Below are 57,671 nucleotides of genomic sequence, written 5' to 3'. Positions count from 1 at the left end.
ATTACTATCTGCGGTGAAAAACCGGGAATGGCGGAAAACCACAGGGACTTAAATGCCCTTGTAAAAGAATTGGACGATACCCGATTGACCACCATAGCCCATGTAAGTGTTACACCGGAGGACAGCTCCCTGCATGATATAACAGATATTGAGAGCTATAACCACTATTTTGGCTGGTACGGCGGGGAATATACAAAAAATGAGGAATGGCTGGATCAATACCACAGCAAGTATCCAAAACGTTGTATCGGACTTTCGGAATACGGCGCGGAGGGAATCATTACTTATCAGCCGGATGAACCGAAATGCCGTGACTATTCCGAGGCCTATCAGGCAGAATACCATGAGCATATGGCCAAGATCCTTATGGAGCGGGAGTATATCTGGAGCAGCCATGTGTGGAATATGTTTGATTTCGGATGCGCCGCCAGAAATGAGGGCGGTGTGGCAGGGCGCAACAACAAAGGTCTTGTCACCCTTGACAGAAAGATCAAAAAAGAGGCCTTCTATCTCTACAAGGCATACTGGAGCACGGAGCCGTTTGTCTACGTCTGCGGAAAACGTTATGCCAGGAGAGCGGACACCACCACTACAGTGAAAGTATATTCCAACCAGCCGTCAGTTAGTCTGTATGTTGGGGGCAGGCTTTTTGAGACGAAAGAGGCGGATAAGATTGTTATATTTGAACATGTGCCCCTTGGAGAAGGGTTTACTACAGTGACGGCAAAGGCAGGTTCTTGTACGGACAGCCTTACACTGGAGAAGGTGGCGGAAAAACCGAGAATTTATACGCTTCCCCAGGAAGAGGAGGAGGACGATAACGCTGGCGCGGTCAACTGGTTTGACCAGGCTGCTGCGGAGATGGCTAATGTGACTTCTCTGGAATTTCCTGAAGGGTATTATTCTATCAACGATACCGTGGATGATATTCTGAAGAACAAGGATGCGTCCAACATACTGTCCAATTCTATCAGTGCCATGACGGGTATGAAGATCAAAGGCAGTATGCTTAAAATGGTAGGCCAGAAGACACTCAAAGATATGGCAGATATGGTGGGGGGAATGGGCCAGGATTTACCGGAAAATGCCATGCTGATCCTCAATGCCCAGTTAAATAAAATTAAAAAATAGCAGAAGAAATATCGGAATTCCCATGGTATATGGTCCTTGAAAGATAATTTCCGCATTTACTCAGAAATAGCACAGATGTCTTGTCACCCACAGACATCCGTGCTGTTTTTTTTTACGCATTTCTTATTTTCAGCCTGTATGATATTTAAAAATACATATTGACTTAGAGCTAACTTCAAGTTGTATATTAAATATTAGAAACATGATAGAAAATAAGATCAGCAAATTTAATTTATTATTAAGGAGGATTTTTATGAGTAAAACATTGGCAGCGCGGGCGGGGTAACAAAAAGACTGGCGGAAAAACCGGCAAATTGAAATCGGAACAGATTTATTTGAAATTCAGGCAGAGACAGCATACACAAATGAGGACTTTGACTGGCAAAATAGTAAGAGCAGGAGTTCTATCGAAATGAATGACCCAAACTGCCGTCCGGCAATCCGCAGACGAGTAACTGATATGGCACAATATGATGTGGTATTTGCAGGGTTTCCTAAAATGTAGTATTGTTTTTACTGATGTATAGCGTGTATAGTGTTATAATCATATAAGTATTTGTTACAGCATATACATACAGATGATATATAAAAATGTGTATCGCCTTTGTATAGAAGAGACAGTGTGAGGACTGCCGAAATGAGAACGAAAAGTCGTAAGTTTACTATATGAAATAGGAGGAATAGAACTATGAGTGAAATATTAGTAGCGTATTTTTCAGCAACAGGAATAACAGCGAAACTGGCAAAGAAGATTGCGAACGTAGTAGATGGGGATTTACATGAAATTCATCCGGAGATACCATATTCCTCTGCAGATCTTGACTGGATGAATAAAAATAGCCGGAGCAGTGTGGAGATGAATGATAAGTCATTCCGACCAGAGATAGCTAATAAACTGGAGAGTGCAGAAAATATCAAAATGCTGATTCTCGCTTTTCCCATCTGGTGGTACATAGCCCCCGCAATCATTAATACATTTTTGGAACAATATGATTGGAATGGCAAGATTATTATTCCAGTGGCGACATCCGGAAGCAGTGGAATGGGTAATACCAACGCTGAATTGGAGTCCTCCTGTCCGGGTGCGATTCTAAAGGATGGTAAGAGATTTGATGTAAATGTGAGTGAAAAGGAAATAAAAGCATGGTTTGATAGTCTGAAAGTTTAGAAAAGCTAGCAGCTCTTTAAAGCAATAAATAGACCTTAAATGTATTGTTTGAAAAGTGTGATTTATTAAGTATTGTGAGAATAACTAGATCTTCATCTCCTGTATTGATGATACTATGCTCAGAACCTTAATAGTCTGAAGCTGGGATGAGATGATACTTATCCCAGCTTTTATATATTTTAAGATGCTGTTTCCCGCTGCAGAGCCGGCATAACAGCATGTAGATATGACAATGCAAAGTCCTCGGATATCACCCAGTCTTCCACCATGGACTTTTGTAAGATAACGGGCATACGGTCATGTACATCAGCGATGGAGTTATTCGCGCCGGTTGTAAGGATAACAAATTTATTCTCGCCCTTGAATTCATTAAAAATCCCCGCCATATAAAGAATATTCTCATCAGGCAGATGAAATCGGTACTTTGTTTTGGGACCATTTTGGGACCATTCGTAAAACCCAGTGCTTGGGATTACACATCTGCGGGTATGCAGACTTTTCCGGAACATTGGACGTTCATCAGCAGTTTCGGAGCGGGCGTTGATAATACTACCTTTTGCACCGAAACGGGGAAATCCCCAGATGCTGAGTTCGGGAATGACTTTATCGTCCTGCCGGCAGATAATGGGGGCGGTATTGGTTGGATAGATTTCCCCCTGCTTCATCGTGTTTCCGGGATATCTGGCATCTAAGGACCTGACAATCCTCAAAATTTCTTGGTTTTCTTCATCTGTGAATAAACTGTATCTTCCGCACATTTGGTTTTCCTCCCAATTTTTTGATTATTTATTTTGGCTTTTCAGGAATGCCTCTGGATAGATTGTATGCTCCGCAACCGGGTCAAGATGAGAGAGTCTGCTATCCATAAGCATAATGCCCCTCTGGATGGAGTAGTGTCCATACCGCTTGCGGACATCGTCAATGGCATGTTCCAGAGCTTCCTGTTTCTGGTCTCTGGCTGCGTCTTCCAAAAAAGAAAGCTGGCGGTATTTCATAACGAACAGATTGCAGGCACGAACGCCCAGACTGCGAACGGGATTTTGTGGCGGATTGCCTTTGTATAATTCAAATGCTTTTTGGAAAATCGCCTGGGAAGTGCAGGACGGGAGGGGGAGCCGTCCCTGCCGCTCATAGGAAACCAGCGTATTATCCCGGATGCTGATCTGAACACTGCGGCAGTAGAAATTTTCATTCCGCATCCGCTCTGCCACGCTTTCCGAGAGTATATATAAAATGATTTTGATATCCGTGTCGTTTAGGAGATCCCGGTGGGTTGTCACACTGTTGCCTATCGTTTTTATGATTCGCCGGGAGTAAGAATACGAGACTGGAGAACGATCCAGTCCGTTGGCAAATGCCCATAACATCACTCCATTCTTGCCCAGCAGTCTCTCCAAAAAGGAGAGATCCGCGCAGGCCAGATCACCGATTGTTCGAATGCCATATTTCAACAGCTTGGCATAAGTCGCTTTTCCAACATAGAGAAGCATATTTGCAGGCAGGTGCCATATTTTTGACTGAAAATTGTGGTCGATCACGGTTGTGGCGTCCGGCTTCTTTAAGTCACTGCCAAGCTTTGCAAAGATTTTGTTAAAAGATACCCCTACGCTTGCTGTGATACCCAGCTCTTTTTTTATCCGGCTGCGAATATCATCCGCCATATCTTTCCCGGTTCCAAAAAGGTGTGTGGAACCAGTGACATCCAGCCAACATTCATCCAATCCGAAGGTTTCCACTTGATCGGTATATTCCTCATAGATTTCATGGGCAGCCTGGGAAAACTGAATATAACGCTCATAACGGGGCGGTGTAAAGAGGATATCAGGGCATTTCTGGCGGGCCATCCATAAGGGTTCTCCCGTAGTGATACCGTATTTCTTTGCCTCATAATTTTTCGCCAAAACAATGCCGTGGCGGGCATCCGGATCACCTGTGACTGCCATAGGTTTTCCCCGGAGTTTTGGGTTGTCCAGGCATTCAACACTGGCGTAAAAATTGTTCATATCAGAATGTAAAATCACCTGATGCTCCATGTCTTATGCCTCTCCCTGCGAATTGATACTGATATTATTTGAAACTCCGCTGCATTTTATGTGGGGATTTAAAGCAGTGGGCGGAAATTTTGCAAAGAATGGGAAATACATCAATCACGATGAATAAAGCGGATGGAGATAACTTATAACTTTTTAATGATGAAGGAGGATACTGGATCATGGTCAGAATACTTAATAGTATAACCGAATTTTAAGTATAGAAGGCCAGTGCGAAAAGGATAGGGGCATAAAGTCCAGGCAAGACTTCATTGCGTAAAAAAGATATGAAATATGACAGAATGCTGTCATATTTATAGTTTATATAGACTAAATATATCAAAAATATTGTCGGTATAGGTTATAAATTAGAAGTACCATAACAAAGACCACGAGGATTTTACTTCCCTTGTGGTCTTGTTCTGTTTATGCTCCTTTTCCAGAGAACAGATCCTATTTTTTATTGTTTTTGTTTTGAAGATCGCTCCGTCAGATGGCGTTCGGGTTATTACAAAATATGGAGATCGCCTCATTCAAAAACGCAGCTAAATCTCCGCTGCCATTACGATTTATGAAATTAGAAAACCGTTTATCGGTGACATAGAGATTTCCTAAATTGATCAGCATTTGTTTATCGCAGTTATAGAAGTGTTCGGAGATATACTGTTGCCACTCCTTTACGATTTGTTGCACTTCCATACAGCCCGGAGAGCAATCTTCATATAAGGCCAGTCTTTCAAAAAGCTCCTGTGCAAAGGAATAAAAGGCGTCCAACTGTTCATTTTGAAGTTTTCTCGCCTGTGTAGAGAAGGTTTCCTCGTATTCCCGGAAGCTGTCTGTATTACCCCAACGCTCTATCATTTCTTCTCTAAATTGCGTTTGCAACCGAGCAATCTTTGAGTTAGAGAAAGCCTCAAAGGAAAGGGTGCTGCCCCCTCTTATTTCAGCCTCTACAAGTTTAATAAGTGCATTGATACGATCCCGTTGCGCTTCAAGAATACAAATGTGCTTTTTCAACACTTCCTGGCGGTTATAATCGGGGGAAGCCAAAAGCTGCTTGATTTCTTTTAGGGAAAAGCCAACTTCTCGGAAAAACAATATTTCCTGCAAACGGCACAGGTCACTTTCTGTATAAAGGCGGTACTTTGCTTCGGTCACGATAGAGGGCTTAAAAAGTCCTATCTGATCGTAATAGTGAAGTGTTCTTGCGGTTATTCCCGTGAGATCAACAACCTCATGCACAGTCCTTGGTTGCTTATTCATCCCAAAAGTCCTCCGCTGTTTCCAAAATCTCGCTTGCTGGCAGCAGGGTTGCTTCAACGATGCTCTTTCCTGTCTTTTTCAAATAGTGTTTTACTAAATGATAGCCACACGCATAGCCCGCACAATAGGGCAGACCGACAGGCGGGTAGCCTTGTAGAGCCGCCATTTCATCACCGTATAGGTATGCGTTCAGATTTTCCAACCCCTGCACACTAAGCCCCTCACGGATAATGGGCTTGATATATTCATTCAAGGTTTCCATGTCCGTTTTTGTTACCCACGGGCCAGCTTTGTCCGCTCCAAATAAATGCGTGGCGTAGTTTTCTGCCAGTCCCTCGCTGACCATCATTTCACCAAGCGTAATATCGTTCTTCCATTTGATAAATTGAAAGCGGACATTGTGATTTACCTCGTGGGCAAGGGCAACAGGCAGACAGCCTATCGTGTATTCATTAGGCGTGAGCCATGCCATAATGAAGCCGGGAATACCACCGTCCCCACAATAACCCTCGTTCATAATGATGTAGGGGCTTTCGGGATTTGCCAAAAGAATACTGAACACATATTCCTGTACGGGCAATTCCACACCAAGTTCTTCAAAGCCTTTCAAAGCCCGTGTTATGGATTCTTTACAGGCAGCCCAAAGAGTTTCATCCGAAATCAGCTTGATATTCTCTTGCTGGGAGCTGTCAATCTTAGTCGGCTCCATCAGGCCCAGCATTTTACTTGCCATGATAATGTCATAGCCATTTGGTGTAGCCGCTTTCATCGGGATACTGTAGCAGTCCCATTTTTTCTGAAACGACATCATCAGCTCGTAGCGGTAGATATCGTTTTTCTTTTCCTTCGGCGCACCCATAATTTTTGAGTAAACGCCATCTGAACGGATAGCAGTAATTTTCATAAGCAGATCCTCCTTTCTGATTTTTCTTTTTACATCATACACTATGACGTAACGTGAAAGTCAAGCGTTTTTTGCTTTCCCACAGTCATAAGAAAGGGTGAGCACAAAATGAGGCTGCTCTCATTTTTCTGGAGCATTTTGCCAGCTGATGCCGTCCTATTGACAAATGTGACTGGAGTTGTTATAATGTACCTGTTCAATAAGTACATTATATGGCATATGGAGGGGCCCCGTGGAAATTATTATAAGCAGTAATACGAGTAAACCCATTTATGAGCAGATTACCTCACAGATAAAAGCTATGATTATGAGCGGCGAACTGCAGACGGGCGATCCAATCCCCTCTATGCGGGCACTGGCAAAGTCAATCCATGTAAGTGTCATTACTGTTCAAAAGGCATATGAGGATCTGCAAAGGGACGGATTTATCGAGACAACAGTCGGGCGCGGAAGTTTTGTAGCGGCACAGAATAAGGACTTTTATCAGGAGGAACAGCAGCGGTTAGCGGAAGAGCATTTACAGGAAGCTGCTGATATAGGAAGGACCAGTGGAATTTCATTGGGAAAATTGGTTGAACTTTTGACTATGTTTTATCAGGAGGAGGAGTGACTATGGATACGATCTTACGGGTGGAAAATTTAACGAAAAAGTATGCCGGATTTCAGCTGGACCATATTTCGTTTGACCTTCCGAAAGGAACGATTATGGGACTGATTGGTGAGAATGGAGCCGGAAAGAGTACAACGATCAATGCAATTCTTGATCTGATTAAGAAAGATGACGGTACGGTTACTTTTTGGGGGCAGGAATTATCCTCATCAAAACAGCTGAAGGAGGATATCGGCGTTGTATTCGATGGCGTCAATTTTTATGAAACATTGACGCCTGCGAAAGTGGGTAAGATTTCAGAAAAAGCCTACAAACAATGGGATGAGTACCTGTACCGGGATTATCTGAAGCGTTTCGGGCTTCCGTTGGATAAAGAGATCAAAACACTTTCCAAAGGCATGAAAATGAAATTATGTATCGCTGTGGCGCTTTCTCATAAACCCAAGCTGTTGATTTTGGATGAGGCAACCAGTGGTCTGGACCCGGTTATGCGGGACGATATCCTTGAGGTCTTTTTGGATTTTGTGCAGGATGAAAACCATTCCATCCTGATGTCCTCCCATATCACCACGGATTTAGAAAAGGTTGCCGACTATATTACCTTTATTCATCAGGGAAAAGTCCTGTTTTGCAAGACAAAGGATGAACTGCGCTACAAATATGGAATCATCCGCTGCGGTGCAGCCGTTTTTGATCAGATTGATAAATCGGAGATCCTCGCTTACCGCAAAGACGATTACCAGTGGAATGTGCTGGTGGCTGATAAAGAAAAGGCCAGGAAAAAATATAAAGCGGCTGTCGTTGATGATGCTACGATTGACGATATTCTGCTGCTGTATGTGAAAGGAGAGCGGGCGAAATGAAAAGCCTTATATTGAAAGATTTATATAATATCGGACACAATACAAAATCTATGCTGTTTATACTTGCGGTGTTTGCTGTGGCTTTTATTCCTACCTCTGGTGTGGGAGCATATATTTTCATCTGCGGCATCTTATGCAGTATGATGATCGTAACCACTTTTTCTTTTGACGATAACTCCAAATGGGCGCGATATGCTATGATAATGCCCATTTCAAAAAAAGATTTAGTGATTGGAAAGTTTATTGTACTAGCAATCTTTTGTGCGATTGGAAGTGTATTCGGCTTGGCTGTAGGATTGGTCGGCGGAGGCATAGCAGGCAAAATTACATTCAGCCCTGCCGCTATTGTGGAACTGCTGTTTTTAACCTTAGCGGCAACGGTGATCTCCCTCATTTTTGGAAGTATGTCAATCCCGCTGGTGTTTAAATTTGGAGCCGAAAAAGGGCGCGTTTTGCTTTTGGTATCGTTCCTCATTCCGGCAGCAATTTGTTTTGGGGCATATAAGCTGCTTGTAATACTGGGCGTGGAACTGACGGATCAGATGGTGTTTATCCTTTTATGCTGTTCCCCGCTTATCGCGTTGGTTTGGGGTTATGGAATGTATCAGATAAGTTATCAGATTTTTTTGAAACAAGAATTGTAGGAGAGGACTTTGAAGACATTGGGCTTCGGAATGCACGCTTGAATTTCAGGCAGGTTGAAATTACGCATATCATGGAGAATATCATCTATAATGAGCTGCGGATCCGGGGATATAAGGTGGATGTCGGTCTTGTGGAGCATTATAGCACTGGCAAAATCATTATTGTGTCGGATAATATCAAGGTCAGAAGAAATGAAGAAGACTTTACTACCATGGGCCTTCGTAATTTCCTGCTTGACGAAAACAGTTTAAATACATGATATAGACAGTGAGGTAACACATATGAGAAGAACATTAACAAGCCCGATGATGGACGAATGAACAGGAGCTAAAACATGAATCGTGTTTTGATTATAGATGATGATAAAGAACTTTGTTCTTTGATGAAAAAATGTGTGGAACAGGAAAATCTATCTGCGCTGGTGGCTCACGGTGGTGTGGAGGGATTGCGTCTGGCAAATGAAGATAGAAGTAACTGTTCCCTTGTCATTTTAGATGTAATGATGTCTGATATAGATGGATTTCAAGTGTTACGAAAAATCCGGGAAACAAGCAATGTCCCGGTGCTTATGCTCACGGCAAAAAGTGATGAAGAAGATAAGGTTTCCGGGCTGCGGTTGGGAGCTGACGATTACTTGACAAAGCCATTTAGCCTTAATGAGTTGATGGCCCGTGTCAACTCCCTCATACGCCGGTTTACCACCTTAAATCCCACTTCTACAAAAAATCCAGACATCTTGACATTAAAGGATATGGTGATTGATAAGGAAAACCGTATTGTTTCTATCAATGCCGTACCCGTTGATCTCACGGGTAAGGAATTTGATCTGCTGTACTTTTTGGCCTCCAACAAGGGGCGCGTATTCACAAAAAAGCAGATTTACACGCAGGTATGGGCAGAGGAATATGCTTTCGATGATAACAACATTATGTCCTTTATCAGTAAACTGCGGAAAAAGGTTGAGCCAGACCCGGACCATCCGTTTTATATTTTGACCGTCCGGGGTGTGGGTTACCGTTTCAACAAGGAGGCGTGATATGGGAGTAAATATTTATCTTCTTATAGCGTTGGTGATTGCCCTGCTTATCATCATATTACTGCTTTCAAAATTAGGCCATGTCCACGGACAGTTTTCGTTAATAAAGGACGCACTGGAAGATATGAAGCAGGGCAACCTCAACCGCCGCGTTTTGGCTAGGGAAAGTGATATGACAAAGCTGATCTGCTATGACATCAATCAAATTGCTATCAGTAATCAGGCCCGGCTTATTGGGCAGCGGCAGGCAGATCAGGCATATAAACGGCTTATGACAAGCCTTTCCCATGATGTAAAAACGCCGCTGGCTTCCTTAGTGGGATATTTGGAGGCGATTGAAAGCGGTATTGTTTCAGGTGAGGAAAGAGAAGAATATCTCCATGTTGCTTTTGATAAGTCCCAGCACCTAAAGCATTTTGTGGAAAGCCTGTTTGAATGGGTGAAGCTGGATGCCGGGGAACAGCTTTTTCATTTTGAATATTTTGATCTCAATGAACTGTCCCGCAACATTATGGCTGATTGGGTTGCTGTTTTAGAAAACAGCAACTTTGAATATGAGATAGAAATACCTGAAACAGAGTATTCTATCCGTATAGACCCCAACGCTTATACCCGTATTCTGAATAACCTGCTACAAAATGTGATCGTGCATAGCAAAGGCAATCAAATAATATTGTCTATTTTAGAAAATCAAGACTATGCCGTTATTACAGTCAAGGACAATGGGATTGGCATTTCATCTGTCGATCTCCCGCATATTTTTAAAAGAATGTATCAAGCCGACCATTCGCGTTCCGTTAGGGGAAATGGTCTGGGCCTGTCCATTGTCAAGGAGCTCGTCAGCGCCCATAAAGGAAAAATTACCGTTGCCAGCACTCCCGGCTCTGGAGCTGAGTTTACAATAACACTTCCGAAAGCCCTGTAAAAATGCAGGGCTTTTCCTGTGTTAAAAGTAAGATAAAAACAAGGTTACGGCAAGGTTATGGCAAGGTTTAAGGATTATACTTTAATTGTGGCTGGCTTAGGTTCCGCAATGGCTGGCTTACCGACGAAACAAACCAATGGAAAGTGAGGAAACCTTATATGGATGATTTGGTAATTGAAACAAAACGCCTGACAAAAATCTATGGGGAACAAACGGCGGTCAATGCGGTTGATCTTCATGTTAAAAAGGGCCGTATTTTTGGCCTGCTTGGACGCAATGGAGCCGGGAAAACTACGATCATGAGAATGATTTTGGGCTTGGCTACTATTACATCTGGCGAAGTGGATGTGTTCGGTAGGAATATCAAGGGAAATGAGAAGCGGATATATCCCCGTATCGGTGCCATCATCGAAACGCCGGGGTTTTATCCCAACCTGACCGGGACGGAGAATTTGGAGATTTTTGCAAAGCTGCGCGGCACAGCGGCCCCTGATGCGGTAAAGAGTGCGCTGGAAGTTGTCGGCCTGCCCTATAAAGGCAAAAAACTGTTCAGCAAATATTCCCTTGGCATGAAGCAGCGGCTTGGCATTGCCAACGCCATTTTGCATGACCCGGAGCTGTTGATCTTGGATGAACCGACTAACGGCCTTGATCCTATCGGCATTGCAGAGATGCGGGACTTTATTAAGAATTTAAGTGCCATGCACGGAAAGACCATCCTGATTTCCAGCCATATTCTTTCAGAAATTGCGCTGCTGGCAGACGATATCGGTATTATCGACCACGGCGTTTTGCTGGAAGAAAGCAGTATGGAAGAATTGGAAAAGAAGAACAGGAAATATATCCTGCTGAATGTTTCTGATGTACCTAAAGCGTTGCTGATTTTGGAACGGGGGTTTCATGTAAAAGAATATTCTGTGCAGGATGAACAGACGCTTCGGCTTTATGATACTACGCTGGATATGGCGGCTATCAATAAGGCCCTCGTGGTGCAGGATGTGGCCGTTGTCAGCTCACAGCTCTGCAATGACACCTTAGAGGACTACTTCAAGAGGATTACAGGGGGTGAGGGCATTGCTTAAACTGATTGAAACGGAAGTTTTAAAGCTGCGCCGCAGGAAAATGGTCTGGCTCATGCTTTTGGCCTCTCTTATTATGCCTTTTATGGCTTTTCTGCTATTCAACTACCGTGGAGATACAGGTGTTGAACCGATTGAATTTTACAAATGGTCTGCGTTTGGATATACGCTTTTTATTATCCTTCCGGTCATTTTGGGAATATTTTGCACCATGCTTATCCACGAAGAAAAACAGAGTGATTTATTGAAACAGCTTTGGATTGTGCCTGTGGGAAAATTAGAGTATTTTTTCAGCAAATTTTCAGTAATGCTCATATACTCTGTGGGTTTTATGCTGTTTACTGCAATCGCAACTATCCTGTTCAGCGTACTCCCCGGATATGTCGCGTTTGAATGGGAAAGCGTTCTGTATTTGATGGAACGATGCTTGGAGATTGGTGTACTCACCGCTTTGGCAATGCTGCCGGTTTTGGCGATCGCCGTATCAAGAAAAGGCTACATTCTCCCCGTTTGTATAACATTGGTCTATGCCTTTTGCGGTTTCATCTTTATGTCAATCAATATGTATCTGCTTCCTCTGACAAGCATGGCTGTAATCTTAATGCGGAACAAAGATATTCCCGGCATTGCCTTTTCACAGACAATCAACATTCCTATGGCGTTTCTTTGCATTTGCATTTGGGGTATTACTGCTGTTTTACTTGCGAAGATAGCACTCAAAGAAAAGTGAGGTGAAACTATGCGAACTTTACTTTGGGCGGAATATAAGAAGCTCCGCCGTTCAAGTATTGTATGGATTACTGTTTTTGCAACGGTTATGATAGCGGTTATTGTTTTTGTGGAGGGGCAAGGCATACATGATGGCCCGGATGTGCAGTATGGCCTAAAGATTGTGCATGAGGGTTCCCGGTACATTGACAACGTGGGTTGGTATATGGATGAAGCACAGCCATTGGCAACATTCTTTGTCTTGCCTGCGGTCATTGCCCTTTTGGGGAGCTATATGATCTGCCGAGAGGAAGAAGATGATACCCTTAAATCCCTGCGTGTGCTCCCGGTAAACGAGGTAAAATTGACTACTGCTAAAATGATAATGGCTTTCATGTTCAGCGTTTTTATTTACCTGATGCTCTTTTCCATTACATTTTTGACCGAAGCGGTACTGCATTTCTCTGATTTGTCAGCGGCAATGGTGTTGAAGTGCCTGAAAGAATATTTAGGAGACGGCATAGGGGTGTTTCTGGCAGTTTCCCCGATTATTGCATTTGTAGCGCGAATGAAAAAGGGATATTGGCTTGCATTGGTGTTTACGGAAATATATTCCTGTGCCGGCTTGTTTGCAGGTATGTCAAGTGAACTATTGTACTTATATCCTATCAACGCCATATTCAACCTTTCCGGTTACCATATCACCACTGCGGGGAAGCGTGCAACAAGTATCATAATTCTGCTGTTATGTGGCGGCATATCCGTTCTCCTACTGAAAGGGCTGAAGCATAGCCACAAATCTGAATAGGGATTGTAAAATGAAAAAGATTAAAAAACTGATTATTTTGATAGTGCTTTTGTTTCTCTTTGGTATGCTGCACTGTTACACCGAAAAGAAATTCAGCGATACTCCGTCTAAAGGAATGACGAAACAGATAGAGGAATGGGCTAATCAACTTGGTTTGAATTAACAGATTACCGCTCATTATGTCACTAGAACAATATAGATATAGTTTATAAAACGCGTGTCTGATGGCACGCGTTTTTGCATCTTTTAGATGCAGCCCCAATTCCAAGTATTGTTGTCGAAACAATTAGTAAGCCGGAAAAGATGGATTACCAAATATCTTAGGAAAAAATTAATGATTTTATAATCACAAATGAATAAATCGAAACAGTAAATTTGGTATACTATATAAAATTTAGAACAGAAAGGAGTATTATGTTTTGACCGAGAAAATTCTTGTGGTTGATGATGAGAAAGAAATTGCTGATTTAATTGAAGCCTATCTTCAAAATGAAAATCTGGATGTGTATAAATTCTACTCAGGTGCAGAAGCGCTTGACTATATGGAAAATATGGAGTTTGACCTTGTTATATTGGACATTATGCTTCCGGATATCAGTGGTCTTTCAATATGCCAAATGGTGAGAGATAAGGGATATGCTTGTCCTGTGATCATGCTTACGGCAAAAGATTCAGAAACAGATAAAATTACCGGTCTGACACTAGGGGCAGATGATTATATTACAAAACCTTTTCGACCGCTTGAGCTGATCGCCAGAGTAAAGGCGCAGCTTCGCCGATACAAAAAATATAATACAATCTCTGCTCCCCATGTAACAGAAACAATCTTTGAGTATGCGGGATTGACTATGAATATTAAGACATATGAATGTACGATGGATGGAAACAGCCTATTGCTAACGCCAACGGAGTTTTCAATCCTTCGTATTCTTCTGGAACGCAAAGGCAGCGTAGTCAGTGCCGAGGATTTATTTCATGAAGTCTGGCAAGGCGAATACTATACCAAGAGTAACAATACCCTTACCGTACACATTCGCCACTTACGAGAAAAAATGGGGGATACCGGTGAAAGACCCAAATATATCAAAACTGTCTGGGGGATCGGATACAAAATTGAATAAATTTAAAAAAAAAGATTACAACTATTCAAAGCTTAGCCGCATCACATTTGGCAAAGGATTATGTATCACAATTGGTGCTGTCCTGACAGTACTCCTCCTGCGTTTACTCAGCCAGGGACATTTGGCTGATATAATAGCAGCTGTCATTGCACGCATTCTTCACATAAGTGATACTGAGGCTGATATACTTTATTTCAAAGTAGTAGGAAATAACATGCAGTTTATTCTTGCGGTAACAATCATCACCTTTATGTTTGTGCTATTTCAGATGCTGCTGAAGTCATATAAAAGTTACTTTGATGAAGTTGTAAACGGGATCGACCAGCTCATGGATGAGGATGGAGAAATATCGTTATCTCTTGAACTGGAAATTATTGAACATAAATTGAACCATGTCAGGCAGACACTTAAAACTCGAGCGTTTGAGACACAGAGAGCCGAGCAGAAAAAGAATGATCTTATTGTATATCTGGCTCATGACATAAAAACTCCGCTCACCTCAGTTATAGGATATCTTAGCCTTTTGGATGAAAACCCGGATATGGCTGATATGAAGAAATTAAAATACATCCATATCGCATGGGAGAAGGCGAATCGACTTGAAACTTTGATCGATGAATTTTTTGAGATTGCACGTAGTAATTCGGAATCCGTTCCTCTAAAAAAGACAATTATTGATCTTTACTATATGATGGTACAGATTTCAGATGAGCTGTATCCACAGCTAAATTCATGTGGGAAGCACATTGAAAACAATATCTCCGAAAATATGGTATTGTACGGTGATTCTGAAAAGCTGGCAAGGGTATTTAATAATATTTTGAAAAACGCTATAGCATATAGTGCAGGAAGCAGTGTCATAAAAATTTCAGCCCAGGAGCTTCCCGGAAAGTCTGTTGTCAAATTTGAAAATAAAGGTAACATTCCGGAAGACAAGCTTCAGGTGATCTTTGACAAATTTTATCGTCTGGACAGCTCAAGATCAAGCACAACCGGCGGCTCCGGACTAGGTCTTGCCATCGCTAAAGATATTGTTGTAAAGCACGGTGGGGAGATAAAGGCTGAAAGCAGTAACGGAAACACTGTGTTTATCGTTGAACTTCCCTCAGTTTAATACCATGGTGGCTTCTGCCTTGATGTCTTAGGAATTCTTAGGATTTCATTCACCATTCCTTAGCCAATCATTTATATGAAATTAAAAAACTGCCTGCTCATTCATGGTATGCTGAATATACCTGAGAGAGCAGGTATTTTATATGCAAGGAGGATAGTGGATAATATGAAAATGTTACAACGAAACATCTCAATGCTATGTCTGATAGCGATGCTTTTTTCTATGACGGCATGTGGTCATAACACCAAGGGTGAGGAGGCGCCTGTATCCTATGTCGCAAGTTTTTTTGACATCCCTGATACAGTGACATACATTTCAAGGCTTCTGATCAGCGATAACAAGGCTTATGTGTGCTGCCAGGAAGGTAATGAGGTCTCGTATTTGGCGGCAATATCAATTGATGACGGTGATTTTCAAAAGCTGCCGCTGGTAATGGAGGATTCAACGGTACTTCTGGATTTTGGTATGGATCAGCACGGCAGCATATGGGCTGTTTGCAAAGATAATGCAGGAGGCTACAGTTTGAAAAAATTTGATAGCAGCAATACAGCGGTCCAATCCGTAGATTTATCGTCAGTTTTGGATGCCACAGTTACTTCCTCATCTGGCAGTGAAATATTTATGAGTATGGATGCCGACGGGAATATCTGCATAGCAGCCAAATGCGGTAGTATATATGCTTATCTTTTTGACAGCAATGGTGAGTTTTTGTTTGATCTCAATTATGATGGAAATCTTATGACCACCATAACGACCGGTGAGGGACAGATTGGTGTGTGCGCCACTACTACGGACAGAGCGAACTATAATCTGCTTACCGTGGATATAGATAATAAGGATTGGCACAAGGATCCCATATATTTAGGAACAACAGCAGGTCTGTTTGGAGGAAGTACCAACAATTTCTATCTTTTTGACTCCTCAAGCCTGTATGGTTACAGTGCTGGGGCACAGGAAGGTAAGCTTATCTTCAACTGGTCTGATATGGGGTTGAACACATCGGATGTTCATGTATGTGAGCTTGAGGATGGCCGATTTGTGGTTTTGGCCGCGTCGTCCAACCAGACTTCTGTACTCTCCTATGAGATAGGGGTGCTTTCCAAGGGAAAAGATGATCGGACAGAACTCAGTATGGTGAGCCTGACTGCCAATCCAAGTGTTGTCCAGGCTGTTTCGGATTTTAATAAAACAAATAAAGAATATAAGATTGAACTTACGGAGTATTTTCCGTACGAACAAAACGTATCCGATGAGGAATGGGATAATGCCGTTTTAAATCTTAATACAAAGATTATTTCAGGGGATATACCAGACATTTTGGATATGAGCAATTTATCGGTTCCGATCTACCATAACAAGGGGTTGCTGGAGGATCTCTACACGTATATTAAGAACGACTCAGAAATTAATATGGATGACTATTTCGCAAATGTCTTTGACGCCATAAGCATTGACGGTAAACTGCCTTACATTACAAATGGTGTATCTATATCCACAATGCTGGCTAATACAAGTGCCCTTGATGAAAATGGGGGATGGACGCTGGACAGCTTGGAAAAAGTTCTGGAAACCTCGGGGTTAAATTCTATAAGTAATCTGTCAAGTACATCATTTCTTGAAATAATGCTCCAGACCAATGACAGCCTTGTTGACTGGACCTCTGGTGAGTGCTTTTTCAATTCTCCGGAGTTCATAGAATTGCTGAAGTTTGCCGGGAAAATTCAGGAGAGCAGCCAAAACGGCTTCGGAGCGGACTTGAGTGCTGCTGTGGCATCCTATGAAGCTGTTTACAGTGCATACCAAATTGCACAGTACAGAGATTCCTATAAGGGAAACGTAAACGTAATAGGCCTGCCAAGCTCCCATGGAGAATACCATGCGATCAAGCCAGAAGTAAAGATTGGAATATCCTCATCCAGCAAGTATAAGGATGGTGCATGGGAGTTTGTGAGGACATTTTTGATGATGGAGCATCAGGAGTCTTGTTATCTTCTGCCATTCCATAAGGGAGCGTTTGATACTGTAATGCAGGCCGCTATTAATGGTAATTCTATGTGGACGTTCCTGTACGAAGACGGGAAGATAACACAAGAGGATGTAGAGCTTATGAGGACGCTCTTAAGCAGTGTGTCCTATGCAGTAAATGAAAGCCAGAGTCTGGAAGACATCATATTAGAAGAAGCCTCAGAATTTTTTGCCGGTACGATAAGCGTACAGGAAGCTGCTGAAAAGATCCAGAGCCGTGCCAGCCTTTATATAAAGGAACAGATGTAGTTATAATTAAAACAGAAAGGAATTAAGAATTATGAAAAAACGAATGGTAAGCCTGTATGTAATCATTTGTGTAGGGATGTTTTTATTTTCAGGATGCGCAGGTGCGGAAACGGAACCTAAAACTTCCAATAACCAGATCAACGATACGCAGTCAGATGCGGTACCAGCCGATCAGGGATCTGTTGCAAAAAATGATCCCCAAGATGACGCTGGCAGTGAAAATAAGGAAACAACTGCTGAAAACACATTTACGGATGCAAATGATATGATCACTTCAGCCGACTTCAGTGGAGTGGTCAGTGGTTGTACTGAAACAACATGTACGATAGGTGCAGGCTTTGCTTCTTCTGATGGTGAAGCAGATAGCGGCAGTGTATGTGTTGCTTTTACAGATGAAACTATATTTCAAAGAGCGCTGGTTGATTCTCAGGGCGGAAAGTATTCTCTTGACGACGGTGATAAAAGCGAACTAAAGGATGATGATTTTGTATTGCTTTTTGGTACCCAGCAGGCAGATGGCACTTATCTGGCGGATAAAATAATTATGATAGAGTTTCATAATTAACTTTACAGGAGACCACACAATGAAGCTCATACATATCAAGGAAAAGATCAACGATATTATCACACAGGAAAAAGATATGTTCGCCTCTGGTTTAAAGCATAAGCCTCTGTTAAGTAACCGTGTACAGCGTATAGCAATACGTCTTATAGTCTCATTTTTTGTACTGATCTTTGTATTTACGATCGTTTCCCGTGTGTCTGATTCTGCCACGATTGCCAGCGTTCAGGTATCAACAATGGCAAGTGGAACACTGACGAACAAAGCTGAAATTGATGGGACTATTGACGCAGAAGATGGTATATCCATCACCCTGCCGGAGGGCCTCAGGGTTATCAAGGTTAATGCAGAAAGGGGAAAGCAGGTAAGGGAAGGCGAGGCGCTGCTTGCGTTTGATGTATCTTCCATAGAAGATAAGATTAAGGGCCTCGAGGATGAGATCTATATCCTTAACCAGAAGATAAGCCTTTCCGGGAAAGGAAGCAGCGATAGTGTTCTTGATGCACAGCAGGCGCTTGATGATGCACAGCAGGCGTATGACCGTCTGGCTGCTAAGTTTGAGAGGAAAGATTTTGCAGACCTCGAAGCGGCGCTTGCCAATGCAATCGAAAATAAAGACAGGGCTATCACAGCTGCAAGGCAGGCATTCATTAAGGAAGCGGAGGAAAATCGGAAGAATGTTCAAGAATCTGGGGATGATGCGGTTCGCGCGGCACAGCAAGCGCTCTCAGAGGCTGAGGAGGGAACGCCTGCCTACGATAGCGCCGTTCAAAACCTTGAAGTTATCAAGGCGCGTTGGGACAACGCACTTTCTGAGGCCGATGAGGCACTTTCTGCGGCAGAAAACCGTACAGATTTTTCAGATGAGGCTGCGGTTATGGATGCTCAGGCCGCTATTGAAGCTGCAGAGAGCGCGTTAATAAGCGCTCAGCGAGAGTTTGAAGACTCAAAGGATGAGGAACTCTACGCTGCCGAAAAAAACATTGAAGCGGCGCGGCGGGCATTGAAAAAGGCTCAGGAAAACAAGTCTAAATCGCAGACTGAGGCAGAAATTGAGCGTGTCACTTATAAGGCTGAGTTGTCAGAAAAGGAAAAATTACGTGACACACTGAAAGAAATCATGGACAATGGTGGTCATGTTATGGCTCCGGTTTCCGGTACGGTTTTGAAAACTTTGGAAAAGGGTTCAAAAACGGAAGCAGATGTTGAAGTAGTTACACTGTCCAACAATGGCGTGGGTTTTGTTTTTAAGGGGAGCCTGGATAAAGAGAATGCCGAGAATTTTTCGGTAAATGATACAGGGGAACTTAGCTATAGGCTTGACGGCAGCACACAGAAGCTGGACGTGAAGATAGCAGCCATGGGAACAGCTGATGAGGATAACATGGTTCCGGTGACGGTCACCCTCCCTGACGGTAAATATACCCCCGGTATGTCTGCACAACTTTCTTTGAACAAAAAAAGTGAGACATATCAGAACTGCCTGCCGCTGACCGCACTGAGAAGAGATTCTCGCGGTGACCATGTTCTCGTGATCCGTAAACAAAATACTGTGATGGGAACCGAGTGGGTTACTTCACGGGTTGATATCATCGTCAAGGACAGGGACGGGCAGATGATGAGCATTGAAAGTACAGAAAATGCACTGACCTACTCGGATAAGGTGATCACGAGCTCAAATAAGACTATTTCGGAAGGAGACAGAGTTCGCATTGAAGGCTAACAATTCTATGAATTACCGGGCTCTTACAGTAATAGGAATACTGGCAGCTTTCGTTTGGTGTATGGCCTGCTCATTCTTTATTGCAGCTATTGGCTTATGCTCAAGTGTCAGCGTACGATGGGAAACTGGTGGTGTCAGTCCGTCTGCCCTTGTCAGGCAGCAAAAATATGCAAAGCAGGATGGCCTTGCAAAACAGCCGGAGGTGACGCTGTGGCAGGTATATTCCGCACAGGAGATCATGGATGCAGATATGGGGAGTACGACTGCGGATGTGGTTGTTGTTTTTGGGGCCTGTGAAGATATCATGTCAAAAACCACACTCGTTGGTACTTTACCTTCGCAGTCTGATACAGCGGGCTGCGCCATCAGCTCAAAATTGGCTTTTTCATTATGGGGAAGCACGAATGTGCTCGGTATGCAGATCAAGATTGAAGGGGAGGTATTATATGTTCGTGGTGTATTCGATGATGATACATCAAGGGTATTCCGGCAGGCAGAGGAGGAATCCAGTGATACACTGTCCAATATGCAGTTAATATTTTCTGATGGCGGAACGCGGGAGAAGGCAGAGCGTTATCTTACGGCTTCGGACTTCACAGGAGGTACCATTCTCGATTTACCACTGATGGGGTGGGTGTTTGGCATGATTTACCGGCTTCCGGCTATGGTTTTGGCGTTTGGCATCGTTATAAGGTTGATTAAGCGGGGAGGAAAGCTCCGGCACTATCCCATGTGGATGATTTCCTATCTGCCGCTTGCCTTGATCGCCCTGGCCGCATTAGTGATCTGTATTGATTTTCCGGATATCCCTTCAAGCTTTATCCCTTCCAGGTGGTCTGACTTTAAATTTTGGAAAAATTTATTTTTGGATCACTGGGAGAATCTTACGGTCTGGATGTCGGCAGCCCCGACCTTCAGGGATAAGGAGCTTTGGAATGCAGCGTTTTTCCTGCTGTTATTTTCTTTATTTGCTTCTATCCTTGTGGCAATAGCGGCTAAGATGACATCAATACGCTCATATGCGGGCCTGGTTCTGAGCTGCGTGATATATACACTGTCACTTTGTCTGATATCTGTAAAAATAGTGTCATACAACAATATTTCGATTGGCAAGGTTATGTATTTCATGCCCTGTCTGTGGCTTTGCTTCGATCTCATGCTCCATTGGCAAGGAGGAAAGCTTGGCTTTGTATCCCATGAAAGGAGGATCTCTGTTGATTAAAACTCTTTTCTGCCGAAGAAAGAATATACCTTTGTTGAAAGCGGCGAAAAAGCCCAAATACTTATACAGGAAAAAACAACAAAACGAACATGAATACAAGGCCCCGCTAAAAGAACGTATCGTACCGTGGTTGTTTTTGACACCGAGTTTGTTTGCTGTGAGTGTAATGGTACTAATTCCGCTTGTGGATGCACTGCGGCGTTCTTTTTTCTCCGCTGTAAGCAATCAGTTTGTTGGATTCCAAAACTACATATCTGTGCTGGGTAATAGTGCATTCCAATTGGCAGCGGCCAATACTGCAAAGTTTATATTCGTTTGCATACCACTATTGCTTATCATATCGTTGGTTGCTGCATTGATGCTTACTACATTTCAGGAAAAGCATGGGATTTACAAAACAACGTATTTAATGCCAATGGCAATACCTGTGGCCTCAATTGTTCTGCTGTGGAGGGTGATGTTCCATAGAAACGGATTGATCAATGGGGTCCTGTCTTTACTGGATGTAACTTCGATTGATTGGATTGGCAGCGGGGCTGCATTTGCAGTTTTAGTATTTGCGTATATATGGAAGAACTTTGGGTATGACATGGTGCTATGGCTCTCAGGAATCAGTGCTATCAATCCGGCGCTGTATGAGGCGGGACAGATAGACGGTGCGGGCAGCATAAAACGGCTTATAAAGATCACGCTGCCCAATCTGTTGCCAACGTTGTTCACAGTCACGGTGCTGTCCCTGCTCAATTCGTTCAAGGTATTCAGGGAAGCTTATCTCATCGCAGGCAGCTATCCCGATAATAGCATTTATATGCTTCAGCATTTGTTTAATAACTGGTACAGCAGCTTGGACGTGGATAAAATGTGTGCTGGGGCTGTGATGATGGCACTTATCGTATTTACTTTGATTATGTTGTTGCAGAAGATCATGAGTGGGGGTGACGGCTCTTGAAAAAAATTCTGATCTGTCTCATTCTTTTTATGATCGCTGCTTTTGTATGGGTACCGCTGTGGATGCTTTCATCCGGTACACTTATGGGACCTGGGGAGTTGTCCGGGAACCTTGCCCCGGTTTTAGAAAGTGGTGATGGCTTCGCTGCATGGCCGATTTTTGCGCGCTACCCGACCTTCCAGGCTTATGCGGAGCTGTTGTTTGATACACCTCAATTTTTTAATGTATTCTGGAATTCCTGTAAACAGGTCTTTCCCATTATACTTGGCCATATTGTTTTGGGCGCTCCTGCGGCATGGGCATTTGCACGTTTTGACTTTCGCGGAAAAAAAGTGCTTTACACCTTATATATTGTCCTTATGCTGATGCCTTTTCAAGTAACTATGGTTTCCAGTTATCTGGTTTTGAATAAGTTAGGTCTTATTGATACTGCATGGGCCATTATTCTGCCCGGCGCTGCATCAACTCTTCCGGTATTCATCATGACCCGATTTTTTATGACGATACCAGGGGCGGTTACTGAGGCAGCAGCTGTGGATGGTGCTTCCCCCATCCAGACATTTTTGAGATTGGGTATACCTCTCGGCGCACCGGGTATCCTCTCCGCTGTTGTGTTGGGATTTCTGGAGTACTGGAACGCAATGGAGGCACCTCAGGCATTCTTAAAGGATCAGACACTTTGGCCGCTGTCTCTGTATATGGCGAATATCACCGCGGACAATGCGGGAGTATCGCTGATCGCATCACTGATTACACTTATGCCACCGCTTTTGATATTTATGTTCGGGCAGAAATATCTTGAACAAGGCATTATATCTTCTGGAATGAAGGACTAAAATATAAAAGGAGCTGTTTATGGAAAATGAAGTTCGGGCAGGCGGCCTGCAAATACACAAAGTAAATAAGTGGTATCCAGGCAATGTACACGCCGTTATCAATATGGATATGGAAATAGAACAGGGTGAATTTATTGTTTTCGTGGGGCCTTCCGGCTGTGGAAAGACTACACTGCTTCGTATGATTGCGGGACTTGAGGGCATCAGCAGCGGCGAGGTCATTATGGATGGCAGGGTAGTTAATAAAGTACCGCCTAAGAACCGTGACATTGCTATGGTATTTCAGAATTATGCCCTCTATCCGAACATGAAGGTAAAAAATAATATCGCGTTCCCCCTCAAAATGCGCCATACCAAAAAGCAGGAGGCAGCGGTACGGGTAGCTGAGGTGGCAAAAAAGCTGGAACTGGACACTCTGTTGGAACGGAAGCCCGGTGCACTCTCAGGGGGGCAGCGTCAGCGTGTGGCCCTTGCGCGGTCATTGGTGAGAAGGCCTAAGCTTTTTTTGATGGATGAACCGCTGGCAAATCTGGATGCGAAACTCCGCACAGAGATGCGCCGGGAGATTATAACGCTTCAGCGGGAATTGGGTGTAACAACAATATATGTTACACATGACCAGATCGAAGCTATGACAATGGGGACACGTATTGCTGTAATGAATTGCGGCGTTTTACAGCAGTTTGGAACGCCGCAGGAGATATATCAAAATCCGGCTAACCTTTTCGTTGCCGGATTTATAGGCTCTCCCAATATGAATATATGGGATACAAGGATTGTGTCATATCATGCGCAGCATTTTCTGACTCTGGGTGAAGCTCGTATTCCTATAGACATAAGTGGTTTGCCTGGGGAGCAATTACAAGAGCCGCTTAAGGCTGGTATCCGTCCGGAACACATTGAGCTTGCTTCAAAAAATGAACCTGGCGCCATCCGGATGGAGATCAGTTTGTTGGAGAATACAGGGCGTGAAGTGGCTGTTTTTCTTGTTGCGTCCGGCATACCGAATCTTACGATAATGACAAATGCTGATTTTTCCGGTCAAATTGGACATGAGATATACATTCGTCTGAAGCAGGAAAAGATACATATTTTTAATGGAGAGAAGGGGCATGCATTACGTTTGTGATGTCAGAGTCTCGAAAATAGCAGGAGCTAATAAATGAACCGGCCGACCAACCGAACCTAAGCAGGGATTAGCATATGAATGGATGATGGAGCTGGTCTGGAATCCGTATCGGATATAAATTTAAAATACCATAGCAAAGATGCTGTCCGAAATCTTTAGTGGATGAAAAAGACAGACACATGTTCTGCGCCGATATTTTCTGTGGGAAATATATCGGGCAGACAGGCTGTGCCTGCCTTATACTAAGCATAAGGCAGGCAGGAGAATGGAGTGGATGCAACGCATCAGATGTAAGACAAAAAGCTGTTACGCTAGTATTTTACTGCAGGCTTAAATCTTAATATACAGTGAAAGGAGTAGAGATTATGAAGTATGTAGTTGAAGAAAAAGGGACTTTTCAGGTATTGGGAATAAGAATGACAACTCCGTATGGAGGAGGTACCTGGGCAGTGGTCAAGAGTGATGGAACCAATGAAAAAATGAAAGCTATCAGTGGAAGTTTTTTTGATTTGGGATTGTGCTTCGGATTTCAGGAGGATGGCAGTAATGATTATATGTGTGCCGTTCTCTGGGACGGGCCGGAGGTAGAAGGATTTGTGACATATGAGTATCCTCCGGCAACATGGCTGATCTTTCAGGCCAAGGGAAAAATCTCAGACAATGTTCTGGGAAATCTCTGGCAGCAGATCAATCAGGAATTCCTTCCCCAGAGCCAGTATGAAAAATGTGGACTGCCCACCATCGAAAAATATGTTTTGTGGAATGAAGCAGAAGATTTGGGGGAAGTAGAAGTCTGGATACCAGTGAAATATTAAAAAAGAGAATGAAGCGGTGGGGAATTAGATAGCCTTAAGATCGGAAGGATTATATGTATGATAGGATTTTTGCACATTCTAAGAATAATGTAATTGGTAAGAATGGCAAAATACCATGGAAGATACAAGGCGAACAAAAGCAATTTAGAGAACTTACAGTAGGAAATGTTGTTGTGATGGGTATTACCGGAACGGGAAATCGCGGAAGAAACCGCACAGGTCTCCGATGCGGGATGTTTCTTACATAAAGAAAGACATTGGTTTGATTTTTGAAAATGTGGATGCAACTACGGTGAAAACAAAAAAGTTCCGAGTAAGATTGATTTCCGAGGGAGAATCGGGTATAATGGGTTCAAAAATTAGGTGCAATGCACTATACTTCCGAATAAACAGGAGACTGAGCAAGGAAAAGTTTATCAGTAGAGACAGTTATCTGGAGCAGCGGAGTATGGCTGGGGAAAGCAAAAACGTCTGCCAGATTTTGCAGACGCATAGTTGGAAGCATATGAGGCGTTCAGTAAGAATGAACAAAGCATAGAGGACTTGTGGAAACAGGTAGAGCAGGATTGCGGCATCCGGTTTACGGAAGATGAGATAGCCGAAGAGAAAAAAATAATCGTAACTGATGCCAGTATCGAAAGATAACATGCAGTCCTTGGAGAGGAACCATAAACATCACTACGATATATTGCGATGAGCCGGGTGGAAATACTCTGCCCGGTTCTCCTTTTCTTACATCCTGCTATTTTGAATTAACTCGGAAAAATTTTCAGGTGATGTTAAGTGAGTGGAGAAGTTAAGTGATATATTTAGTAAAACTTTACTGAGATGAATAGAAAATAATGATCGGTGTTAAGGAGGGATATGTTTATGAGTGAAAAGTTCCCGCAAGAAGCGAAAAAGATAATGGATGAAAGATTTGGGCACGATACTTTATTGTCACTTGCCACTACGGACACAGACAGAGAAGTTGTTGAAACTTTTGGATTGAACGAAATTGGAATGATAAAATCCATCGTTCCGGAGAATTGGGAACAGGTATTATATGATTTTTATTCCCTGTATGAGAAACTGCATTATGAATGCTCCGAACCCTATGAAGGCATCCAGGATTTGATTGTCGCTCTGCGGGCAAAAGGATTTATCCTGGCACTGATAACGGGAAAGGGCGAAAGAAGCTGTCAGATTACTTTGAATGCGTTTGGGATGGAACATAATTTTGATGAAATCCTGACGGGCAGCGAAAGTGAAAATGTTAAGGCGCAGTCATTGAAGCTGCTGCTAAAAAAATATGATTTGCTTCCTGCACAATGTGTGTATATAGGGGATGCGGTATCAGATGTGTCAGAGGCCGGAAAAGCCGGGATCATATGCTTGTCTGCTTTGTGGGGAACAACTGCAAAGGCAGAAGAATTGAAAATCATCAATGCCGATTATATCTTTGAAACGGTAGGAGAGTTAAGAGATTACTTGCTCTCTATGCCGGAGCGCATCTCTCCGACTTTAGAGTTGGAAAAAAAGACCGGACTGATAAATCCTCCACCAAGTAACAATTTCCGGCTTAGGAGGTAAATAAGCATGTCTGCATCTGTATTATTGATGAGAAGAACACGGATCATAAGAAAAAAAGGTGCAGTTAGTGAAGCTCATCGAGAGCCCGGATGAAGAACTGAAAGCCATTATGGAGAGAAAAGTACAGGTTTGAGAGGTGGCGTACCGATTACGGCCAAGAGGGCATGGTCTTGTAATACATAAGGAATTAGGTAACAGATATCATTTGTCGGACTAAAAATAGTATTTATGAGGGAATATCATGTTTAATGATGGAAGAAGTAAAAAAGTTGTTTTTGTTGCACATTGTCTTTTGAATCAAAACTCTATTTCTGATGGCACGGCGATTTTTCCGGCAGCATTTAAAGATGTTGTTGATTTTTTCCTAAATGCTGATATTGGTATTGTCCAAATGCCTTGTCCAGAGTTTTACTGTTTAGGGCTTGATCGGGGAAATATTTTCGGCGCTGATAGCCCGGTAGTGGTAGAGAATACACGAATACGTTCAGCAATGAAAAATGACAGCTTGAATATTAAATTAACAAGATTGGCTGATTATATAGTTCAACAAATTATAGAATATAAAAAATATGGCTTTGAAGTTATCGGTATTGTTGGGGCAAATCGTTCTCCAAATTGTGGTGTAGAAACAACATCGGACAAAAATGCGGAAATTTATGGAATGGGATTATTTATAGAAAAAATATTTCACCAACTTTTAGGGAAAAACGTTTCCATTCCAATAATAGGTATTAAAGGAACCGACAATATACAAGAAAAACTTCAACAGTTAATGAATTGGGAACTGTAGAAACGAACTGAGCGATATTACATAACTTTCAGTTTGTCGGCTTGTGAGGATAAGCATAATATACAGCATATGTTAGCTGGAATGGCTGGGGACAAGCTGGTTAGGAGGTATCATGAAAGGATTTAACCGAAAAAATCAATTATTTTCCCTTTGCGGATTGAATTGTGGGCTTTGCCCCATGTTTTTGAATAAATATTGCCCCGGCTGCGGTGGCGGCGAGGGCAATCAATCTTGTAAAATTGCAAGATGTAGCATGGAGCATGATGGCGTGGAATACTGCTTTCAGTGCGATGAATACCCTTGTCAAAAATACGAGCATATGGATGACTTTGATTCCTTTATGACACACCAAGGACGAAAATCTCATATGGAGAGAGCCCGGCAGTTGGGAATAGAAGCTTATAATGCGGAGCAGGTGGAAAAGACAAAAATATTGGACATTCTTCTGTCCGGTTTTAATGACGGGCGCAAAAAGACACTATTTTGCACAGCAGTATCTCTTTTAGACCTGCAAGAGCTGCAGGCGGTACTCAGGCAAATGGAAGACAGAGCCGATTTGGAAACGCTGACGCTCAAAGAAAAAAGTGCTTTAGCTGCAAGGTTGCTGAAGGCGGCAGCAGCGAAGAACAATATGGAGTTGAAACTGCGAAAGAAAAAATGAGAATTTGGATATAGCCATCATTCATTAAGGGATGAAAAATAGAAACCGAAGTGAGTTCATCGGAATGTATCCGGTTCTTAGAAAGGACAGAAGAAAAGAGGTTTATTTTTGGTAAGAGAGTATCTGCATATGAATGTTTATGATGCGTTTTTAGCACGAGTGCATTTTCTCTTTGAGGAGTTTGATCATATCTATGTCTCTTTTTCCGGAGGCAAGGACAGTGGTTTGCTGCTCAATCTGGTTCTGGATTACCGGAATCAGCACTATCCGGAAAGAACCATTGGCGTGTTCCATCAGGATTTTGAGGCACAGTATACGGTGACGACGGAGTATGTGGAACGCACCTTTGAACGGATCAAGGATCAGGTTGAGCCTTATTGGGTTTGCCTGCCCATGGCCACCAGAACCGCATTAAGCAGCTACGAGATGTACTGGTATCCATGGGATGATACGAAGAAGGAACTCTGGGTTCGGGAAATGCCTCAAAAAGAATACGTCATCAATCTGGAAAACAATAGAATGACTACATACCGTTACCGGATGCATCAGGAGGACTTGGCAAAACAGTTCGGAAGATGGTACCGGGATGCTCATGACGGCGGGAAAACGGTATGCCTGCTTGGAATGCGGGCAGATGAATCCCTGCAGCGTTACAGTGGATTCCTGAATAAAAAATATGGGTATAAGGATACCTGCTGGATCAGCAAGCAATTTAAAGATGTCTGGTGCGCCTCTCCTTTATATGACTGGTCTACAGAGGATGTCTGGCACGCCACCTATTTATTTGATTACGACTATAACCGCCTGTATGATCTCTATTATATGGCTGGCCTGAAACCCTCGCAGATGCGTGTGGCCTCCCCGTTTAATGACTATGCAAAGGATGCATTGAATCTATACCGCGTCATAGACCCGGAGATTTGGTGCAAGCTGGTAGGACGTGTGCAGGGAGCAAATTTCGCTTCTATTTATGGAAAGACCAAAGCGATGGGCTACCGGAATATTACGTTACCAGAAGGTCATACGTGGAAATCCTATACGAAGTTTTTATTGGATACGCTGCCGAGAAGGCTACGAATTAACTATGTGAAGAAATTTAATACCTCTGTCCAGTTCTGGCACGAAACAGGCGGCGGATTGGATGAATCTGTGATTAAGGAGCTTCAGGAGAAGGGGTATCAAATAAAACGAAACGGCGTCTCCAATTATACATTGAATCAAAAATCACGGATTGTATTTGTGGGACCAATACCGGATCACACAGATGATATCAAATCCACAAAGGATATTCCCAGCTGGAAACGGATGTGCTACTGCATTTTGAAAAATGATCATATCTGCCGCTTCATGGGATTTGGGATGACACGGCAGCAGCAGAAGCATCTGGATATCATACGCCGCAAATACAAAAGCATAGAGGAATTCGATTATGAAGTACAAAAGCCCAGTTTATAATGTGATGGCTGTTCCGATCGAGAAGGTACGGCCAAATAACTACAACCCCAATAAGGTAGCACCGCCTGAAATGAAATTGCTCTATGAGAGCATAAAAGAGGACGGATATACGATGCCAGTCGTATGCTATTATGTAAAATCGGAGGATATTTATCTGATTGTGGACGGCTTCCACCGGTACCAGGTGATGATGGATCATCCGGATATTTATGAAAGGGAACAGGGATTGCTGCCGGTTTCCGTGATTGAGAAAACGATTGATAAACGTATGGCCAGTACCGTGCGTCATAACAGGGCACGCGGCTCCCATGATGTGGATTTGATGAGTAACATCGTAAAAGAACTTCATGAATTTGGGAGGTCCGACGCCTGGATCTCAAAACATTTGGGAATGGACAGAGATGAAATTTTGCGCCTCAAGCAGATCACAGGTCTTGCCGCGTTATTCAAGGATATAAAATTTGGAGAAGCGTGGCACCCTGTAGAGGAAGAGGCAGCGAAAGAGTAAATAATATAGATGAATGAAAGTAGTTTATCAAAAATAAAGAACAGCTATAAAGGCTTGAAAGGAGCATTTCTATGAAGTATGTATGTACGGTTATATCAGTGGCGGATATCAGCGCCGCAAGAAAGTTTTATGAGAATTTGTTCGGGTTAGAGGTCTATCAGGATTATGGAAAGAACATGGCTTTTACCTGCGGCCTGGCATTACAGCAGGATTTTGACTGGCTGGTAAGTATACCAAAAGAAAAGGTACTGAAGAAATCCAACAATGCAGAAGCGGTTTTTGAGGAGCAGGATTTCGATGGCTTCCTGAATAAGCTAAAAGAGTACCCGGAGATTGAATATCTGGGAGAAGTCATCGAACATAGCTGGGGTCAGCGTGTGATCCGGTTCTACGATCTGGACGGGCATATCATAGAGGTTGGCGAGGATATGAAGATGGTGATAAAACGTTTTCTTGCTTCCGGTATGTCTATGGAAGAAGTCTCTGTGAAAATGGACGTTTCAATTGAGGATTTGACAAAACTTCTGAATATCTAATATGTGGTGAAGGAATAAACAAAGCGGAAAGTTGAGAGGTAGGACAATGGATTCAGCGGAGAAAGTAAAATATTTCTATGAAACGATCATATCTGAAAATCAAATTGGAAAAGTAGCAGAGTTTGTATCGCCAAAATGTTGTGTGAAAATGGGAGAAAGACTGATTCCAGTTGGCGTTGAAGGTATGAAAGAGCACATACAAGCAACAAAGCAGACATATCCCGATTATAAGATGAAGATTATTAAGCAATTTTGTGATGGTGATTATGTCATCTCTGAATTTGTAATGGAAGGTACACATAAAGGTGAATGGATAGGAATAAAGCCAACCAACAAACGATTGGTATTTACTGGCGTTGATATTGATAAGGTAGTTGATGGGATGATTGTGGAGCATGGAGGTGCAGTAAATACATTTGAAACTTTGTTTGAAGCAGGTATGATAGGAGCAATATAATTTTGAACAAAGTTTTTCATATACACTTTCGTTATGTTGGAGATAATGATAATGAATATCCCCAAATAGCTAAGGAATATGAAAAAATGAAATTACAACTTGGGAAGTCATTTGAGCATAATAGGGATGCTTATACTAACGCAAAGAAAGATTTTGTCAGAAAGTGGACATCCGAAGCAAAAAAGACTTACTTGTAAGTTGCTTTTATGCGTTCTTGGCGGGAAAGGTGTATTTCAAATTGAAAGGATGGTCGGGTGCCAATGAAAGAAATCATCAACTTCATGGAAGTAAATGTGGATGGCAAAACGCTGTTTACAAAGGAATTAGTTTACAATCTTGAAAATGGTGCGCTACAGGGCGTTTACTCTGATCAAATATCTTTCTCTAATCTAAAATATTCTCAGAGTGGATTTCAGTTGGATATGTTTATTGTATCTAATGAGAAGATATGGCTTATGGGAAAGGATGGACAACGGGAAAAATTGCGAAAAGATTTCAGTGGTGTATCCCTGTTCCGATTTGAACTGGCGGAGCGAAAAAGCACGAATAGTTTGACTGGCTGTTTTCGTTTCATTTCAGCTTCGGGTAAAAATGTGGCAGCAGAGGCTATCGTAAGTGGAATTTATGATGTACGTCTTGAAAATGATGTGCTGAAATTATCGGAAGATCAGGTCTTATATCGGGATCAGCCGATACAAGAAGGGCATTTTAAGCCCGTTGCATTTCAATCGGAACATCGTTTTTATGTTAAAGCTCAAAAGTTACACTATGAATACAACGGCAAGTGTTTTGACGTGGACTCAAAAACTATGCGGCGTAACCATAGCTCCGATACCTTTCCTCCGTTTATTTCAATCGAGAAGTAAGAAATGACGAATCAGTGTCCAAGGCAAAAACAATCCACGCGCCAGCTATTGCGGGACGAGACATCAAAACAAGCCGATTTGGAAGGCGGCTGGTATAAGTTTGAGAAGGACTATTTTGGTAGTACTGTTTTTGAGGGGAGGATGATTCCCTGTATATCTTTGAAAGGGCAAATGATTTTCCACTCGGGTTATGAGCTAAGGGATAAGGACAGGCATGATCTTACTGTCCTTGAAAGTATATCAGAATAAGGCGAAATGGAGATCTGTATGGAGGAAGCAACGAGATATATTGCGCTTTTGCGCGGTGTCAATATAAGCGGAAAAAATAAAGTTCCGATGGCTGAACTAAAGAAAGCTTTTGAGGAGCTTGGGTTCGGAGCGGTTAAGACCTATCTGAACAGTGGCAATGTGATTTTTTCAAGTGATGAAGACAATATGGGAAGCCTTTCAAACCGGATTGAGACGATGATAAAAGAACAGTTTGGTCTGGATATTCCGGTTTTTGTCATATCAAAAGAGGCTCTCGAAGATATTTTGCAGCATGCGCCAGACTGGTGGGGAGACGAAAATAAGGAAATCTATGATAATCTGATTTTTATTATGCCTCCGACTACATTTGCTGAAGTATGGGACGAGATCGGAGAACCCAGGGAGGGGCTGGAAAAGATTAAGAATTATAGGGAAGCGGTATTCTGGTCTTTCAGCCGGAAGGATTATCAAAAGACATACTGGTGGCCAAAGACGGCAAGTGCGAATATCAGCGGTAAGCTGACAATCAGAACGGCAAACACCGTCAGAAAAATAGTTGGAATGTAGCAGTTTTCCACATTCCAACTGATTGACACTTATTTTAAGGAATCCCTGTCAGGGACCTGTACAGATAAAGCCTCGGTAAAATGGTGTTTCTCAACCATATATGCCTGGACAGAAGTTAAAATCAGACGGTAAGAGTCGGCCAGACACTCAGCAAACCCAGCGTTGTTTTCTGAACGCAGACAGCCATATGCTTTACGGGTGATTTTATTGAGTTGTCCGATTGCATCGGCTCCCTGCGGGTAAAATGCGAAATAGAAACCCCATTCTGTGACTTGACTGGTTTCTTGCCAAATGGTTTGTAACGGTACTAAGGTCAGTCGCTTAAAAATCATCTGAAACAGATTTGTGAGCGCGATTCCTGGCTTCTTGTTCTGGGCAGCCAATGCTTTCAGGTCTTCCTCGGTAAAATGAGGTGCAGTGTAGGCTGCGACTGGATAGGACAGCAGAACCATGAGCTGCAGCGAATGGAGATAAGTTAGGGCGTCCCGCTTCGTAGTAATATCCAGAAGAGACTGTTCGGTGTTAAGCTGATCGGGAGTCAGAACCATCGTACCTTTGCCGTTTAAGGTTTTTGTGTAGCCTCTGCGTTCCAATAGAGTTAATGCCTTTCTGACTGTATAGGCAGACACGCCATACTGCTTGGCCAGCTTAGCTTCATAAGGTAAATAAGTTCCGGCCGGATAGATGCCTGTCCCTATTTTTCGTGTCAAGTCACGGACAATGCGGGTATAGTAGTAATCCTTACCTCTGAGGGGATTCCATTCAAATGCAGCTGGTATCTGAGTGGGAATCTGGGTAACGCTGTCTGACATCTGGATGAAAATTTCTTTAATGCTAGCGGACATGTCCTGATAGAGTGCTTTTAAATGATGATACTGTTCAACTGGATCGCGTTCTGATAATACATTAATGATTGATTGGGGTTCAAAGGTTGGCCTCCGGTACGTGATATCCTGGGAGAAGCTGCATTTTTCTAAAAAGTACGAGAAATTCCCCTGAAGCTCAAAGGCTGTGTGCAGATCACATAACAGAGGATTGTGGCTGGCACCTAAAATATCTCTCGTCAGTGCAATCAGGGCTTTCCAGCTCTCTGAACAGATTCCCTGCTGCGCCGCTCTTTGGGCCTGCCGATAATGAGGCATGGACTCAACCGAATATTTATGCGCGGCGAATACAAGCAGATAGGGCAATAACCGTCCATAAGTTTCATATACCTGTAAGATAGAATCCCGCTGCGCTAACATCGTAGATATTCCACAGCCTGTCAGGCTGTTGGGAAGAACTACGGGAGCCTGCCGGATCTGGATGTCGATCAGTTTTTCCGCCTTTAGGGTATCTAATACCCGCGTAATAGTCGCAATCCCCACATTGTATTCTTCACACAGATTTCGGGAAGAGGGGAGTTTGCTGCCGGGCTGGAATTGCCCAGAAGCAATACGTTTTTTTAAATCTTCATATACATAAGAAAAACGAGTTTCCTGTCGTTTCATAATATAAATGCCCTTTCTCAAGCACAAACACATATTGTTTATATTATACTACATAATTCCGAAGAGTGGCAATGGAACTTAAAACAGAAGGGCATGTAGTTGAATTTTTTTCCATCATTATGAAAGCGGTCATACCATTTCGTATCTGGTAGAAAAAAATGCTGAACTGGAAATAGAGAGAGGAGTGATTCACTGTGTATACTAAAGACATAGATTTTAGATATGCTAAACGAGAAGACACAGCATTGATTTTGCAATTTATCAAAGAGCTTGCTGATTATGAAAAGATGCTTAACGAAGTCGTTGCTGATGAAAAAACATTGGAGGAATGGATTTTTGACAAACAAAAGGCAGAAGTGATTTTCGCTGTTGTAAACGGAAAAGAGGTTGGCTTTGCTCTTTTCTTTCACAATTTCTCTACTTTCTTGGGTAGAGCCGGAATTTACCTTGAAGATTTGTATGTAAAGCCAGAATGCAGAGGAAAAGGATATGGAAAGGCAATTCTAAAAAGATTGGCGGCCATTGCTGTTGAACGTGGTTGCGGCCGTTTAGAATGGTGGTGCCTTGACTGGAATAGATCAAGTATTGATTTTTACCTTTCTTTAGGAGCAGAACCCATGTCTGACTGGACAGTATATCGAATTACAGATGATGTACTTAAAAGCCTTGCAAAGTGATCTGAGAAGCCGCGGCAAAAGAGTGTGGTGGGGTAGTCCGGGATTGAGCATTGCTGGATCTGATTTCAGCGGCGGTGCAAGAGGATGGACGCATTATCAGCGACCAGAGACGGAGGTAAGAAGAATGTGGAAAGATTATTCAGCCGGATTTATCAAAAAGAACAAATCTTCCGGCATATCCATTATGGTAGCTGCTTTTATTTCCGCTTTATTTTTATGGCTGGTATGCGGGGAATTTGCAACGTCTGGCAGCAGCGGTTTAGGAGATTCCGGCAGAAATATAGCGGCCCTTACACCGGGAGCTAAAGTGGCAGGCAGACGCTTTGCAGCAAGTGTAAATGGCAAAGAACTTTCAGAATGGGCTGCACAAAAAATGCAGGCTCGATCAACAGAGATTGATTTAATTAAAAATAAACAGGACATCAGATGATTTAAAATCTGATGTCCTGTATTATTTTACACTCCATGAAGAAATATGGTTAGTTTACAGTTTGAGAGGTATTTTTGTGATACTATAAAGATTTTTTATTAAATAACAGTATGGACAGCAGTATGTTCACCACAGAGAGGATAGCTGCGGCCGGCACCGCATAAGTGAAATCAGACACCTCAGCAGCCTGAGGCAGCAGACTGTATGAGGACATTAACTTTGTGGGAATATACTTTGTCAGATCAGGTATCATTGCCAGCAGGTAAAGAAGGAAAAAAGCATCCCCCGTTCCTGCCAGCACCATGTAATTACTGCTGCACAGGGAGGACATCAGCATGATAAGGGTGATCAGCCATATGCCGGTCAGATAGAGACAAAATGCCCCGAAAAACACATGGGATGCTTGGCTGTTATCCCAGAAATATATATTATAAGCATATGTGATCCCAAAAGAAATCCAGTAACAGACAGTCCAGAGCAGGAAAGCAAAGATGGATTTTGAAAGGATCAGCTTCCATCTGTGCATCCCTTTTGTAAGAATATTTACCAGAGTACCTTTCTGATATTCTGTTGTCAGAACACCGCTTATAATGACAATAAATATAAGGAGCAGCATGGGTGTGTTCTTATAAAACTGTGTCCAGGATGTAAAGACATCCACCCGGATCCCGGTCAAAACCATACCGCTTTCTTCCAGGGAACCAGCGAAGGCTTCCATCATCCAGGGCATCAGCTTGGCAACAAGAGGGTTCATAATTCCAAATAAAACAGAGAGGATCACAAGAAGCGGCATTCTGCCGGTACGTGTGGATTCCAGAAATTCTTTCTTGGTAAAAGCAGTAAGCTGTCTCATATTCCCACCACCTCCATAAACAGGTTTTCCAGTGTGGCTTCCCGCATTTCCAACTTCTGGACACAGATTTCATTATCTGCCAGGATCCTCATGGCATTTGTCATGTCTTTTTCACTTTTTCCCGGGAAGAACAGGCGGACAGCACTGGTCCTTTCGCTGCCGGACATGGAGGCTGCGAAGGCATCGGCATCCTGCGGATGATAAAACTCAATATCAAATCCGTTGCTCTTCCGTTTGCTTTTTATTTCTTCCAGAGTGCCATTAAGAGAGGTCCTGCCGTTGTGAAGAAGGGCAATCTCATCGCAGATTCGCTCCACATCTGAGAGAATATGCGTGGAAAAGATCACTGTTGTGTGTTTTTTTACAGCGAGGAGGATATCCAGAATCTCTTTTCTGCCCAGAGGATCCAGTGCGGATGTAGGCTCATCACAGATCAGCAGCCGGGGTTCGTTTAAAAGTGCCTGGGCGATTCCGAGCCTCTGTTTCATGCCTCTGGAAAAACCATGAATCCGCTTGTTTTCTTTATCCAGTCCCACAAGCTGCAGCAGTTCATGGGATTTTTGGCGGATTTTCCCTGCAGGCATTCCTGTGATCTCACCGCACAGTTTGAGGTATTCAGACGGTGTCATATATCCGTAAAATTCAGGGACATCGGGCAGGTAGCCTATAAAGCGGTTGGTTCTGTTCTGGCCATAGCGGACCGCTTCCCCGTTGACTGTGATCTTCCCGCCGTCCGCCGGCAGAAGCCCCAGGATTATTTTCATAGTGGTGGTTTTCCCGGCTCCGTTTTGCCCGATAAATCCATAAATGGAGTGCTCCGGTACCGTGAAACTTAAATCATCTATGATTTTTTTGCTCCCAAACGATTTTGATACATGGGAGAGGGTCAGCATATTCATTCAACTGTCCTCCCTTCCCAGGAGAAGGTACAGTACCGGACCGATAAATTCCATTCCGATAATGACAACCACCAGCCACAGGGCCCGTGAGCCCCTCTTATAATTTTTATGGGTGAGAACGTGCCGCAGGGTGATAAAAAGCAGAAGAAATTGTACAATGACTAATGGAATGAGAAACGGTAAAAGGTCTGAAAATATCATAGGGATTCTCCTTTCGCTTGAAACATCTTTTTCATTTTCTGTAAGTCTTCATTGTCTTTCAGTATTTCAAATACAGGATTTTCTAATGCCTGAACTACGCTGCCCAAGATGACTTTTTTATCACGGACTAAGTTTCCTCCCAAATCCATGTTCTCAAAATAATCATCAATAGAATTGAAATAACTGTCCCCTCCTAAATAAATCCTGTCACGGCTCAGAAGGGATCCTGTGATGGCTGCAAACTTTTTTAAGCGTTCCATAGCCACCTCCGGTATCTGATGTATGCAGTAAATGGCAGCAACCTGATAATGGTACTGGGCGGCTGTGTTTTCGTGCAGATGCTCCAGGTCATAAATTTCCATCACACGGTCGATACGGTTAATGGTTTCCCTGCAGGCATCCAAATCATTCGCATGAAGGGAAAGGTACTGTACAGCGCCGAATACAAGGGCAAGCAGATGGATATACATGTTGTACTGGCTGTACTTATTGGCCTTTTCTTTCTGACCGGACATGGCATAGGCCTGAACCAGAATGGATTCCCCCTGAAAAGAATAGTGGTATGGGTTCAGAAGTTCTTCCAGCGTATCAATCACTGCCGGGACCTTATTGCGCAGAAGGTCAATACTGGCTTTTAAAAGAATGGCATCATTACATAAACCGATATCTCTGCTGTCAGAGATGATGCGGGAACATAGGGCGGATGCCTCTTCCAGAATTTCCGTCTGTCTCTGCGGGTCAGGGGTAAGGGATACGTGGTTAAGCCAAAGTACACAGATCTGGAAAAGGAAAGAATGGCAGGAGTAGTATTTTTTAACCATCCGCCGGCTTTTTTCCATCACTTCCCCGAAGGGTTGTTCTGCAAATTCTGTCATAAAGTCAAAATATATTTTTTGGATCTGTTCTTTACTCAGATTTGGTTCATATCCCAGAAGGTCATCCACGGTCACTTCAAAATAAGCGGCAAGCTGAGGCAGAAGCATAATGTCCGGCAAACTCTGCTTGGTTTCCCACTTCGATACAGAGGCTTTGGTGACACCAACGAAATCAGCCAGTTCCTCCTGGGTGATTCCTTTTTTATGGCGCAAATTCACAATGTTTTCGGAAAAATTTAGTATATTCATCCTGTAACCCTCCTTATATGGTTGATTATAAGCAGGTAACTGAAAATTATCAATAGATTGCGGCGATACTTTGAGATACAAAGTCAACTGCAAGGAAACTGTCCGGTACGTTCTGTCCTTCAGGCTTAAAAAAGTGTATTCTGTGCAAATGGATTTCAATCTTTTTTCAATCTGTTATAATATTTTTAACGGATAAGAGCAAAGCCGTCAGAAAGTTGCTGGCAGGAAAATATGATCTGTTTTTAGAAAAGGGGGATTTATATGTTGATCATTTGGGGAATCGCAGTTTTAATGGGTGTGCTGACCGTGGTTCTGCTGCTGGGGAAAGGGAGTTTTTTGATCGCCGGATATAATACTTCCAGCAAAGAAGAGAAAAAAGAATATAATGAAAAAAGGCTGTGCCGGGTCATGGGCGGAGGCATGGGCGTTATTACTCTTATGTTGATCGGCTGGGGCGTTATGGGTGAAAAATTCCCTGTATCTGTCTTTGTTATCGTCACCATAATTACCGTGATCCTTATACAAGTATTGAGCAGTACCATCTGCCGGGCGCAGGTAAATGACGGAGGGGATCAAAAGAAAGAAACATCCAGAGACCAGATATACAGGCGGGCTTCCTTTATATGCTCAGCAGTCATACTGGCAGGAGTTACTTTTGTGCTTTTCACAGGTCATGTCACTCCGGTTCTGCATGAGGACTCCCTGGAGATTCAAGTGTCCTATTGGTCGGATAATGAGGTGGCCTACCGTTCGATCAAATCCGTTGCGTACATGGAAGATTTGCAGCGGGGCAGTCGAAAAGGAGGTATCGGAGGTCCAACCCTGCAGGCCGGTCATTTCAAGAATGCAGAGTTTGGGGATTATATGCTGTATTCCTATACTTCATGTGACAGTTTTGTGGTTTTGGACACAGAGCAGGGAACGGTGGTGCTGAATGGAAAAGATAAGGCGGCAACAAAAGAATTATATGAGGAACTGCTCGAAAAAGTGGGAGAAGGCTGATGCAGACAACAGTTGACAGAGTATTTTCTCTGCCTATACAATAGGAGTATCACGAGAGAAAAGGCAGGCATTTATATGAACACAAAAGATTTAAAATGTTTCGAGGCTGTGTATCAGGAGCAGAGTATCAGTAAAGCCGCCAGACGTCTGTACATCACCCCGCAGGGACTGGGAAAAAACATCAGAACCCTGGAGGCGGAGCTGGAAACCAGACTTTTTGAACGGACAAAACAGGGCATGCGCCCCACAGAGAGCGCGGACTTTCTCTATGGAAGGACAAAGAAGATCATACAGGAGCTGGAGGAACTGGAGAACGGCGTCAGACAGCTGGAAAACAGGAAAATAGTCCTCCGCATCGGATACGCCTGCGGTGTCTTCAATGTTCTTCCTTTTCAGTTGATCTTAAACTTCATGAGAGATAACCCTAATATCCGGGTGGAGTGGAACGAATACTCCAACGAGGAGGTAAAAGCCATGCTGGAGGATTCCATGCTGGAATATGGTTTTATCGTCGGAAGGCATGAGGGGGAAGAAATGATACAGCGCAAGCTGGATGGAAGAGAGGTTCTGCTGCTGGTCCATGAGGGCCATCCTCTCTATAAAAAAGAGCGGATAAATGCAGACATGCTGAGAGAAGAAAATATGATACTCATGAATGAACATTTCCACATGTTTCATGATTTTACAGCTATCTGCCGTGCAAAAGGATTCTCCCCCAATATCATCGCAAAAACATCAGATGGTGCGGTTCTGTATAAACTTTGCCGTCAGAAAATCGGGCTTGCCGTCATACCGGAGTTTATGCTGGAGGATTTCCGCATGGATCATATGCGCGCCATCCCATTTGAAGAGGATCTGACTTGGGATGTGTTCGGCGTCTATAAGGAAGATACGAAAAATTATGAAACCATACAGCGGTTTGACATGACAGTTCGGCTATCTGAACTGTCACATGCAACCAGCCACTAAAAAGCGCTTCACGATGGGTGGATGCTTACTGCCGCCACGCAGACCTGCCTGGAGGGTTACGGCTCGACTGCTTTCTATACAAAAACAAAAAGTTTCCACCTGACAAAGAAAGGTTGCTGGCAGAAATGCGTTATCCTTTTGTATACTGTTTTTAAAGATAAACAAAGGAGGACGCAATGAAATATAAAAATCTATTTACTCCTGTGCGGATAGGAAATGTTACCTTAAAGAACCGTTTTGCACTGGCGCCAATGGGGCCTCTGGGGCTGGCAGATGCCCAGGGCGGGTTTAACCAGAGAGGGATTGACTACTACACAGAACGCGCAAAAGGCGGTACCGGCCTGATCATCACAGGCGTTACCTTCTCAGACTGCCAGGTGGAGACACAGAGTATGCCAAACTGTCCGAATTCCACCTATAATCCTGTGCATTTTATCCGTACCAGCAGAGAGATGACAGAGCGGGTCCATGCATACGGAAGTAAGATCTTTCTTATGATGTCCGGTGGTTTCGGACGTGTTACCATTCCCACCAACCTGGGGGAATTTCCGCCGGTAGCGCCTTCCGCCATTCCGCACAGATGGCTTGATAAGACCTGCCGTCCCCTGACAAAAGAGGAAATCCGCAGCATTGTAAAATCTTTCGGTGACGGCGCTTATAATGCCAAACGGGGAGGATTTGACGGTATTGAGGTACATGCAGTCCATGAGGGATACCTGTTGGACCAGTTTGCCATCTCCATGTTCAATCAGAGAACCGATGAGTACGGCGGCTCCCTGGAGAACCGTCTCCGTTTTGCGAGAGAAGTGGTGGAAGAGATCAAATCCCGCTGCGGAGAAGATTTTCCGGTTGTCCTGCGCTACAGCGTGAAAAGCATGATAAAAGACTGGAGAGAGGGCGCCCTTCCCGGAGAGGATTTTGAGGAAAAAGGCCGTGATACCCAGGAAGGACTGGAAGCGGCAAAACTCCTTGTAAGCTATGGCTATGATGCCCTTGATACAGATGTGGGAACCTACGATGCCTGGTGGTGGAACCATCCCCCGATGTACCAGGAAAAGGGCTTGTTCCGCCCTTACTGCAAAATGGTGAAAGAAGTGGTGGATGTACCTGTACTCTGTGCAGGACGTATGGACAACCCTGATATGGCATCCGAGGCAGTGGAAGACGGGACCTGCGATATCGTGAGCCTTGGACGCCCCCTTCTGGCTGACCCGGATTATGTGAACAAACTCCGGGCAGGGCGAATGGAGGAGATCCGTCCCTGTATCTCCTGTCAGGAGGGCTGTATGGGACGCGTACAGGAATATTCCATGATCAACTGCGCGGTGAATCCCCAGGCTGCCCGGGAGAGAGTAACGGCCTATGAACCTGTGCGGAAAAGCAAAAAAGTATTGGTAGTGGGCGGCGGTGTGGCCGGATGTGAAGCGGCAAGAGTGCTTGCTGTCCGCGGTCACATGCCGGAGCTGTTTGAAAAGGCAGGAAGCCTTGGCGGCAATCTGATCCCGGGTGGTGCCCCTGCTTTTAAAGAAGATGACCTGGAGCTGGCAAAATGGTATGAAACTGCATTGAAAAAGCTGGATGTCCCGGTGCATCTCCATACGGAAGTCCGTAAAGAAGATGTGCTGAACGCAGAGTATGATGCTGTGATAGTTGCCACAGGCTCCAGCCCTAAAGTATTCCCTCTGGGTGATGATACCCATGTTTATACTGCGGCACAGGTGCTCACTAAAGAGAAGGACTGCGGCAGCAGCACAGTTGTGGTGGGCGGCGGCCTGGTAGGCTGTGAGACGGCCCTTTGGCTGGCGCAGAATGGGAAACAAGTGACGATCGTGGAGGCACTGGACAGGCTGATGGCAGTCAACGGCCCGCTCTGTCATGCCAACAAAGATATGCTGGAGCGCCTGATTCCCTACAACGGCATTGATGTGGTGACGGGTGCCAAAGTGACAGGATTTAAGAACGGTGCGTTATGGTATCTTATTCAGGATGAGGAGAAGCAGATCTCCTGTGACAGTGTCATTTTATCTGTTGGCTACAGAGAGGAAAATATGCTCTATCAGGATCTGCAGTTTGATGTGCCGGAAATCTATCTTCTGGGTGATGCAAAGAAAGTTTCCAATATTATGTATGCAATCTGGGATGCTTTTGAAGTGGCAAACCATATTTAAGTTATGTATAACAAAAAACACAGATTTATATCCCCCCACGTGGCTTGTGGGGGGATTTTTTCTTTGTTATACTATGGTTAGTCAAAAAAATAACAGACGTAACTGCAGAGGTACTGAACAGTTACGAAACTCATCAGATAAGAGGAAACTGCATTGAATACACCACAGAAGATTGAATTTTTATTGAAAAAGCTGGTACAGATCCTGCTGTCCATGCTGATGCTGTCCATACTGGTATTTTTTATTGCCCGTCTTTCCCCCGGGGACCCTTTAAAATCCTACTACGGGGAGAGTGTGGAGCGGATGAGTGAGAGCCAGAAGGATAAAGCCAGGGAGCGTCTGGGTCTCAATGAACCTATGACTGTACAATACATACGCTGGGTGGAAAATGCCCTGCACGGGGACTTTGGGATTTCATATAAGTATAAACAGGATGTGGGGGCAGTCATAGAGAAAGTTTATGCCAATACCCTTATACTGGGAGGCTTATCCTATGTACTCACCTTTCTTTTGGCTGTACTTTTGGGTATCTTCTGCGCAATGCGGGAAAATACCCTGATCGACAGGTGTATCTGTAAAATCGGGACCGTGACGAACTGTATCCCATCCTTCTTTGTTGCACTAGTACTGATCCTCGTCTTCGGTGTGAATCTGGCTGTACTGCCCACCAGCGGCGCCTATGCCCTGGGAGGGGAACATTCCCTGGGAGACAGGCTCGTGCATCTGATCCTGCCGGTGGCCGTTATGGTGTTATCCCATCTGTGGTATTACACTTATATGGTAAGAAACAAACTTCTGGAGGAGATCCGTGAAGATTATGTACTTCTGTGCAAGGTAAAAGGCATGGGGAAATGCCGCATCATGTTCACCCACTGCCTGAGGAAAATCCTGCCTTCCCTGATCAGCATCATGGCAATTTCCGTTCCCCACATAATCGGGGGGACCTATATCGCGGAGAGTGTCTTTTCTTATCCGGGCCTTGGGACTTTGAGTATGGAAAGTGCCCAATACCATGACTATAACATGCTGATGGTTTTAAGTCTTATAACAGGTTTTGCGGTCATTGCAGCCAATGTGGCAGGCCAGATCATCAGCGAATGGATCGATCCCAGAATGAAACAGGAAAGAGGGGAAAAGACAGCATGAAAAAGAAAAAATTTCCTATTTTCTCCTTAGTGATCTTGGGACTTATCATCCTGGGATGCCTGTTTGGCAAAGTCCTGGCAACAGGAGATCCCTTCTATATGAACCTGACGGAAGTCAGTCTGCCGCCCGGCAGTGCCCATTATTTCGGCACAGATACCATGGGGAGGGATATTTATTCCATGATATGGGAGGGCGGAAGAGTTTCCCTTTATATCGGGCTCCTGGCAACTGTGATATCCTCCGTGATAGCCATTGTGTACGGCTGCATCAGCGGTCTTGTGCCGGACTGGCTGGACGATCTGCTCATGCGTTTCACAGAGATTATTTTAAGTATTCCCTCCATACTGCTTGTGATCTTTCTGCAGGCGCTTCTGGGGGAAGCTACAGCTACCAGCATAGCTATAGTCATTGGACTGACAAGCTGGATGAACATTTCCAAGGTGGTCAGAAGTGAGGTACGGCAGATACGGAGCAGTGATTTCGTACTGGCATCCAGGCTGGCAGGTGGAAAGTTTTTTTACATCCTGCGCAGGCACTTGTTTCCCAATTTTATCTCCTCCACCATGTTCATGATCGTCACCAATGTAAGTGCGGCGATCGGAACAGAGGCTACTCTCAGCTTTCTGGGAATCGGCCTTCCCATGGAGATCATCTCCTGGGGAAGTATGATGTCTCTTTCACAGAAAGCGCTGCTGTCCAATGCCTGGTGGATCATCCTGATTCCGGGAATTTTCCTGGTGACTACCCTTGTATGCATCACCAATATGGGCGAGTACATCCGCCTGAGAAATAACAGAGAACACAGCAATCTATGAAACAGCCGCTGCCGGTCATCCGGTGGCTTGGCTATAAAAGCAAAGGAGAACAGACATGAAGAAAAAAATACTGACATTACTTTTGGCGGCATCCATGACCGCCGCACTGCTGGCAGGCTGCGGAAGCGGAGACGGTAAGGAAAAAGGGGACACAAAGACAGAGACATCAGATAAGAACCCGGACGGAAAGACTCTTGTTTACGGAAGCGGTGATTATACAAACATCAATCCTGCACTCTATGAACATGGAGAGATCAACTCTCTGATCTTTGCAGGACTGACCGCTCATGATGCGGAGGATAAAGTAGTGCCTGCCCTTGCGGAGAGCTGGGAGTGGGATGAAGCTTCCAGGACCTATACCTTCCATTTGAGAAAAGACGTAAAATTCCATGACGGTGAGACCTTTACATCTGCGGATGTGAAGTTTACGCTGGATACCATCACGGATCCTGACAATGCCTCTGAGATCGCATCCAATTATGAGGATATTACCAGCATTGAGACACCGGACGACAGCACGGTGAAAATCACCCTGACAGCACCCAATGTTGCCATGCTGGATTATCTTACCATCGGTATCCTGCCAAAACATCTTCTGGAGGGAAAAGACATTGTGACAGACGATTTCAACCGGAATCCGGTGGGCTGCGGTCCCTACAAGCTGGTTTCCTGGGATGAAGGGCAGAGTATCACCCTTGAAAAATTCAACGGCTTTTATTTGGGAGCGCCTAAGATTGACAAGGTAGTCTTCAAAATTGTGGAGGATACCCAGGCAAGAGCCCTTCAGTTAAAATCCGGAGAGCTGGATTTGGCGCAGATAACGCCAAAAGACGCAGAGCAGTTTGAGCATGCGGACGGATTTGTTGTGGATATTATGAAAACAGCAGACTACAGAGGAATCCTTTATAATTTCGGAAGCGGATTCTTTGGAAAACACAGAGAACTGCCCAATATTTTAAGCTATGCTATTGACCGCCAGTCTATTGTGGACAGCGTGCTTTTAGGTCATGGAGAGACTGCATACTCTCCGCTGCAGATGGGACCGTACAACAATCCTGATATTGAAAAATACGAGTACAACCCGGAAATGGCAAAACAGCTTTTGGAAGAGAATGGCTGGACCATGGGCAGTGACGGTTACTACGAAAAAGACGGGGAGCAGCTTGCGTTTACCATCTCCAACGGTCAGGCAGACCAGGTTCGTATTGATATGTCAAATATCTGTGCCCAGAATCTTCAGGACATTGGTGTAAACTGCAAAGTGGAAGTGGTGGCGGAGACAGACTGGGCAAACCAGGATGCATACCTGATTGGATGGGGAAGCCCCTTTGACCCGGATGACCACACCTATAAAGTGTTCGGCACAGACAAAGGTGCCAACTACAGCAGCTATTCCAATGCGAAAGTGGATGAACTTCTGCAGCAGGCCAGAGAACTGGAGACACAGGAAGAGAGACTTCCGCTGTACAAGGAATTTCAGACGGAACTGTCCAAAGACCTTCCTTATACCTTTATCGCATATATTGATGCCATGTATGTTTCCAAGGACAACATTACCGGGCTGACAAAGGATACCGTTCTCGGACATCACGGCGTGGGTATCTTCTGGAATATTTACGACTGGGACATCACGGAATAAATATAAAACAATATTAGACAAAGAGAGATTATTATGGAGACATTATTGGAAATCCGCGGCCTGTCCGTTACCTTTCAGGACAAGGAGGGGACCCGGGCTGCAAGGCAGGTAAACCTCCGTCTGGATAAGGGCGAGATGGCCGCCCTTGTAGGGGAATCCGGTTCGGGAAAAACCGTACTGTGCAAAACCATATTACAACTTCTCGGGAAGAAGACCCGTGTGGAAAACGGTGAGATTTTGTACCGGGGCAGCAATCTTTTAGAATATACGGAAAAGCAGATGCAGAAATTCCGCGGCAAGGAAATTTCCATGGTGTTTCAGGACCCTTACCTGTCCCTTAATCCAACGATTTCTATTGGAAAACAGATTATGGAGACCATACTCCTCCATGAAAAGCTATCCAAAAAAGAGGCAAAGGACAGAACGTTGGAGCTTTTAGAACTCACCGGGTTTGACTATTGCGAAAAGCGCTTTTCCCAGTATCCCCACCAGTTTTCCGGCGGTATGCGGCAGAGGGCGGCCATTGCCATAGCCCTTGCCTGCAGACCCGGTCTTTTGCTGGCGGATGAGCCTACCACCGCACTGGATGTGGAGACCCAGCAGCAGATCATGGAGCTTTTGGCAAAGATAAGAAAAGAGACAGGGGTTGCCATCCTGTTTATCACCCACGACCTGGGGCTGGTGGAAAATGTGGCGGACAGGGTCTATGTGATGTATCAGGGTGAGATCGTGGAGAGCGGCAGTGTCAGCCATATTTTTCAGCATGCACAGAATCCTTATACCGTAAAACTGCTGGGATACCGGAATTACGGGAAAGGCATTGGGCATACCCATGGAAAGATACATTTCCACAACGGGACACCTCATACCCACGGGGGTACACATGATCATATGCATCCCCGTCTGGAGGGGGATATTTCCCATCCGGTTACAAAAGTAGAGGAGACATCGGTCCGGGATGATCAGGTGGTGCTGGTTCAGGAGCCGGAACCGGAAAAACTCATGGAGATTCAGCACTTGTCCAAGAATTTCCGGCTGGACAGACATACGGTTTCCCGTGTTCTTGATGATTTTTCCCTGGATATATACAGAGGCGAGATCGTGGGGGTGGCAGGTCCTTCAGGATGTGGAAAATCCACCCTTGCAAGATGTATTGTGGGCCTCTATGAGCCGGACGGGGGACAGATTCTCTATCATGGGGATACTGCCCGTATTTACCGAAGACAGATGATCTTCCAGGATAGTTCCTCTGCTTTTAATCCACATATGACGCTGGAAGAGATCATCGGGGAACCGCTGCGGATCCAGAAGCTGTGCAAAGGCAGACAGGAACTGCGCAGCCGGGTATATTCCTTAATGGAACAAGTGGAGCTTGACCCTGCCCTTGCCGTGCGTCATCCTTACGATGTGTCAGGAGGACAGCGGCAGAGGGCAGCCATTGCCAGGGCATTATCTGTGGAACCGGAGTTTATTGTGGCAGATGAGCCTATTTCATCCCTGGATATTTCCATTCAGGCACAGATCATGCATCTGTTCAAAAAGCTGCAGGAGAAACATCATCTGACCATTATGCTGATCGCCCATGATCTTCCTATGGTCATGCACGTCAGCGACAGGATTATTATGATGGGACAGGGAACATAAAATATTGGGAAGCTGTTACAAAAATCAGGCGATTTTGTGACAGCTTTTTTAAATATAAAAAAGATGGGATATTCACCTTGAACTTTCAGTTTTTAACGTCTATAATTTATGAAACGACAAATCGGGGAATCTGTCGAATCGGGGAAAAAGGACATAGGAATTGAAGGGAAAAATGAAAAAAATCAAAGCGTACATATCTGAAACCCGTTTATGGGTTTTCTTGGCAGTGGTGCTGATCATCATCATCGCTGTTGTTGTTATCTTCAAAAAGGCGGAAAATGCCGAAGAAACTCCTTATGAAAAAAACAGAAAGACCGTAGCTGCGCTGGAAAAAGCAGATATCTCGGAGACGGAAAATGCTTTAAAAGAGCTGGAAGGCCAGGCTGAGCAAAGCGGCAGCCAGAAAGAAGAGCGGGATACGGTAGAGTTAAAAAGAGCGTTTCAAAATGCGGTAATACTGGGGGATTCCTTTTCCGAATCCATAGTGGAATACGGTTTTCTGGATACCGATGTAGTTCTCTATAAAAGGGGGCTCAGTGTAAGCCAGGCAGATGACCTGGTGGACACTGCTGTCTCTCTGCAGCCAACTGCAGTGTTCTTTGCTTTCGGAACCAACGATATGGAAATCTGTGAGGGGGACAGCCAAAAGTTCATTGAAGCATACAGGCGTCAGATCGCACGGCTGAAAGCAGGGCTTCCGGATGCAGCAGTCTACATCAACAGTATTCTTCCGGCAACGAAAGAGGCAGTAAAAGAGACCCCCAGTTATGCTTACTGCGGGCAGTTTAATGAGGCGCTTCAGGCCATGTGCGGGGAGGACGGGTACACCTACGTGGACTGTTCGTCTCTGATAGAAGGCAAAGACGGAATATATGAGCCGGACGGCATCCATGTGATCAAGAGTTATTATCCGGCATGGCTGTCCTATCTGGCGGATACGGCAGGATTATAAAATGAAGATAAAATTGGTGAAAGCGGGAACCCTTGTGTTTTTGGCGCTTTACCTTGGCTTTTTATGCACAAGGGGCTGGGCAAAGGACATTCCCATAGATGTAATAGCGGCCAAAATGGAGCAGGACGAGACCATTACCTCCATGGAGAAATGCGGAGCAAGGGAGCTTCGCAGGTTCTATGGGCTGGAGGTGAAAAATCTGGAAGGATATTTCTTTTACAAGGCGGAATCCCCCATGTCTGTGGATGAGTTTCTGGTTGTAAAAGCAGACAGCCCTCAAGGAGCGGAAGAGGTACTGGACAGGGCGGAAGTACATCTGGAGGAGCAGAAGAAGAGTTTTGAGGGATATGGGGTTTCCCAGACTGCCCTTCTGTCAGAGGCCGCAGTGGAGACAAGGGGCAGTTATGTGCTGTATGCATCGGGGAAGTATGCGCAGCAGTGGAAAAGGGAATTTTTAGATTTGATCAGATAGTGGGCAGGTTAAGACGGAGGCTTTGGGGCCGCGTGAAGAAATTTCCGGGCGGTGTCCGGATAGGGGAGAGTATATATGTTGCTGAACAGTTTGTTTTTTATATTTGCATTTTTACCGGTAGTACTGCTCATATACTACCTGCTGCCTGCTGCAGGGAGAAACCTTTTCCTTGTGGCAGCCAGCCTCGTTTTTTATGCCTGGGGAGACCCGGTTTATCTAGTTCTGCTGATATTTTCGGCAGTTTTCCACTATATCATGGGACTGCAGATCCAAAACGCGGTACAGGACAAACGGCACCGGAAAATGGACCTTATATTTGCCGCGGCAGTGGATGTGTTTTTGCTCTGCTTTTTTAAATATTCCGGACCGGCAGCAGGGATGGTAAACAGCATTCTGCATACACAGATCGCTGTCAGAGAGCTGGCGCTTCCTATAGGGCTGTCTTTTTATACGTTCAAAAATATGTCCTACCTTTTTGATATCTATTACGGCAGATTGGAAGCGGAGAAAAAATTTACGGATTTTGCTGCCTATGCAGTATTTTTCCCTGTCATGACCGCGGGTCCTATTGTGCGTTATAAGGATATAAAGGAGCAGATGAAAAAACGAAGGGTGAACGCCCTGCAGCTTGGTTATGGCGCCGGGAAATTTATTCTGGGGCTGGCAAAAAAAGTGCTGCTGGCTGACACACTGGCTTCTTTATATGGAGATATCAGTGCCCGGGCGGGAGATATCACTGTGCTCACTGCGTGGATTGGCATGTTTGCCTTTACTATGGAAATCTATTTTGATTTTTCCGGTTACTCTGATATGGCGGTCGGAATCAGCAGGATGCTGGGATTTAAAGTTAAGGAGAACTTTAACTACCCGTACACCTCAAAGAGTATCACAGAATTCTGGAGGAGGTGGCATATTTCTCTGGGAAGCTGGTTCCGGGATTACATCTATATCCCTCTGGGGGGCAATCGGGTGGGAATGGGAAAACATATCCGCAATATTCTCATCGTGTGGTGCCTCACAGGGATGTGGCATGGGGCGTCCATGAATTTCCCGGTATGGGGGATCTACTATGGGGTATTTCTAATTGCAGAAAAATATTTGCTGGGCAGCAGACTGGAAAAACTGCCTGCATGGATGTCCAGGATTTATACCATGCTCTTTGTCATGGCGGGCTGGATGCTGTTCTCACACAACTCACTGGGGGAAGCGGGGATTTATCTGAAACGGCTGGTGGGAATGGGAGCTTCGGGATTTGCCGATGAGACTGCATGGTATTATCTGAAGACGAATCTGCTGATCTTCCTTTTGTGTATACCGGCCTGCGGACCCGGATTATACCGCTTTGTGGACAGCAGGTTTCACAATTTGACAGTGGGTTCTGCGGTACTTTACGGTGTGCTGTTCCTTTTAGGTACAGCCTGTCTTGTCTACAGTTCTTACCATCCGTTTTTATATCTGCGCTTTTAATGTAACGGTTCGCTTTGTGAGAACAGTGATGGTTCAGTGACAATTTGAGGAATTCCGCGTGTGTGATGCAGCGGAAGAACGGAGTAATACATGAATGAAAAAAATAAAAACTTACACAGGCGGGCTGCAATCATAACCGGCTGGGTCTTTACAGCAGTCATTGCCTTTTTCTTTCTGGGAAGCCTGATCGCAAAAGACAGGACTTTTTCTGAGAAAGAAAACCGATTGTTGGAAAAAGCACCCGGGATAAATGCAGGACAGATCGTAACCGGCAGATATGAGGAGAAATTTGAGACCTATTTCAGTGACCAGTTTCTGCTGCGGGATATGTGGATCGAGATAAAAGCCGGGTTTGACCGCCTGACCGGAAAAGTGGAGTCCAATGGGGTCTTTCTGGGAAAGGACGGATATCTGATCGAAGGTTTCACAGAACCGGATAAAAAAAATCTGAAGGAAACCTGTAAAGCTATGGGAGATTTCGCCGCTGAACATAAAGATATAAAACAGTATGCCATGGTAGTGCCAAATGCGGTGGAAATTCTCTCTGACAAGCTGCCTGCATTTGCCCCGGCTGCAGACCAGGGAAAGTATCTGGATGCCCTTGGGAAAAATTTGGAGGGGCAGGGGATCACGTTTTTGGACATGCGCGGTGTTCTGGAAAAGAACAGAGAGAAAAAACTGTATTACAGAACAGACCACCACTGGACCACAGAAGCTGCATACCTGGCGTTTTTGGAGGCCGGGGAGACGATGGGCTATAAAGGGAAAGAGGTAGAGTTTGAGGCACTGCCTGTTACGGGAGAATTTCAGGGTACTTTGTCTGCAAAGAGTGGCTTTCGCTCAGGGGAGAAGGAGGAACTGGAAGTGTATCTTCCGAAAGACGGTACGGTTTCCGCTGTTGTCAATTATGTGGATGAGCAGAAAAAAACAGCCAGTTTTTATGATACGGAAAAACTGGGTACAAGAGACGGATATGCCTGCTTTCTGGGAGGTAACCATCCACTCATCCGTATAGAGACACCGACACAGTCAGAGAAGAGTCTTTTAGTTCTGAAGGATTCCTATGCCAACTGTTATCTGCCCTTTCTGGCAACCCAGTACAGGAAGCTCGTGGTGGTGGACCCAAGGTATTATTACGGGGATCTGGAGGAGCTGATGCAGGTGGAGGAAATACAGGAAATCTTATATCTGTATAATGTGAATACGTTCTTTTCCGACACTTCTTTACAGATGGTTCTCAAAGGAGGCTGAGAACCTTTTTCTCTTTCATGGACAGAAGATACGCTAAAATATAGGGTTTTTGCAGATATAGCTTTCAGTTATGATTTACATACTATTTAGTTATAACGCTTTAAATGCATTGACAAAAATTTGAATAGTTGATAGAATTACAAGAAAAGTTAAGCTGTTCCGTGAAAACGGGAGAGCATGGGAGAAGGTGCTGTATGAACAAAAGAATTTTATCTATTCTGGTTGAAAATACGGCCGGTGTTCTGAGCCGGGTCTCCGGTCTGTTCAGCCGACGCGGTTATAATATCGACAGTCTTTCCGTAGGCATTACAACGGATCCGAATTATTCCCGTATGACTGTCGTCTGCAGCGGGGACGAACTGATTCTGGAACAGATCACCAAGCAGGTGGAAAAGCTTGAAGATGTACTCACAGTAAAGGTATTGAAGGATGGACAGAGTGTCAACAGAGAACTGATTCTGGTGAAGGTCCGTGTGGAGCCGGAGCAGAGACCGGGTATTTCTTCTATTGTGGATATTTTCCGTGCCAATATTATTGATGTGGGCAGGGAATCCATGATTATCGAGCTTACCGGTACCAAGTCAAAACTGGAAGCGTTTATTGACCTGCTGGAAGGCTATGAGATTCTGGAGCTGGCAAGAACGGGTATCACCGGACTTTCCAGAGGTATTGATGATGTCTTCTACTTGGAGGAAGACGAAGAGTAATTTTACATACGTTAGCTAGAGAATGATTTTTTATTCCCTAAGATAAAACAATATGCTAGGAGGAAATTAAAATGGCAGTAAAAATTTATTATCAGGAAGATTGCAACATGGCACTTTTGGAAGGCAAGAAAGTTGCGATCATCGGTTACGGCAGCCAGGGACATGCACATGCTCTGAACTTAAAAGAATCAGGTGTGGATGTTATTGTCGGACTTTATGAAGGCAGCAAATCCTGGGCAAAAGCAGAAGCACAGGGATTAAAAGTTTATACAGCAGCAGAAGCTGCAAAACAGGCTGATGTCATCATGATTCTGATCAACGATGAGAAACAGGCAGCTATGTATAAAAATGACGTTGAGCCGAACCTGGAAGAGGGCAACATGCTTATGTTCGCACACGGCTTTGCTATCCATTTCGGACAGATCAAACCGCCGGCAAACATCGACGTTACCATGATCGCTCCGAAAGGACCGGGTCATACGGTAAGAAGTGAATATCAGGTTGGGAAAGGTGTACCGTGTCTGGTAGCTGTACAGCAGGATTACACAGGAAAAGCAAAAGACAGAGCACTGGCTTACGCTGCAGCACTGGGCGGAGCAAGAGCAGGTGTTCTGGAGACTACTTTCAAAGTTGAGACTGAGACAGACCTGTTCGGTGAGCAGGCAGTTCTCTGCGGCGGTGTATGTGCATTGATGAAAGCCGGATTCGAGACATTAGTGGAAGCAGGCTATGCACCGGAGAATGCTTACTTTGAATGTATCCATGAGATGAAATTGATCGTTGACCTGATTTACGAAAGCGGATTCCAGGGCATGCGTTATTCTATCTCCAATACTGCTGAGTATGGTGACTACATCACCGGACCTAAGATCATCACAGATGATACAAAGAAGGCCATGAAGAAAGTCCTGTCCGATATCCAGGATGGTACTTTTGCAAAAGACTGGATTTCCGAGAACCAGACAGGCTGCATGCACTTCGGCGCTATGAGAAGAAGAGAAACAGAGCATCAGTTAGAGGAAGTCGGAGCAGAGCTGCGTAAATTATACAGCTGGAACGATACAGGCAAACTGATCGAGAACTAAAAAAGGTCCGCCGGGAACAGGAGAAATCCTTTTTCCGGCGGTTTTGTATGAACAGGCTTTGACAGCCGTTTACGGCCGCTTACTGTTGTAAAAATCAATGAAATCTTTTACTGCTGTGGTCTGCTGCAGGTTATCCAGAAAAGCGAAGCCGATATTCCGCTTGTGGATGGGGAAAGGAAGAGGGATTTCCACCAGGGTTTTGTCGTTCAGCTCTTTTTCCACGAACTGGCGGATGACACAAGCCACGCCCAAACCAATCTTGGCAAATTCAATCAACAGATCCATGGTGGATACTTCCAGCAGATTGTTTGTCTCAATGTGATGCATGGAGAGATAGTCATCTATATACTGCCGGGTCATGTTTTCCTTGTCCAGCAGCATTAAGGTGGCTGTGTGGAAGATATCGTCTTTGTGGTTGGTGCGCAGGGAGAGATTGTCCAGATAGGAACTGGTGCTGACGAAAATGTCCTCTATCTCTCCAAGAGAATCAAAATGGATATGGTGAAGCCGCTCCGGCTCCCCGATAAGGCCCAGGTCGATTTTATTTTCCTTCAAAAGCTGCAGAGTGTGGTTGGTAGACTGACAATCAATGGTGATCTTTACGTGAGGGTGCAGTTTGATAAACTCCTGCAGATAAGGCAGCAGCATGTATTTGCAGAGTGTGGTGCTGACACCGATATGTAAATGTCCGATTCCAAGGTCATTTATTTTTTTTATACGGGATTCCCCCATCTGCAGGGAATAGAACGCTTTCTGCACATAGTCGTAAAGGATCTCACCTTCTTCCGTGAGCAGGACACCTCTGGAGTTTCTGGAAAATAAAGTGACATCCAGGCTCTGCTCCAGCTTGCGGATAGACTTACTGATGGCCGGCTGGCTGATGTAGAGCTGCTCGGCGGCTTTGGAAATATTACCCGCGTTGGCTACTGTATAGAAAACGCGGTACAGGGATAAGTTTTGCTCCATTGTAAAACCTCATTTCTGTTTGGCATTTGGCTCCAAATATTGTCCCGGTTTTCTCTGTGACCGGTAACTATATAAATTGGAGTTATGGTAGATATATTTAATATGTATTTCTATTATAACAAAAGATATGCTATGATAGCAATAGATGAAATCAAGGTAACTGTGAAACTACTAAACAGTTACAAATTAAGAGATCAAGGAGGAATACCCATGGGAATGACAATGACACAGAAAATTCTGGCTGCAGCAGCCGGTCTTGACAAAGTGGAAGCCGGACAGTTGATAGAGGCTGATCTTGATTTGGTACTGGGTAATGATATTACATCTCCTGTAGCAATTCACGAGATGGATAAAATGACCGTTAAGAACGTATTTGATAAAGATAAAATAGCGCTGGTTATGGACCACTTTATTCCGAACAAGGACATCAAATCAGCAGAACACTGCAAATGTGTGCGTGAATTTGCATGTAAGAATGAGATCACCAATTATTTTGATGTTGGTGAGATGGGCATAGAACATGCACTGCTTCCTGAAAAAGGTCTGACAGTGGCAGGAGACGTAGTGATCGGAGCAGACTCCCATACATGTACTTATGGCGCGCTGGGCGCTTTCTCCACAGGTGTGGGAAGTACAGATATGGCTGCAGGCATGGCTACCGGAAAAGCATGGTTTAAAGTGCCGTCAGCCATCCGTTTCCATATAGTAGGCAAACCTGCCAAATGGGTCAGCGGAAAAGATGTGATCTTACATATCATCGGCATGATCGGCGTGGATGGCGCACTCTACAAATCCATGGAATTTGTGGGAGAAGGCATCAAAAACCTGAGCATGGATGACCGCTTTACCATGGCCAACATGGCGATCGAAGCAGGCGGAAAGAACGGAATCTTCCCGGTTGATGAGTTGACTGAGGAATATATGAAAGAACATTCCAAACGTCCGTATAAAGTTTATGAGGCAGATGTGGATGCGGTTTACGACGAAGAATATACCATTGATCTGAGCCAGCTGAAACCGACCATCGCATTCCCGCATTTGCCGGAAAATACAAAGACAATGGATGAGATCGCAGAGGATGTTGTGATTGACCAGTCTGTGATCGGTTCCTGTACCAACGGCAGAATTGAAGACCTTCGCTGCGCGGCAGAGATTTTAAAAGGCCGCAAGGTGAAAAAAGGCGTGCGCTGCATCATCATTCCGGCAACGCAGAATATCTATCTGCAGGCAATGGAGGAAGGGCTTTTGAAGATCTTTATTGAAGCAGGTGCTGTTGTCAGCACTCCTACCTGCGGACCGTGCCTGGGCGGATACATGGGGATTCTGGCAGAGGGAGAACGTTGTATCTCCACTACAAACAGAAATTTTGTGGGACGTATGGGACACGTGGATTCTGAAGTGTATCTGGCAAGCCCGGCTGTGGCTGCGGCAAGTGCAGTAACCGGTAAAATTTCCGTACCGGAAGAACTTGGATTATAGGAGGGAAGGAAGACATGAAAGCAAACGGAACAGTTTTTAAATACGGCGACAATGTAGATACGGATGTCATCATTCCGGCAAGATATCTGAATTCTTCTGATCCGGCAGAATTGGCACAGCATTGTATGGAAGACATTGACAAGGAATTTGTGAATAAGGTTAATAAAGGCGATATCATTGTGGCAAACAAGAACTTTGGCTGCGGTTCTTCCCGTGAACACGCACCCATCGCTATCAAGGCAGCGGGGGTAAGCTGTGTCATTGCTGAGACATTTGCCCGGATTTTCTACCGCAACTCCATCAATATCGGTCTGCCTATCATTGAATGTCCGGAAGCGGCACAGAACATCGAGGCAGGTGACGAAGTGGAAGTGGACTTCGACAGCGGAATTATCACCAACAAGACAAAGGAAACCAGCTTCCAAGGTCAGGCATTCCCCGAATTCATGCAGAAGATCATTAAGGCTGAAGGTCTGATCAACTATATTAACAGCCAGCAGTAAGAAGCAGGATAAAGAACGGTTCATTTTGCGGAAAAAGAGCAGAATGGGCCGTTTTTTTGTCCGCTGACATCCTGTTTTTTGAATGACAGCCGGCAACTTTCTACTGTTTGATCTCGGCAGTTAGCATGTATCAGGTATGGGATCTTATGAGTGAGATAAAACAAAGGAGTGCGTTTACAGACAGCTGACAGGCACATGTAAACGCTGCATGGGAAAGGGATAATGAATATGAAAAAACAGACAAAATTTTATAATTCTCCGGATGCTCCAAAACCTAATCGGCCCATACATATGGGGGCGGTAGGTATTATAAGAAATAACGAAAAGGTGCTTCTGGAACGCCGGAATAGCAGCTTACCCTGACGGAAATTTTGTGCGGATTATCACAGCGGTATATGAAGTTTTCGTAAAGGACCTAAAGGAGTTGAAGTGCAGTGAAGAATTCAGAGAACTGCGTTTTTTTGGAAGGAATGAGTTGTCTGATCTGACTATTGCGGAGACACATCAGGATATTTTACTGTTTTATATCAAGCATTTTAATGACGGATTTGGTCTCGGTATGGAATTAGCTTTTAAAAATAGAGTTATAGGTATTTGACTTTATCCAGTATGTGGGATTGGTAATATCAATATATTGACTGCATATGAAAAAAATATGTTTCATTCGTATAATAGATATTGACAAGAAGATATAGAATGTGACATAATACCTCAAATACCAATCCCTCATAACCTCATATTAATGTATCATAATATAATATCTCATATATAAAACCTCAACTTAGAATTGTAATTTAATGGTATCAATGTTTTTTGGCGCCCAAAAACTGAGCGCTTCTTTGTGATGCTATAAATTATTAGAACAATAAAGCGAATATAACTTAATATAATGATAATTTGTAGTATTTTGTAGAAATCATTACAAATCCTCATAAATGTTTTATGATAATGAATTATAACACTAAAGAGGAGGAGCTTTATGAACACAGAAATTGAGCTCATTAGAAAATTTAATATTACATCTTACATCCCGATACAAGGGATATTATCTTTTGCCAGAGGCAATCCAGATTGCCGAAGAGAATTACGGATGTTGTCTTAAAATAACGAAAGACATCTATCCGGTACTTGCCCAGCGGCATGGCATCCCGTATAA

The 57,671-nt window shown here is 44.1% G+C and carries 60 protein-coding genes and 3 pseudogenes (2 of these 63 running past the window's edge); 53 read left to right on the top strand and 10 right to left on the bottom strand.

Annotated features, from left to right (window positions below; translation table 11 throughout):
• From A4V09_RS08930 to A4V09_RS08920, 3 genes are all read left to right on the top strand, one after another.
• Positions 1-1,131, top strand: partial view of a glycoside hydrolase family 2 protein gene (locus tag A4V09_RS08930; RefSeq protein WP_065542035.1) — the final stretch only. The gene continues 1,146 nt to the left of window position 1, outside the view; only the last 1,131 of its 2,277 coding nucleotides appear in the window; its start codon lies beyond the left edge, outside the window; the stop codon is at positions 1,129-1,131.
• Positions 1,132-1,444: 313 nt separating this feature from the next.
• The gene (locus tag A4V09_RS26760; protein WP_084043508.1) at positions 1,445-1,636 is read left to right on the top strand and encodes a flavodoxin; all 192 of its coding nucleotides are present in this window, start codon (positions 1,445-1,447) and stop codon (positions 1,634-1,636) included.
• A gap of 183 nt (positions 1,637-1,819) precedes the next feature.
• Positions 1,820-2,299 carry a flavodoxin gene (locus tag A4V09_RS08920; protein ID WP_065542034.1) on the top strand — a complete coding sequence of 160 codons (480 nt, stop codon included), beginning with the start codon at positions 1,820-1,822 and terminating at the stop codon, positions 2,297-2,299.
• A gap of 179 nt (positions 2,300-2,478) precedes the next feature.
• On the opposite strand, the gene A4V09_RS08915 is transcribed toward A4V09_RS08920, so the two are convergent.
• The 4 genes from A4V09_RS08915 to A4V09_RS08900 form a co-directional block, all read right to left on the bottom strand.
• Positions 2,479-3,057, bottom strand: a complete 579-nt coding sequence (locus A4V09_RS08915; protein ID WP_065542033.1) for an SOS response-associated peptidase — start codon at positions 3,055-3,057, stop codon at positions 2,479-2,481.
• Positions 3,058-3,081: 24 nt separating this feature from the next.
• The gene (dinB, locus tag A4V09_RS08910; RefSeq protein WP_065542032.1) at positions 3,082-4,332 is read right to left on the bottom strand and encodes a DNA polymerase IV; all 1,251 of its coding nucleotides are present in this window, start codon (positions 4,330-4,332) and stop codon (positions 3,082-3,084) included.
• A gap of 486 nt (positions 4,333-4,818) precedes the next feature.
• Entirely contained in the window at positions 4,819-5,592 is a 774-nt protein-coding gene (locus A4V09_RS08905; RefSeq protein WP_065542031.1) for a MerR family transcriptional regulator, read from the bottom strand.
• Positions 5,585-6,496 carry a DUF2268 domain-containing putative Zn-dependent protease gene (locus A4V09_RS08900; protein ID WP_065542030.1) on the bottom strand — a complete coding sequence of 304 codons (912 nt, stop codon included), beginning with the start codon at positions 6,494-6,496 and terminating at the stop codon, positions 5,585-5,587. Before A4V09_RS08900 ends, A4V09_RS08905 begins: the two co-directional genes overlap by 8 nt.
• A 232-nt stretch (positions 6,497-6,728) precedes the next feature.
• Here A4V09_RS08900 and A4V09_RS08895 point away from each other — a divergent pair, with 232 nt between their 5' ends.
• From A4V09_RS08895 to A4V09_RS08745, 32 genes and pseudogenes are all read left to right on the top strand, one after another.
• Positions 6,729-7,106 carry a GntR family transcriptional regulator gene (locus A4V09_RS08895; protein ID WP_016295763.1) on the top strand — a complete coding sequence of 126 codons (378 nt, stop codon included), beginning with the start codon at positions 6,729-6,731 and terminating at the stop codon, positions 7,104-7,106.
• A gap of 2 nt (positions 7,107-7,108) precedes the next feature.
• A complete protein-coding gene (locus tag A4V09_RS08890; RefSeq protein WP_065542029.1) occupies positions 7,109-7,969 on the top strand; it encodes an ABC transporter ATP-binding protein in 861 nt (286 codons plus the stop codon).
• Positions 7,970-7,980: 11 nt separating this feature from the next.
• The gene (locus A4V09_RS08885; protein WP_242964034.1) at positions 7,981-8,613 is read left to right on the top strand and encodes an ABC-2 transporter permease; all 633 of its coding nucleotides are present in this window, start codon (positions 7,981-7,983) and stop codon (positions 8,611-8,613) included.
• Between the two features lie 8 nt (positions 8,614-8,621).
• A pseudogene (locus tag A4V09_RS08880) lies at positions 8,622-8,873 on the top strand (ATP-binding protein); the annotation flags it as partial.
• Positions 8,874-8,948: 75 nt separating this feature from the next.
• A complete protein-coding gene (locus A4V09_RS08875) occupies positions 8,949-9,650 on the top strand; it encodes a response regulator transcription factor (protein ID WP_065542026.1) in 702 nt (233 codons plus the stop codon).
• A 1-nt stretch (position 9,651) separates the two neighbouring features.
• Entirely contained in the window at positions 9,652-10,575 is a 924-nt protein-coding gene (locus A4V09_RS08870; RefSeq protein WP_065542025.1) for a sensor histidine kinase, read from the top strand.
• Between the two features lie 158 nt (positions 10,576-10,733).
• On the top strand, positions 10,734-11,657 hold the full coding sequence (locus A4V09_RS08865) for an ABC transporter ATP-binding protein (RefSeq protein WP_065542024.1): 924 nt from the start codon (positions 10,734-10,736) through the stop codon (positions 11,655-11,657).
• Entirely contained in the window at positions 11,641-12,384 is a 744-nt protein-coding gene (locus A4V09_RS08860; RefSeq protein WP_330396537.1) for an ABC transporter permease, read from the top strand. Before A4V09_RS08865 ends, A4V09_RS08860 begins: the two co-directional genes overlap by 17 nt.
• Positions 12,385-12,393: 9 nt before the next feature.
• Complete coding sequence (locus A4V09_RS08855) at positions 12,394-13,170, top strand: ABC transporter permease (RefSeq protein WP_065542022.1); 777 nt, start codon at positions 12,394-12,396, stop codon at positions 13,168-13,170.
• A gap of 419 nt (positions 13,171-13,589) precedes the next feature.
• Positions 13,590-14,291, top strand: a complete 702-nt coding sequence (vanR, locus tag A4V09_RS25280) for a VanR-ABDEGLN family response regulator transcription factor (protein WP_065542021.1) — start codon at positions 13,590-13,592, stop codon at positions 14,289-14,291.
• On the top strand, positions 14,284-15,405 hold the full coding sequence (locus tag A4V09_RS08845; RefSeq protein WP_065542020.1) for a sensor histidine kinase: 1,122 nt from the start codon (positions 14,284-14,286) through the stop codon (positions 15,403-15,405). Before vanR ends, A4V09_RS08845 begins: the two co-directional genes overlap by 8 nt.
• A 165-nt stretch (positions 15,406-15,570) precedes the next feature.
• Positions 15,571-17,679: an ABC transporter substrate-binding protein gene (locus tag A4V09_RS08840; protein WP_065544707.1), complete on the top strand. Its 2,109-nt coding sequence runs from the start codon at positions 15,571-15,573 to the stop codon at positions 17,677-17,679.
• Positions 17,680-17,710: 31 nt separating this feature from the next.
• The gene (locus A4V09_RS08835; RefSeq protein WP_065542019.1) at positions 17,711-18,244 is read left to right on the top strand and encodes a hypothetical protein; all 534 of its coding nucleotides are present in this window, start codon (positions 17,711-17,713) and stop codon (positions 18,242-18,244) included.
• A gap of 19 nt (positions 18,245-18,263) precedes the next feature.
• Positions 18,264-19,964, top strand: a complete 1,701-nt coding sequence (locus A4V09_RS08830) for an efflux RND transporter periplasmic adaptor subunit (RefSeq protein WP_065542018.1) — start codon at positions 18,264-18,266, stop codon at positions 19,962-19,964.
• Positions 19,954-21,186, top strand: a complete 1,233-nt coding sequence (locus tag A4V09_RS08825) for a hypothetical protein (protein ID WP_065542017.1) — start codon at positions 19,954-19,956, stop codon at positions 21,184-21,186. The genes A4V09_RS08830 and A4V09_RS08825 overlap by 11 nt, the downstream gene beginning before the upstream one ends.
• Before the next feature lie 118 nt (positions 21,187-21,304).
• Positions 21,305-22,135 carry a carbohydrate ABC transporter permease gene (locus A4V09_RS08820; protein WP_242964117.1) on the top strand — a complete coding sequence of 277 codons (831 nt, stop codon included), beginning with the start codon at positions 21,305-21,307 and terminating at the stop codon, positions 22,133-22,135.
• Entirely contained in the window at positions 22,132-22,971 is an 840-nt protein-coding gene (locus A4V09_RS08815; protein ID WP_065542016.1) for a carbohydrate ABC transporter permease, read from the top strand. Before A4V09_RS08820 ends, A4V09_RS08815 begins: the two co-directional genes overlap by 4 nt.
• 19 nt (positions 22,972-22,990) lie before the next feature.
• Positions 22,991-24,100 carry an ABC transporter ATP-binding protein gene (locus A4V09_RS08810; protein ID WP_065542015.1) on the top strand — a complete coding sequence of 370 codons (1,110 nt, stop codon included), beginning with the start codon at positions 22,991-22,993 and terminating at the stop codon, positions 24,098-24,100.
• Positions 24,101-24,465: 365 nt separating this feature from the next.
• The gene (locus A4V09_RS08805; protein ID WP_065542014.1) at positions 24,466-24,915 is read left to right on the top strand and encodes a GyrI-like domain-containing protein; all 450 of its coding nucleotides are present in this window, start codon (positions 24,466-24,468) and stop codon (positions 24,913-24,915) included.
• Positions 24,916-24,968: 53 nt separating this feature from the next.
• Positions 24,969-25,097 (top strand): annotated as a pseudogene (locus tag A4V09_RS08800) (dihydrofolate reductase); the annotation flags it as partial.
• Between the two features lie 313 nt (positions 25,098-25,410).
• On the top strand, positions 25,411-25,560 hold the full coding sequence (locus tag A4V09_RS24320; RefSeq protein WP_157123482.1) for a hypothetical protein: 150 nt from the start codon (positions 25,411-25,413) through the stop codon (positions 25,558-25,560).
• A 225-nt stretch (positions 25,561-25,785) separates the two neighbouring features.
• Positions 25,786-26,487: an HAD family hydrolase gene (locus A4V09_RS08795; protein WP_198168578.1), complete on the top strand. Its 702-nt coding sequence runs from the start codon at positions 25,786-25,788 to the stop codon at positions 26,485-26,487.
• 241 nt (positions 26,488-26,728) lie between these two features.
• Positions 26,729-27,277, top strand: a complete 549-nt coding sequence (locus tag A4V09_RS08790) for a CD3072 family TudS-related putative desulfidase (RefSeq protein ID WP_065542012.1) — start codon at positions 26,729-26,731, stop codon at positions 27,275-27,277.
• Between the two features lie 112 nt (positions 27,278-27,389).
• Entirely contained in the window at positions 27,390-27,938 is a 549-nt protein-coding gene (locus tag A4V09_RS08785) for a DUF3795 domain-containing protein (RefSeq protein ID WP_065542011.1), read from the top strand.
• A gap of 129 nt (positions 27,939-28,067) precedes the next feature.
• Positions 28,068-29,393 (top strand): phosphoadenosine phosphosulfate reductase, encoded by a 1,326-nt coding sequence (locus A4V09_RS08780; protein WP_369858150.1) that lies wholly within the window; start codon positions 28,068-28,070, stop codon positions 29,391-29,393.
• Positions 29,368-29,901 (top strand): IbrB-like domain-containing protein, encoded by a 534-nt coding sequence (locus tag A4V09_RS08775; protein ID WP_065542009.1) that lies wholly within the window; start codon positions 29,368-29,370, stop codon positions 29,899-29,901. The genes A4V09_RS08780 and A4V09_RS08775 overlap by 26 nt, the downstream gene beginning before the upstream one ends.
• Before the next feature lie 71 nt (positions 29,902-29,972).
• The gene (locus A4V09_RS08770) at positions 29,973-30,437 is read left to right on the top strand and encodes a VOC family protein (RefSeq protein WP_065542008.1); all 465 of its coding nucleotides are present in this window, start codon (positions 29,973-29,975) and stop codon (positions 30,435-30,437) included.
• A 46-nt stretch (positions 30,438-30,483) separates the two neighbouring features.
• On the top strand, positions 30,484-30,894 hold the full coding sequence (locus A4V09_RS08765; protein ID WP_065542007.1) for an ester cyclase: 411 nt from the start codon (positions 30,484-30,486) through the stop codon (positions 30,892-30,894).
• Between the two features lie 2 nt (positions 30,895-30,896).
• Positions 30,897-31,091, top strand: coding sequence for a GrpB family protein (locus tag A4V09_RS26415; RefSeq protein ID WP_065542006.1), 195 nt, complete (start codon positions 30,897-30,899; stop codon positions 31,089-31,091).
• A gap of 63 nt (positions 31,092-31,154) precedes the next feature.
• Entirely contained in the window at positions 31,155-31,760 is a 606-nt protein-coding gene (locus A4V09_RS08755) for a hypothetical protein (RefSeq protein WP_065542005.1), read from the top strand.
• Positions 31,761-31,814: 54 nt separating this feature from the next.
• Positions 31,815-32,009, top strand: a pseudogene (locus tag A4V09_RS08750) (nucleotidyltransferase domain-containing protein); the annotation flags it as partial.
• Between the two features lie 18 nt (positions 32,010-32,027).
• Positions 32,028-32,576, top strand: a complete 549-nt coding sequence (locus A4V09_RS08745) for a DUF1697 domain-containing protein (RefSeq protein ID WP_242964032.1) — start codon at positions 32,028-32,030, stop codon at positions 32,574-32,576.
• A 29-nt stretch (positions 32,577-32,605) separates the two neighbouring features.
• On the opposite strand, the gene A4V09_RS08740 is transcribed toward A4V09_RS08745, so the two are convergent.
• The gene (locus tag A4V09_RS08740) at positions 32,606-34,066 is read right to left on the bottom strand and encodes a GntR family transcriptional regulator (RefSeq protein ID WP_065542003.1); all 1,461 of its coding nucleotides are present in this window, start codon (positions 34,064-34,066) and stop codon (positions 32,606-32,608) included.
• Between the two features lie 209 nt (positions 34,067-34,275).
• Between A4V09_RS08740 and A4V09_RS08735 the strand changes: the two genes are divergently transcribed.
• Together A4V09_RS08735 and A4V09_RS08730 are read left to right on the top strand one after the other, a co-directional pair.
• A complete protein-coding gene (locus A4V09_RS08735) occupies positions 34,276-34,743 on the top strand; it encodes a GNAT family N-acetyltransferase (protein ID WP_084043785.1) in 468 nt (155 codons plus the stop codon).
• Between the two features lie 124 nt (positions 34,744-34,867).
• Positions 34,868-35,173: a hypothetical protein gene (locus A4V09_RS08730; RefSeq protein ID WP_065542001.1), complete on the top strand. Its 306-nt coding sequence runs from the start codon at positions 34,868-34,870 to the stop codon at positions 35,171-35,173.
• Between the two features lie 82 nt (positions 35,174-35,255).
• Here A4V09_RS08730 and A4V09_RS08725 read toward each other — a convergent pair whose 3' ends face one another.
• From A4V09_RS08725 to A4V09_RS08710, 4 genes are read right to left on the bottom strand one after another with little or no spacing between them, the layout of a single operon-like run.
• Entirely contained in the window at positions 35,256-36,026 is a 771-nt protein-coding gene (locus tag A4V09_RS08725; RefSeq protein WP_065542000.1) for an ABC transporter permease, read from the bottom strand.
• Positions 36,023-36,925: an ABC transporter ATP-binding protein gene (locus A4V09_RS08720; RefSeq protein ID WP_065541999.1), complete on the bottom strand. Its 903-nt coding sequence runs from the start codon at positions 36,923-36,925 to the stop codon at positions 36,023-36,025. Before A4V09_RS08720 ends, A4V09_RS08725 begins: the two co-directional genes overlap by 4 nt.
• Positions 36,926-37,126 (bottom strand): PLDc N-terminal domain-containing protein, encoded by a 201-nt coding sequence (locus A4V09_RS08715; RefSeq protein ID WP_065541998.1) that lies wholly within the window; start codon positions 37,124-37,126, stop codon positions 36,926-36,928.
• Entirely contained in the window at positions 37,123-38,250 is a 1,128-nt protein-coding gene (locus A4V09_RS08710) for a helix-turn-helix domain-containing protein (RefSeq protein ID WP_065541997.1), read from the bottom strand. The genes A4V09_RS08715 and A4V09_RS08710 overlap by 4 nt, the downstream gene beginning before the upstream one ends.
• Positions 38,251-38,511: 261 nt before the next feature.
• Between A4V09_RS08710 and A4V09_RS08705 the strand changes: the two genes are divergently transcribed.
• The 13 genes from A4V09_RS08705 (at position 38,512) to ilvC (ending at position 53,567) form a co-directional block, all read left to right on the top strand.
• Positions 38,512-39,252, top strand: coding sequence for a DUF3784 domain-containing protein (locus tag A4V09_RS08705; protein ID WP_065541996.1), 741 nt, complete (start codon positions 38,512-38,514; stop codon positions 39,250-39,252).
• A 75-nt stretch (positions 39,253-39,327) separates the two neighbouring features.
• Positions 39,328-40,221, top strand: a complete 894-nt coding sequence (locus A4V09_RS08700) for a LysR family transcriptional regulator (RefSeq protein WP_065541995.1) — start codon at positions 39,328-39,330, stop codon at positions 40,219-40,221.
• 176 nt (positions 40,222-40,397) lie between these two features.
• Positions 40,398-42,389, top strand: coding sequence for an oxidoreductase (locus A4V09_RS08695; protein ID WP_065541994.1), 1,992 nt, complete (start codon positions 40,398-40,400; stop codon positions 42,387-42,389).
• A gap of 153 nt (positions 42,390-42,542) precedes the next feature.
• Complete coding sequence (locus A4V09_RS08690; protein ID WP_084043504.1) at positions 42,543-43,535, top strand: ABC transporter permease; 993 nt, start codon at positions 42,543-42,545, stop codon at positions 43,533-43,535.
• Positions 43,532-44,350 (top strand): ABC transporter permease, encoded by an 819-nt coding sequence (locus A4V09_RS08685; RefSeq protein WP_089280611.1) that lies wholly within the window; start codon positions 43,532-43,534, stop codon positions 44,348-44,350. Before A4V09_RS08690 ends, A4V09_RS08685 begins: the two co-directional genes overlap by 4 nt.
• Before the next feature lie 55 nt (positions 44,351-44,405).
• A complete protein-coding gene (locus A4V09_RS08680) occupies positions 44,406-45,989 on the top strand; it encodes an ABC transporter substrate-binding protein (RefSeq protein WP_065541992.1) in 1,584 nt (527 codons plus the stop codon).
• Between the two features lie 33 nt (positions 45,990-46,022).
• Positions 46,023-47,633, top strand: a complete 1,611-nt coding sequence (nikE, locus tag A4V09_RS08675) for a nickel ABC transporter ATP-binding protein NikE (protein ID WP_065541991.1) — start codon at positions 46,023-46,025, stop codon at positions 47,631-47,633.
• A gap of 172 nt (positions 47,634-47,805) precedes the next feature.
• Complete coding sequence (locus tag A4V09_RS08670; RefSeq protein ID WP_065541990.1) at positions 47,806-48,585, top strand: GDSL-type esterase/lipase family protein; 780 nt, start codon at positions 47,806-47,808, stop codon at positions 48,583-48,585.
• Position 48,586: 1 nt separating this feature from the next.
• The gene (locus A4V09_RS08665) at positions 48,587-49,057 is read left to right on the top strand and encodes a DUF4358 domain-containing protein (RefSeq protein WP_065541989.1); all 471 of its coding nucleotides are present in this window, start codon (positions 48,587-48,589) and stop codon (positions 49,055-49,057) included.
• A gap of 75 nt (positions 49,058-49,132) precedes the next feature.
• Positions 49,133-50,524, top strand: coding sequence for an MBOAT family O-acyltransferase (locus tag A4V09_RS08660; RefSeq protein WP_065541988.1), 1,392 nt, complete (start codon positions 49,133-49,135; stop codon positions 50,522-50,524).
• A gap of 90 nt (positions 50,525-50,614) precedes the next feature.
• Positions 50,615-51,775, top strand: a complete 1,161-nt coding sequence (locus A4V09_RS08655) for a DHHW family protein (RefSeq protein ID WP_065541987.1) — start codon at positions 50,615-50,617, stop codon at positions 51,773-51,775.
• 194 nt (positions 51,776-51,969) lie between these two features.
• Positions 51,970-52,482, top strand: coding sequence for an acetolactate synthase small subunit (gene ilvN, locus A4V09_RS08650; protein ID WP_065541986.1), 513 nt, complete (start codon positions 51,970-51,972; stop codon positions 52,480-52,482).
• A gap of 71 nt (positions 52,483-52,553) precedes the next feature.
• Positions 52,554-53,567, top strand: coding sequence for a ketol-acid reductoisomerase (ilvC, locus tag A4V09_RS08645; RefSeq protein WP_065541985.1), 1,014 nt, complete (start codon positions 52,554-52,556; stop codon positions 53,565-53,567).
• A 69-nt stretch (positions 53,568-53,636) separates the two neighbouring features.
• Here the strand turns inward: ilvC and A4V09_RS08640 are convergent, their stop codons facing one another.
• Positions 53,637-54,533 carry a LysR family transcriptional regulator gene (locus tag A4V09_RS08640; RefSeq protein ID WP_065541984.1) on the bottom strand — a complete coding sequence of 299 codons (897 nt, stop codon included), beginning with the start codon at positions 54,531-54,533 and terminating at the stop codon, positions 53,637-53,639.
• 210 nt (positions 54,534-54,743) lie between these two features.
• On the opposite strand from A4V09_RS08640, the gene leuC reads away from it, so the two are divergent.
• From leuC to A4V09_RS08620, 3 genes are all read left to right on the top strand, one after another.
• Entirely contained in the window at positions 54,744-56,012 is a 1,269-nt protein-coding gene (leuC, locus tag A4V09_RS08635) for a 3-isopropylmalate dehydratase large subunit (protein WP_065541983.1), read from the top strand.
• 14 nt (positions 56,013-56,026) lie between these two features.
• On the top strand, positions 56,027-56,515 hold the full coding sequence (leuD, locus tag A4V09_RS08630; RefSeq protein ID WP_065541982.1) for a 3-isopropylmalate dehydratase small subunit: 489 nt from the start codon (positions 56,027-56,029) through the stop codon (positions 56,513-56,515).
• A gap of 1,052 nt (positions 56,516-57,567) precedes the next feature.
• Positions 57,568-57,671: the beginning of a sporulation initiation factor Spo0A C-terminal domain-containing protein gene (locus A4V09_RS08620; RefSeq protein WP_242964030.1), read on the top strand. It continues 178 nt past the right edge of the window; only the first 104 of its 282 coding nucleotides appear in the window; it begins with the start codon at positions 57,568-57,570; its stop codon lies beyond the right edge, outside the window.

The sequence above is a fragment of the Blautia pseudococcoides genome (assembly GCF_001689125.2).
GTDB classification, from domain to species: domain Bacteria; phylum Bacillota; class Clostridia; order Lachnospirales; family Lachnospiraceae; genus Blautia; species Blautia pseudococcoides.
Note: the sequence above shows the minus strand (reverse complement) of the source record. Positions and strands in the feature narration are given on the sequence as shown.

What these genes read in the sequence shown, in the direction of transcription:
- A4V09_RS08920 (WP_065542034.1), top strand. Translation starts at nt 1,820, where the DNA reads ATGAGTGAAATATTAGTAGCGTATTTTTCAGCAACAGGAATAACAGCG.
- A4V09_RS08915 (WP_065542033.1), bottom strand. Translation starts at nt 3,057, where the DNA reads ATGTGCGGAAGATACAGTTTATTCACAGATGAAGAAAACCAAGAAATT.
- dinB (WP_065542032.1), bottom strand. Translation starts at nt 4,332, where the DNA reads ATGGAGCATCAGGTGATTTTACATTCTGATATGAACAATTTTTACGCC.
- A4V09_RS08905 (WP_065542031.1), bottom strand. Translation starts at nt 5,592, where the DNA reads ATGAATAAGCAACCAAGGACTGTGCATGAGGTTGTTGATCTCACGGGA.
- A4V09_RS08900 (WP_065542030.1), bottom strand. Translation starts at nt 6,496, where the DNA reads ATGAAAATTACTGCTATCCGTTCAGATGGCGTTTACTCAAAAATTATG.
- A4V09_RS08890 (WP_065542029.1), top strand. Translation starts at nt 7,109, where the DNA reads ATGGATACGATCTTACGGGTGGAAAATTTAACGAAAAAGTATGCCGGA.
- A4V09_RS08875 (WP_065542026.1), top strand. Translation starts at nt 8,949, where the DNA reads ATGAATCGTGTTTTGATTATAGATGATGATAAAGAACTTTGTTCTTTG.
- A4V09_RS08870 (WP_065542025.1), top strand. Translation starts at nt 9,652, where the DNA reads ATGGGAGTAAATATTTATCTTCTTATAGCGTTGGTGATTGCCCTGCTT.
- A4V09_RS08865 (WP_065542024.1), top strand. Translation starts at nt 10,734, where the DNA reads ATGGATGATTTGGTAATTGAAACAAAACGCCTGACAAAAATCTATGGG.
- A4V09_RS08855 (WP_065542022.1), top strand. Translation starts at nt 12,394, where the DNA reads ATGCGAACTTTACTTTGGGCGGAATATAAGAAGCTCCGCCGTTCAAGT.
- A4V09_RS08840 (WP_065544707.1), top strand. Translation starts at nt 15,571, where the DNA reads ATGAAAATGTTACAACGAAACATCTCAATGCTATGTCTGATAGCGATG.
- A4V09_RS08835 (WP_065542019.1), top strand. Translation starts at nt 17,711, where the DNA reads ATGAAAAAACGAATGGTAAGCCTGTATGTAATCATTTGTGTAGGGATG.
- A4V09_RS08830 (WP_065542018.1), top strand. Translation starts at nt 18,264, where the DNA reads ATGAAGCTCATACATATCAAGGAAAAGATCAACGATATTATCACACAG.
- A4V09_RS08810 (WP_065542015.1), top strand. Translation starts at nt 22,991, where the DNA reads ATGGAAAATGAAGTTCGGGCAGGCGGCCTGCAAATACACAAAGTAAAT.
- A4V09_RS08805 (WP_065542014.1), top strand. Translation starts at nt 24,466, where the DNA reads ATGAAGTATGTAGTTGAAGAAAAAGGGACTTTTCAGGTATTGGGAATA.
- A4V09_RS08795 (WP_198168578.1), top strand. Translation starts at nt 25,786, where the DNA reads ATGAGTGAAAAGTTCCCGCAAGAAGCGAAAAAGATAATGGATGAAAGA.
- A4V09_RS08790 (WP_065542012.1), top strand. Translation starts at nt 26,729, where the DNA reads ATGTTTAATGATGGAAGAAGTAAAAAAGTTGTTTTTGTTGCACATTGT.
- A4V09_RS08785 (WP_065542011.1), top strand. Translation starts at nt 27,390, where the DNA reads ATGAAAGGATTTAACCGAAAAAATCAATTATTTTCCCTTTGCGGATTG.
- A4V09_RS08780 (WP_369858150.1), top strand. Translation starts at nt 28,068, where the DNA reads ATGAATGTTTATGATGCGTTTTTAGCACGAGTGCATTTTCTCTTTGAG.
- A4V09_RS08775 (WP_065542009.1), top strand. Translation starts at nt 29,368, where the DNA reads ATGAAGTACAAAAGCCCAGTTTATAATGTGATGGCTGTTCCGATCGAG.
- A4V09_RS08770 (WP_065542008.1), top strand. Translation starts at nt 29,973, where the DNA reads ATGAAGTATGTATGTACGGTTATATCAGTGGCGGATATCAGCGCCGCA.
- A4V09_RS08765 (WP_065542007.1), top strand. Translation starts at nt 30,484, where the DNA reads ATGGATTCAGCGGAGAAAGTAAAATATTTCTATGAAACGATCATATCT.
- A4V09_RS08755 (WP_065542005.1), top strand. Translation starts at nt 31,155, where the DNA reads ATGAAAGAAATCATCAACTTCATGGAAGTAAATGTGGATGGCAAAACG.
- A4V09_RS08745 (WP_242964032.1), top strand. Translation starts at nt 32,028, where the DNA reads ATGGAGGAAGCAACGAGATATATTGCGCTTTTGCGCGGTGTCAATATA.
- A4V09_RS08740 (WP_065542003.1), bottom strand. Translation starts at nt 34,066, where the DNA reads ATGAAACGACAGGAAACTCGTTTTTCTTATGTATATGAAGATTTAAAA.
- A4V09_RS08730 (WP_065542001.1), top strand. Translation starts at nt 34,868, where the DNA reads ATGTGGAAAGATTATTCAGCCGGATTTATCAAAAAGAACAAATCTTCC.
- A4V09_RS08725 (WP_065542000.1), bottom strand. Translation starts at nt 36,026, where the DNA reads ATGAGACAGCTTACTGCTTTTACCAAGAAAGAATTTCTGGAATCCACA.
- A4V09_RS08720 (WP_065541999.1), bottom strand. Translation starts at nt 36,925, where the DNA reads ATGAATATGCTGACCCTCTCCCATGTATCAAAATCGTTTGGGAGCAAA.
- A4V09_RS08715 (WP_065541998.1), bottom strand. Translation starts at nt 37,126, where the DNA reads ATGATATTTTCAGACCTTTTACCGTTTCTCATTCCATTAGTCATTGTA.
- A4V09_RS08710 (WP_065541997.1), bottom strand. Translation starts at nt 38,250, where the DNA reads ATGAATATACTAAATTTTTCCGAAAACATTGTGAATTTGCGCCATAAA.
- A4V09_RS08705 (WP_065541996.1), top strand. Translation starts at nt 38,512, where the DNA reads ATGTTGATCATTTGGGGAATCGCAGTTTTAATGGGTGTGCTGACCGTG.
- A4V09_RS08700 (WP_065541995.1), top strand. Translation starts at nt 39,328, where the DNA reads ATGAACACAAAAGATTTAAAATGTTTCGAGGCTGTGTATCAGGAGCAG.
- A4V09_RS08695 (WP_065541994.1), top strand. Translation starts at nt 40,398, where the DNA reads ATGAAATATAAAAATCTATTTACTCCTGTGCGGATAGGAAATGTTACC.
- A4V09_RS08685 (WP_089280611.1), top strand. Translation starts at nt 43,532, where the DNA reads ATGAAAAAGAAAAAATTTCCTATTTTCTCCTTAGTGATCTTGGGACTT.
- A4V09_RS08680 (WP_065541992.1), top strand. Translation starts at nt 44,406, where the DNA reads ATGAAGAAAAAAATACTGACATTACTTTTGGCGGCATCCATGACCGCC.
- nikE (WP_065541991.1), top strand. Translation starts at nt 46,023, where the DNA reads ATGGAGACATTATTGGAAATCCGCGGCCTGTCCGTTACCTTTCAGGAC.
- A4V09_RS08670 (WP_065541990.1), top strand. Translation starts at nt 47,806, where the DNA reads ATGAAAAAAATCAAAGCGTACATATCTGAAACCCGTTTATGGGTTTTC.
- A4V09_RS08665 (WP_065541989.1), top strand. Translation starts at nt 48,587, where the DNA reads ATGAAGATAAAATTGGTGAAAGCGGGAACCCTTGTGTTTTTGGCGCTT.
- A4V09_RS08660 (WP_065541988.1), top strand. Translation starts at nt 49,133, where the DNA reads ATGTTGCTGAACAGTTTGTTTTTTATATTTGCATTTTTACCGGTAGTA.
- A4V09_RS08655 (WP_065541987.1), top strand. Translation starts at nt 50,615, where the DNA reads ATGAATGAAAAAAATAAAAACTTACACAGGCGGGCTGCAATCATAACC.
- ilvN (WP_065541986.1), top strand. Translation starts at nt 51,970, where the DNA reads ATGAACAAAAGAATTTTATCTATTCTGGTTGAAAATACGGCCGGTGTT.
- ilvC (WP_065541985.1), top strand. Translation starts at nt 52,554, where the DNA reads ATGGCAGTAAAAATTTATTATCAGGAAGATTGCAACATGGCACTTTTG.
- A4V09_RS08640 (WP_065541984.1), bottom strand. Translation starts at nt 54,533, where the DNA reads ATGGAGCAAAACTTATCCCTGTACCGCGTTTTCTATACAGTAGCCAAC.
- leuC (WP_065541983.1), top strand. Translation starts at nt 54,744, where the DNA reads ATGGGAATGACAATGACACAGAAAATTCTGGCTGCAGCAGCCGGTCTT.
- leuD (WP_065541982.1), top strand. Translation starts at nt 56,027, where the DNA reads ATGAAAGCAAACGGAACAGTTTTTAAATACGGCGACAATGTAGATACG.